Below are 57,671 nucleotides of genomic sequence, written 5' to 3' on the forward strand. Positions count from 1 at the left end.
ACTTCGCTAAAACCCGCGCGCCAATCGTCGCCCAGCAGGTCTTGCAGCGTTTCCGCCGTTTTGGGCAGCTCGCGCAGGAAGCGCCTGTAGATCATCGCATAGTTCTGGCGGTACAGCTCGTCGCGCTGACTGTCTTTGGTTTTGAGCCAAAGTTCCTTCAGCTCGGCGCGGTAAAATTCAAAAAACTTGGCTTCCTTTTCGCGGGCATGCTCGAACAAAGTTGCCGCGATCACGCCCATGCGGTCATAGACGATATCGCTCCATTCTTCCCAGACAATCATGGGAAGCTTTTTTTCGGGCACGAGAAGCATCGGTCAGGGTATCCTTGAGGTGAGGCGGCGGATTATGGTCCGTTCGCGGCAAAACACAAGCGGTTAGAAGCGAGGCATGGTAGGGGCGGCTATTTACGGGTTTTTCCGGGTTTCCGGTCCGGGCGCATAGCTTTGTAACGCAGCAGGTGGTCGGCAAGCACGCAAGCCATCATAGCTTCGCCGATCGGCACGGCCCTGATCCCGACGCATGGGTCGTGCCGGCCCTTGGTTGTTATATTGGTATTGTTGCCACGAATATCAATGGTCCGCCGCGCCGTGAGGATCGAGCTGGTCGGTTTCACGGCAAAACGCACAACGACATCCTGCCCGGTCGAAATGCCGCCCAGAATACCGCCCGCGTGGTTGGAAAGGAATTTCGGCAAGCCGTTCTTGCCCTTGCGCATTTCATCGGCGTTATCTTCGCCCGCCAGTTCGGCCGCGGCAAAGCCATCGCCCACTTCCACGCCTTTGACGGCGTTGATGGTCATCATCGCGCGCCCGAGATCGCTATCGAGCTTATCGTACACAGGGTCGCCCAGCCCGGCGGGAATGCCGGATGCCACAACTTCAATTACCGCGCCGGTGGATGAGCCTTGCTTGCGGATATCGTCAAGGTAACCGGCCCACAACGCCGCGGTCTTTTTGTCGGGGCAGAAAAACGGGTTCTTGCCGACCTCGCTCCAGTTCCAGCGGTTGCGGTCAATTTTATGCTTGCCGATCTGGACCAGCGCGCCGCGGATTTTGATTTTCTCGCCGAGAATTTTGCGGGCTATGGCGCCGGCCGCGACCCGGCAAGCGGTTTCACGCGCCGATTGCCGGCCGCCGCCGCGATAATCGCGCACGCCGTATTTTGCCCAATAGGTATAGTCGGCATGGCCGGGGCGGAACTTTTCGCTGATATCGCCATAGTCCTTCGATCGTGCATCCTGATTTTCGATGATGAGCGCGATGGGCGAGCCAGTGGTTACGCCTTCAAAGACGCCCGAAAGGATTTTGACCGTATCGGGTTCCTTGCGCTGGGTCGTGAAGCGCGACTGGCCGGGTTTACGCTTATCGAGATAACCCTGAATATCCTGCGGGCCGAGCGGGATTAGCGGCGGCGCGCCGTCAACGACAACGCCAATGGCGGGCCCATGGCTTTCACCCCATGTCGTGAAGCGGAAGAGGGTGCCGAAGCTGTTGCCTGCCATGGTGCGCCGTTACGCCGGTTTCGTTGTATTGCTGAATTCCTGCAGCATGGTAGCCAGTTCGCCTGCGGCATCGACATTCATCATGCCGATCGCGTGGTACCCGGCATCGACATACAGTACTTCGCCCGTCATGCCGGTGCCAAGATCGCTCAGCAGATACAGGGCGGTGTTGCCGACCTCCAATTGCGTGACGTTGCGCTCGAGCGGGGCATTCAGCTCGTTCCAGCGCAGGATATGGCGGAAATCGCCGATGCCGCTGGCGGCCAGCGTTTTGATTGGCCCTGCCGAAATGGCGTTGACGCGGACCGCTTCGCGGCCAAGATCGGCGGCCAGATACCGAACGCTGGCTTCAAGCGCGGCCTTGGCTACGCCCATGACATTATAGTGCGGCATCACCCGCTCTGCGCCGATATAGCTCAGCGTCAGCAAGCTGCCGCCTTCGTTCATCAGCGGTACGGCGCGCTGCGCAACGGCGGTCAGCGAATAGCAGGATATATCCATCGTGCGGAGGAAATTATCGCGCGTGGTGTTCAGATAGCGTCCATCGAGTTCCTTCTTGTCGGAAAAGGCGATGGCGTGCACGACGAAATCGATCTTGCCCCATTGCTTTTTGATTTCGGCAAATGTGGCATCGAGGCTGGCTTCGTCCGTAACGTCGCACGGCAGCAGCATGTTGCAGCCAATGGATTCGGCCAGCGGCCTGACGCGCTTGAGCAGCGGTTCGCCCTGATAGGTGAAGGCCATTTGTGCGCCCTGCGCGGCGGCGGCGGAGGCTATGCCCCATGCGATGGAGCGGTCGTTCGCGACGCCCATCACAAGCCCGCGCTTGCCTTCCATCAGATTGCCCTTTGCGGGCGCGGTTAGAATTGTTGCCATAAGAGCCTCGTTACTGTCTTGCTGCTTTCAATCTACACGACTGATTCAATTGGTCAAACTCGCTTGAACATACGCCTACCAGCCCAGTTTTATGCGCGGATCATAGCTGTATTTCCGGGACCATTTCTCAACCGCCTCGGTCAGCTTGTCGTCTGGCGGTTCGGGCAGCACGATTTTCAGCTTTACATGCTGGTCGCCCGCCGCGCCCGCCTTGCCATGGGGTACGCCCTTGCCCTTGAGCCGCAGCACGGTGCCCGTGTTGGCCCCGCGCGGCACCTTGACCGCGACGCTGCCGCTGAGCGTTGGTACCTTGATGCTGGCGCCGAGAAGCGCTTCGCTGATGCTGACCGGCGCTTCAAGAAGAATGTCATGGCCCTTGCGGGTAAAATAGGGGTGGGGTTCGGCATGGATTTCGATGATCGCGTCGCCCGCCTCCCCGAGCCCGGGCAAACCCTGTCCCTTCAGTCGCAGCTTGCTGCCGTCATCCGTGCCTGGTGGAATGGTGACATCGATGGTTTTGCCCGAAGACATCGTTACGCGCCGCTTGCTGCCGAGACAGGCATCGATAAACGGCACGCTCAGGGAATAGCTGACATCGCTGCCGCGCGCCTTGACTTTGTCTTCCGCCGCCGCGCCGCCGCGCCGGCGCATGCCGAACAGATCGGCGAACAGATCTTCCCCGAAGCTGGAGAAGGGGTCGCCCTCTCCGCCGCCCGTGCCCGCGTTTTGGCCAGCGCCTTGTCTTGTATAAGTGCGATAGCTGCGCGTACCGCCGTGCCCGGGCTGACCGGCGCCGTAGTTACCAAACCCGCCACGCTCGTTGCCGCCCGCATCGATTTCGCCGCGGTCATAGCGGGCTTTGTTGTCGGCATCCGAAAGCAGATTGTAGGCGGCGGTGACTTCCTTGAAGCGTTGTTCTATGTCTTTTTTGTTCGGGTTAAGATCGGGGTGCAACTGCTTGGCAAGCTTACGATAGGCTTGCTTTATTTCCTCGGCCGATGCCGATTTCGTAACGCCAAGGACTTGGTATGGATCGCGCATTGCCATGGTGTGGACCGGTGCCGGAATCAGAAGGGACCCGGACGCAGCGCCCGAGTCCCTCCCACAATACTATAAATCAGCCTGTTTACTGAACGATCTTCCAGGAACCATCAGGCTGCTGGCAGGCGCGGCCAAAGGCTTCCTGTACCTTGCCGCCGACCGTGATGGTCTGCTGGAATTCACGGCAATAGGCGCCGGTGTTCGTGTAACCATCGCGCACGGGCGTGACCGAACCGTAATTGCCGCTTTGCGGATTGTTCCAGACGATCTGTTCGCCGACCGGGGCACTGTAGGCCCGCGTTTCGGCATAGCGCAGCTGATTGCGATCGGCAGAGTCGAGCGAGGTGCCGATCTCGTTGCCAAGCCAGGCGCCAAGCAAAACGCCGGTTGCGGTGAAAATGGTTTTGCCGGTGCCGCCACCGAACTGGTTGCCGAGCAAGCCACCGAGCGCGGCACCGCCGAGCGTGCCGGCAGTTTGTTTCTGGCCCCAGCTGTCGGATTGGCAGGCCGTGAGAGCAAGCGCCGCGGCAAGCACCGGGGCAAGAAGCATAAAGCGTTTCATGCGGAGATTCCTCATACGCTGTTGTTGAAAGCGGATCCTTGGACTAACATAACGCCGCTAGTCTAGCGTAATGGGCAATTTGGGCGCAACTGTGTCATCCGAAGGGCATATCCATGACTGAACGGGTTGCGGGGCAAAGGATTATCGCCACGGCGGACCCGTACGAGCTTTTCGCCGCATGGCTGGCGGAAGCCGAAAAAACCGAACCGAACGATCCGAACGCGATGGCGCTTGCTACCGTTGGCCCCGACGGCACGCCTTCCATCCGCATGGTTTTGCTAAAGGGGTTTGACCAGTGCGGGTTCGCTTTTTTCACCAATCGGCAAAGCCGCAAGGGCGAGCACCTAGAAAGACATCCGAAAGCCGCGGTATGTTTGCACTGGAAATCCCTGCGGCGGCAGGTGCGCGCCGAAGGCGCGGTCGAGGCTGTAAGTGAGACCGAAAGCGATGCCTATTTTGCCAGCCGTCCGCGCGGCAGCCAGATAGGCGCATGGGCATCGGCGCAATCTTCGCCGCTCGATCACCGGGCCGAGTTGGAAGCCAGCGTTGCGGCGTTCGAGAAGAAGTTTGAAGGCAAAGATGTGCCGCGCCCGCCGCACTGGGGCGGCTACAGGATCAAGCCTGTGTTGATAGAGTTCTGGCACGATCGTCCGCACCGTTTGCATGAACGGCTTGTATATCAGTACAAAGGCGGCAACTGGACCACGATGCAGATGTACCCCTGATGACAATGGCAAAGCCGAAGCAAAATACCGTCATCATTCCCGCACGCTACGGTTCAACCCGTTTTCCGGGCAAGCCGCTGCATCCGATCGCGGGCGTGCCCATGTTGCAGCGCGTCTGGGCGCTCGCGAAAAGCGCCCCGGGCGTCGATGACGCCGTGATTGCGACGGACGATGACCGCATCGCGCAATTCGCCGGCAAGATCGGCGCGCAATGCGTGATGACCGCACCCGAAATCCGCAACGGTACCGAGCGCGTGGCGGCGGCGCTTGATGTGCTTGGCGGCGCGCCGGATGTTGCTGTGAATTTACAGGGCGATGCCGCACTGACGGCGCCTTGGGTGCTCCAGAAAGTTCTGCAGGCCTTTGCAGACCCTGCCGTGCAGATCGCGACGCCCGCCACGCAAATGAGTGCGGAAGCTGCGGAAAAATTCCTGCAAGCCAAAAAAGCGGGCGAGGCGGGCGGTACCACCGTTGTGTTCGGTAAAAACATGGATGCGCTCTATTTTTCGAAAAGCCCTGTCCCGTTCAACCGCCCTTCGGGCGGCGGGCCGTTACTGCACCGGCATATCGGGCTTTATGCCTACCGGCCCGTGGCATTGAAGCAGTTGGTGGCGTTGCCGCCGGGGCCGCTCGAGCAGGCGGAGCAACTTGAACAGCTGCGCGCGCTTGAAAACGGCATTGCGATCCGCGTTGTGCCGGTCGATTACCGGGGGCGCACGCATTGGGGTGTGGATAGCGAGGAAGATGCGCGCCGCGCCGAAGCACTGATCAAGGCGGAAGGCGAATTGCTGCCGGTCTATGATGGCAGCTATCGTTTTACGGATACCGCATGATTGTCCTTGCGCGCCACGGCAACACCTTTGGGCCCGGGGACAAGGTTGTTATGGTCGGTGCGGGTACCGATTTGCCGCTCACGCCGGAAGGCAGGGCGCAAGCGGAACGTGTGGCGGCATGGCTACAAAGAAACGGGCACGTTCCGGCACGCATTATCGCGGGGCCGTTGAAGCGTACGATGGAATTCGCGCAAATTATCGGCATCAAGTATGGCTACAATGTTGTGACGGACCGGAATTTGATCGAACTGGATTACGGCGCTTGGGAAGGCCGGGGCGACGAAGATATAAAGGCCGCAGGCGGCGGCAAAGCGCTGGAAGCGTGGCAGAAACGCGGTGTGTGGCCGGCCGGGGCCGGCTGGGGCGAGTCGGCCGATATGGTGCGCGCCCGTGCGGCAAGGGCGCTGGAAGCGTGCCGCGGCGATGCGACAACGTTTTTATGCACCAGCAACGGAATTTTGCGCTTCATTCATGCAATCGCGACCGGCGAGCCGCCTTCGGATAAAGCCAAGGTCAAGACCGGACATCTTTGCGTGTTACAGCCGAAAGGCGAAAGCAGCTGGCACGTGGTGGAATGGAACAGCGCGCCGTAAAGGGCAACAAAAAAGCCGGGCAGCTTGCGCGGCCCGGCTTTCTGGAATTTAAACAATCAGCTGAAGCTGCCGCTGCAGGCGCTAAGCACAGTGGCCATCGTGGCGAGCAGGGTGATCACAACAATACGCATATTACTTCCTCCTGGATTGATTAGAGTTGGAACCTGTAGTTGAAGCCGACGCGCAACGTATGGTTATCGGACCCGCCGGTCACGGCCGTGCCGCCGAGCGTCGAGGTTTCCTTGGGCGCATCGACATACAGATATTCGAGCCGCGTTGACCAGTTGTCCTTCAGGGCGATATCGACGCCCGCGCCTGCGGCAATGCCAACATGGGTGCTGTCGCCGGTGGCGGCCGTGCCCGCGAGCTTGGATTCGGATGTCGTGAAGCCGACACCTACGGTCGCGTAAGGCAGGTAGCGACCCAGTGCGTAGCCGAAACGACCGCGCAGGGTGTACTGCATGTCTTCTTCGAACGAGCCCGCGCCTGCGGTGGAGGCATCAATGTCGATGAACGAGAAATCGAATTCAGCGCCAATCACGAACTGGCTGAACTGGACATTGTAGCCCAGCTGGCCGCCGCCCATGATGTTGCCGCCGGTGCCGCCGGGGCCTGCATTGGCGGGGTTGTATTTGAAATCACCCCATGTGCCGCCGATATGGCCGCCTGCATACAGGCCGCCCCACTGGCCGCAACCGCAATCCTGCTGCGGTTCGCCATAAGGCGAGTCCATGTTCTGCGCCGCCTGGGCTGGGGCGGAAAGCATCGCAACGGCAAGGCCGGCGAGCAGGACTGATTTGGTAGGAACGAACTTCATGGGAATCCTCCGGAAAGACGGGAATGCAACAAAACTGAGCGAAGGCTAGCATAAATAAGCAGCTTGTAAGGCCATAAATACCCGGATTTGCTTTTTGTGGCATCAGTGTAATCAAAACGCCACAACGTTAATTATCAGCAGGTTATTTGGAAGAATTAATTTTATTTACAAGCAATGTGCCGGGTTTATCCACATGCAGCAGTTGTATTCGGTTGCGTATTATGTTCGCGCCTGTGGTGTCGATGTGAGCAGCGGCATGCTACCTTGTATCAACAAGAAAGATTCTTCGAAGAACCGGAACAGGGTCGGGTAACAGCGCATGGATGCCAAGAAAATCAATCTGGTTGTCAGACAGGCGACATTCAGGGATGTGCCGGGCATGGTCGCGCTGAGCCAAAAGGTCTATGGCAGCAATGCCAGCCTTGAAGAAGAGATGATCGGCCATATCAGTATCTTTCCCGAAGGGCAGTTCATTGCCGAATATAACGGCGAGATTGTGGGGCATTGCGCCACCTTTATCATTTCCGGCGATCTGGCGCTGCAGCCGCATACGTGGCGGGAAATTACGGGGCATGGCTTCGCATCCCGCCACGACCCGGAGGGCGATTACCTTTACGGCATGGAAGTCGGCGTCAACGAAAAGTTCCGCGGTCTGCGCATCGGCCAGCGGCTATATAACGCCCGCAAAAGATTGTGCCGTGATCTGAAGCTTAAAGGTATCGTGTTCGGCGGGCGCATCCCGAACCTTGCGCGCAAGATCAAGGAAGCCGGCACGGCGCAGGAGTATGTGAAGCGCGTGCAGGAAAAAAAGTACAGCGACCCGGTGCTGAATTTCCATCTTCGCAACGGGTTCGAGATTATCGGCGTGCTCGAAGATTATATGCCGTATGACAAGGATTCACTTGGGTTCGCCACGCATATGGTGTGGAAGAACCCGCTGGTGCAGCAAATCGGCACGAGGCGTTCGGAACAGCGGGGGCGGGCGAAAAACACCGTCCGTATCGCCGCCGTGCAATACCAGATGCGCAAGGTTGGTTCGTTCGAGGAGTTCGGCAAGCAGGTCGAATATTTCGTCGATGTCGCTGCGGACTATGAGGCAGATTTTATCTTGTTCCCCGAATTGCTGACCATGCAGCTTTTGTCGGCGGAAAAGAAAAAGCTTACACCGCAGCAATCTTTGGAGAAAATCACCGGCTTCACCGACGAATATGTCGAATTCATGCAAAAGCTGGCGATTTCATACAACGCCAATATCATCGGCGGTTCACATCTGACGAGAATGACGGACGGCACGGTCGAAAACCACGCATATGTGTTTTTGCGCAGCGGTGCGGTGTATATGCAGCCCAAGCTGCATCCCACGCCGAACGAGCGTTACTGGTGGAACGTGAACGGCGGCAACAAGCTGAAGGCCATTCCGACGGATTGCGGCGAGATTGGCGTGCTTGTTTGTTATGACGCCGAATTTCCGGAACCTGCGCGCTACCTTGTCGATCAGGGTGCCAAGATATTGTTCGTGCCGTTCTGCACCGACGAGCGGCAGGGTTATTTGCGCGTGCGCTATTGCTGCCAGGCGCGCGCGGTCGAAAACCAGATGTATGTGGTGATGGCGGGCGTCGTCGGCAACCTGCCGGATGTCGAGAATATGGATGTGCATTACGCCGAGAGCTGCATCCTTACGCCGTGCGATTTTCCGTTCGCGCGCGACGGGATCGCGGCCGCATCGGACGCCAACACGGAAATGGTGGTGTTCGCCGACGTCAAGATTGATGAGCTGACGATGAGCCGCAATTCAGGCACCACGCAGAATTTGCGCGATCGTCGTTTTGATCTTTACAAGGTGGAATGGAACCCGCGCCCGCCCGCACAGAAGGATAGCGACGTGAAGCTTTTGACGATGCAGGAAGAGGCGAACGGGAACGGGGAAGGCTAGTTGGCCGGTCTTTCTTTCGGCCGGCGAGCCGCACGTTCCGGCCGGCCGAAGCATTGCTACGCGGGTAAAAGTTCGGCCTTTGCATTTAACGTTCTTACGGACGGGGCCGGTCTTTCAAGCTGCATCTTGGCTTTCAGCTTTGCCAGGTATTGTTCCCACGCCACCATCGGCACCTTGCGCGCGCCTTGTTTGCGCATTTCTTCCAGATCCTTGATAAGCTGGTAGGACGGGTCGTTTTCGCTGACGGCGCCGAAATTCTGTTCAAATGTGGCCCTTATATGGGCAAGCATATAATCGATGGAAATGCCGGCGGGGGGTTGTCTTGCGCCAAGCGTTATGTTGCCGCTTTCGCCGATGCTTACCGTTCTATGCCCGGCGAACAGCCTGAGAAATTGTGTGCGGCCGGTATTTTCCCGCATCGATGGCGCGACATCGTATTCCGGTTCCAAATAGTTTACGTCGATCGGCTGGAACCCGAGGCGATGCATGAGCGTCACGCGATCATACGGATCGAGATGCCCTTCCAGGTCTTTATCGATATCGGCAGCCGACATCTTGAGCGGGTCGTTGACCTCGATAAAACGCGTCAAGCCGTGCCGGACGAGGGATCGCCCGCAACCGCCGTTGACGAGATCTCTTGCCGACAGCCTGTCGCCGATTTCAAGCATCCGCGTGCCAAGACCATGTTGGCGCCATTCCGGCATGACAAAATAAAAGATTGTGAAAGCGGAAGGCGGCATATCCGCCCCGTGAACGTCGTGCCCGTAAGCGGCATAGTTGTGGCCGGCCACGACATTGTTTCTATGATCGACAAGCATAACGGTGGATTCCTTGTTGAACCCAATCTTTTGCCGCAAGCCTTGTTCGTAGTTCCTGACAACAAGCCGTCGCCACATCGAGCTGAATGCCGTCTGTTCGGACGGTATGGGGAAGTTGCTTATATATGCGGCGTGGAAGCGGCCGAGCTTGCCGGCTACCGAGGTTAAAGCTTTCCATTCTTCGAAGCGAAGATTTCCGGGATATGTCAGGGCCGCGAACGCAAGGCGAAGATGTGACCGTAAGGTAAGCTTGCCGTTTTTCCCGAACCGCAACCGGGTTCCGAGTTTGTCGATAGCCTTGAGCAGGCCGTCGCCGCCCCTGTCATACATTGCCGCCAGTGTGCGATGTTCGTCTTCATCGACAACTTCAACGGTTCTAAGGTCTGCGTGTGTATCGTGTGTTGCGGTCATAATGCGAACGGGCCTGGCCGGTAAAAAATTGCTTTCCGAAATATCGCGAATATCGCCTTCATGGCGCCTGCGTTTCTGGCGGCGCGAAGCGTCAAAAACTATCAAAGTTTATGGAAAGATATGCGAAAGTAAAAAGAAAAACCCTGCCACGCGTTAACGAAGAAATATTATTACATGCATGTGTTGATTTTGCTGTTAAAATCCATGGTTAATGGACTTGTTCGGTACTGCTAGCAAAGTGGCGTGGTGCCGGGTAAATGGTTGGTAATGGATGGGGCGCCACTGCGTGAAGTCGCCCGCTTTCTTGGCAATAGCGAGGGATGATTGAGAAAGTCTATGGCAAGCATGCACCGGATTGTTTGAGGAGGGCGGTTAACTCGCTCAATTTGAAGTCGAAACCTACGCTGCAATTGTAGCAACGATGATATTTTTATCATGAGCCAAGGTTTTTTATCTTACCAGTACCTTTAAGTGTAATCGCTATATTGCGCGTGAGTTTCATGAACGGATAGGCCAGCGTTGCAAGCGGCCCGAATTGAAACAGGCCGTTGTTGACCTTGTTAAATATTCCCGTGTCTGCACCAAGTTTTGCCATAAGCAACAAGGCATCTCTGCCGTGGTGTAGTTTATCGCGGTATTTAATCACCATGCCTTCGTCCAAATCCAGACCGGCGGCGTTGATTTCCTGCATGATAGGATGCTGCTTCTCTGTTCGTGCGTCCACGACGTGTAATTCACCAACCGATTGCCTGACTTTGTAAAACGTGGCTCCAATGGTGCAGATGGGGCACTCGCCATCATATACGAACCAAATGTCGTCGGCTTTATTCATAAGCCAGTTTCGCCTTGTTTGCTGTTCGGGTATAAGCTGACGATGGTTTTGAGGAATATGTCAATGGGTTCCCCTGAAGGTTTACGCATACTCAACCCTCAAATCACTGCGTTTTGGCAGCTGCATCGATGTTCCAGGTCTTGCCTTTCTTTTATCACTGATGAGCAGGGCGGTTCGGGCCGGGCTGGTCAGGGATTGGGATTTCCTATCGAGTTTGATCGTTCCTTTTATGAACGCCGTCAGATTTCTTGGTAGCCCGCATAGCGGTTTTTTCGTGCGCTGCGCGGGACAAGAAGATGGCAAGCCCACACAAAGGCTATTTGAAATTATTGCGCGGGACGGCAGCGGTCTAGAAATTCCGGTTACGCCCGTTGTCATACTGATCAAGCGAATACTCGCCGGGGAGAATTTTCCGGCTGGTGCTTACCCCTGCATGGGCCTTATATCGCTTGACGAATTCAAACGGGAATTGACCCCGTTTCCTATCTCTCTCACATGGAGAACAGTTGAATGAGCGACGTTCTATTGCGGGATATATTGGGGGCAAAGTTTGATGCCATGCCACCGCTGGTGAAGGAGATGCATAGCCTTGATCGTACCAAGAACGTGCGCGGCACGGCCAAGGTCGTGGGCGGCAAAAACCCGCTTTCTCGGTTGGTGCATTTCATGGCGCGACTGCCGAAGCCTAGGGGGTCAACCTCTTATCAATGATGTGAGTGCCTCGGCGTTAAAGGCCAGTAGCTCTCTGCCATTCACTTCGGCGCGCCGAATAGCTTACCTTGGAAGCCGATAAAGGCGTCACGGATGATTTGCGGGGTTTTACCGAGTGCAGCTGTGGCATCAGATACAGCATGGTATTTCAGTTCCAGCAGGCTGGCGAGCTTGTTCGCTCCAAGCTCGTCGATGCCGCGCTCAATATATTGCCCCAGAACAAAATCGAGAAATTCTTGCAACTTCGGATCGAACGGTGAAAGTGCCGCCGTCCTGCGTTCGGACACGCGCTCAAGGCGCGTGACGGTAGGCAAGGCATAGGCGATATAGGCCAAAACATCAAACAGGTCGCTTTTCTCGGCGTTGATCATTTTGGCGATTTCGCCGAGTTGCTCGCGTCCATAAAGCCGAACTCGAAGGCAAGACATACACCCGCATCATCGACAAAAAACATCAATGGTCGGTCTGGGCCGTGCCGAAGAAAAAGGATGGCACGCCTGACCGCGACAAGGCCATGACGGGCGACGATCTGGTGGAATATGTCAACGATACGCTGTTCCCCTACGACGTAGATAAAAACGGGCGTCCACAAACGGAAGTCTTCGGGTCGATCTAGTGTCAGTAAAACCACAATAAGCGTTATAACATTGACGATAACATCGAGTGACCGAGTAAAATATTTCTCGGTGACGAATACACCCAACACAATCAGCAGTAATCCGCTAGTGAACCATACTTCGGAGTCCTTTGGCGCAGATACAAAGACTCGATCAATAACGAAGTATTTTAGGCTCAAAAGGCCAGCGCCAAAAAGCAGCAAGTAGGCGAGATTCTTAAGCTTGGTCATTGTGAGATAACACGGTCAGGGGCTGAACGGAAAGTGATATCCCCTTCACCGATAGCGCGCTCATGTGATTTGTCCAGCGCGTTATTCTACTGAAACATTAGCCCCCTAATGTTTTTGCTCCGGTTCCCAAAGTATAACTCATTGAAAATAATGGTGCTGCCGATAGGAATTGAACCTACGACCCCGTCCTTACCAAGGACGTGCTCTACCCCTGAGCTACGGCAGCCCCGTGTTGCAAGCCGATTTTTGCCACAGCCCCTCGCGTAAAGCAAATGCGGCGTACGGGGCGCACGAAGCGCCGTAAAATCGGGCTTTTCCGGCGCAGGGATAGGCCATAAGGTGGTTCATCCCCATCAAGCAGCAGGGCCGCATGCCAGCCGAAGCCGATAGCCTGACGATTACCGAAAAAGCATGGCCAACGCGCGGCACCTTCGCCCTTTCGCGCGGCACGCGCACCGAGGTGCGGACGTTGCAACTTGCCTTGTTGCGCGGTGGTGTGCGCGGCGTGGCCGAGGCGGTGCCTTACGCGCGTTATGGCGAAACGCCCGCGAACGTGCGCGAACAAATTAGCAAGGTGGAAGCGGATATCATGGGCGGCGCGGGCCGCGAAGATTTACCGCGGCTTCTGCCCCCCGGCGCGGCGCGCAATCTGTGCGATCTTGCGCTCTGGGATTGGGAAGCGAAAAGCAAACGTGCGCCCGTGTGGCGACTTGCCGGGTTGCCGCAACCGCAACCGGCGTTGACGGCCTTCACGCTTAGCCTCGCGGCGCCCGAAGCGATGGCGGCGGCGGCGCGGGAAGCGGCCGCCTACCCGTTGTTAAAACTTAAATTGGGAACGCCGGAAGATTTGCCGCGCCTTCGTGCGGTGCGGCAAGCGCGGGGGGATGCGCAAATTATCGTGGACGCGAACGAAGGCTGGTCGGCGGACGATCTGCGCGCGCTTGCGCCCGAACTTGCCGCCCGAGGGGTCGTGCTGTGCGAACAGCCGCTGCCTGCGGCGAATGATGAGGCGCTGCGCGGGCTTGAACTTCCGTTCCCGCTTTGCGCCGATGAAAGCGTGCATACGGCCGAAGATTTGCCGCGCATGGCCGGGCTTTATCAGGCGGTCAATGTCAAGCTCGATAAGGCGGGCGGGCTGACGCCCGCGCTGCATATGGCCCGTGCCGCGCGGGAGCAGGGGTTCAGGGTTATGCTCGGTTGCATGGTTGCATCTTCGCTTGCCGTGGCGCCCGCCGCCTTGCTCGCGCCGCTGGCGGATTGGGTCGATCTCGATGGGCCATTGCTTTTGGCGGCAGACCACGCGCCCGCGCTTGTATATAAAGGGGCATGGCTGCAACCTGCCCCGGCAGGCCTGTGGGGCTAGCCGGGCGGGCTTGTTCGCCCCCGGCAGGCGGGTTATAGACCTATGATGGAAAGATTAACGATGCAGGACCGGCAAAAACCGGCGCCCAAGCAAGACCGCGCGGCCCGCCGCGCCGATGCGTTGCGCGACAATTTGCGCAAGCGTAAGGAACAACAGCGCAAGCGCGCTCCGCAAGCGCCGGGCGCAACGATTGTTAAGGAGCAGGAGTAAGTCATGTCGATCATGCCCGACCACTGGATCCGCAAGATGGCGCAGGAAAAGGAAATGATCGCGCCCTTCGTCGAGCGGCAAAAGCGCGACGGTGCGATTTCTTTCGGGCTTTCATCCTACGGCTATGACGCGCGGGTGGCGGACGATTTCCGCATCTTCACCAATATCGATAGCGCGATCGTGGACCCCAAGAATTTCACCGATAAAAGCTTCGTGAACCGCACGGCGGATGTTTGCGTGATTCCGCCCAATTCCTTCGCGCTGGCGCGCACGGTGGAATATTTCAAGATACCGCGCGATATTCTTGTGATCTGCCTCGGTAAATCCACCTATGCGCGTTGCGGCCTTATCGTGAACGTCACGCCGCTGGAGCCGGAATGGGAAGGCCATGTGACGCTGGAAATATCCAACACGACGCCGCTTCCCGCACGCGTCTATGCCAACGAAGGCGTGTGCCAGTTCCTGTTCTTGAAAGGCGAAGGCGCGCCCGAAATTTCCTATGCCGACCGCGGCGGCAAATATATGGGCCAGACGGGCGTGACCCTGCCGAAGCTATGAGCATGGACCGCATACGCATCGTCGGCGGGAAGCCGCTGAAGGGGGCCGTCAAGGTCGGCGGCGCAAAGAACGCCGCGCTGCCGCTGATGGCCGCTTCGCTGCTGACGGACGAGGTGTTGACGCTTTCCAACCTGCCGCATCTTGCCGATATCACCACCATGGCCAACCTGCTCAGCCATCACGGCGTGGGCATTAACCTGAACGGCGACGATGCGGGCGACGGGCATGTCGGCCGCGTTATCGAATTGCACGGCAAGAATATCACCGACACCACGGCGCCTTACGATCTTGTGCGCAAGATGCGCGCTTCCGTGCTTGTGCTCGGCCCACTGGTCGCGCGGCACGGCGAGGCGCATGTTTCGCTGCCCGGGGGCTGCGCGATCGGCACGCGGCCGATCGATCTGCACATTCAGGGTCTGAGACAGCTGGGCGCGGAAATCGAATTGACGGAAGGTTATGTCCACGCCCATGCGCCCGGCGGGCTGCGCGGCGCGGAAATCGTGTTTCCTACCGTGACCGTGACAGGCACCGAAAATCTTTTGATGGCCGCTTCGGTGGCCAAGGGCACGACCCGGTTGATCAACGCCGCGCGCGAGCCCGAAATTACGGATCTTGCAAAATGTCTGATCGCGATGGGTGCGAAAATCGAAGGCGTCGGAACGGGTACGCTGATTGTCGAAGGCGTGGACCGGCTGCATGCGGCGCGGCACGATATTATCCCCGACCGGATCGAGGCGGGCACATTGATCATGGCTGCCGCCGCGACGAACGGCGAGCTGGATGTTGAAGGCGCGCAGATTGAGCATCTGAAGGCTGTCGTGCGCTGGCTTGATGGCGTTGGCGTTTCTGTTGCGCCTTCGGCGCGCGGTGTGCTTGTGAAGCGCAAGAACGGTGCGTTGCGCGGCGTCGATCTGACAACCGAGCCTTTCCCCGGATTCCCGACCGACCTGCAAGCGCAATCCATGGCGCTGATGACGGGGGCGGAAGGCGCCGCCGCGATTACCGAAACCATTTTCGAAAACCGCTTCATGCATGTGCCGGAACTGACGCGCATGGGCGCCGATATCACGGTTCATAACGCGACGGCGATGGTGCGCGGGGTCAAGGCGTTGAAGGGCGCGCCGGTGATGGCGACGGATTTGCGCGCTTCGGTTTCACTTGTGGTTGCAGGGCTTGCGGCGCGGGGCGAAACGGTCCTGAGCCGCATCTATCACCTTGATCGCGGTTATGAGCGGCTTGAAGAAAAGTTGGCGCGTTGCGGCGCCGAGATTGAGCGTATCCGGGGATGACGGAGGCGGGCATGACCGAACAATTCAAGCCGCTGCGGCTGCAGGGCGGCGATGCCGAGGATATTCAGGTGATTGCCGCGATCTTGCAGGATGCGATTGTATCCACGGGCGATATAAGCTTCGATGCTGCGGGAAAGAAATTTCTGATGGCCGCCAGCCGCTTTTGCTGGGAGCGCGCGCAGGGCGACGGCGCTGCCGCATGTGAACGCATCAATTGCGCGGTGCATGTCGAAGGCGTGCGCGCAGTCAAAACATTGCAGATCGATATGAATGACCGCAGCAAGATGCTGGATCTGCTTACGATCATGGCCGAACCCGGCGCGCTTGTGCTGGTGTTTGCGGGCGGCCCGCGGCTGAAGCTCGATATCGAAGGGCTTGCCGTGCGGCTCGAGGATTTCGGACAGCCCTGGCCCGTTAATCGCGCGCCGTGCCACGAACAACAAAGTAGCGCGGAGCAAGACTGATGCAGGGCAACCGCCGGCTGAGCAGCGTGACGATCGAAGATGCGCTTAACGTCAAACGCAACGTGACGGTGGAACAGGAAATTACCACGGCGGTTTCCGACCTTATTGCCGGAAATGTCTTTGACCCTGTTGCTATTTCCGAAGACGGGCCGTACGCGCTTGCGATCCGCGTCGCGAAAGGCACCCTGTACTTCGATATCTCGGACGAGGAAAACAGGGATTTGGGCACGGTCGAGCTGCCGCTCCAGCCGCTCAGCAAGATTATCCGTGATTATTTCATGATCTGCGAAAGCCATATGGCGGCGGGTATCGACAATCACGGCAAGCAGCTGGAAACGCTGGATATGGCGCGCCGCGGCATCCACAACGAAGGCAGCGTGGAGCTGGCCAACCTGCTGCACGGCAAGATCAGCATAGATTTCCAGACCGCCCGCCGCCTCTTCACGCTGGTCAGCGCCTTGCATATAGGCCAGCGGGGCGAGGCGTTGATGGGGGGAGCTTGACGGAAAGCCCGGAAAGGGGCATTTTCCCGCGCCTGTAGGGGTTTCGGCCACGGGCCGCCCCGCATCTGCTCATGAGGGACAATGCCGAAAGAAGACCTGATCGAATTTGCCGGCACGGTAAGTGAAATTCTGCCCAACGCGATGTTTCGCGTAAAGCTGGAAAACGGGCATGAAGTGCTGGCGCACACGTCGGGCAAGATGCGGAAAAACCGCATTCGCGTTCTGGCGGGCGATAAGGTCAATGTCGAAATGACCCCGTACGATCTGAGCAAGGGCCGGATAACTTTCCGGCACAAGTAAGCAACCGAAAGGGGGCAAGCATGGCCGCCCCGCAGCCCGCGCAGCTCGTTCTCGCGTCCGCTTCGCCGCGGCGGGTCGATTTGCTGCATCTTATAGGTATCGTGCCCGCGCTGGTTGAAGCCGCCGATATCGACGAAACTCCACACAAAAAAGAACTGCCGCACAATCTGGCGCAGCGCCTTGCCGTGAGCAAATGCCAGCGCGTGGCAGCGAAGCATGACGGAAAATTCGTGCTTGCCGCCGATACGGTCGTTTCCTGCGGGCGGCGCATATTGCCCAAAGCCGAAACGGATGCCGAAGTTGCCGATTGTCTGAAGCTGCTTTCCGGCCGCCGCCACCATGTTTGTACCGGGGTCGCGCTGATTACGCCTTCGGGCAAGCTGCATAAGCGTGCGGTCGATACGGTCGTGAAGTTCAAACGCCTTACGGATGCCGAAATTGCCGCCTATGTGAAGACGGGCGAAGGCAAGGGCAAGGCGGGCGGCTATGGCATTCAGGGACGGGCGGCGGGCTTCACGGCCTTTATCGAAGGATCGCATTCCAACATTGTCGGCCTGCCGCTTTTCGAAGTGCAACAATTGTTACAAGGCACGGGGTTCTGGCCATGAAGGGTAAGGTTGTCATCGCAACCGATATGGATGGTCGCGAGCTCGCGCTCGTGTTCAACGATGGCGTCGTGAGCGATGTATTTGCCGCGAACCCGCGCCGGGCCGATCTTTCCGGCATGGTGGTGCAGGCCAAGGTGACGCGTATGTTGCCGGGGCAAAAAGCCGCGATCGTTTCGTGGCGCGGCGAAGCGGGCAAGGAAAGCGGCTATGCTTCGCCGTTGCAGGGCAAGCGCGGCGGGGAAAGCCTGTTGCTGCAAATCAAGGCCAACGCGCGCGGCGCAAAACTGCCTTCCCTGAATGCCGATATTGCTTTGCCCGGCCGTTTCCTGATCCATCTTCCGCTTGGCAGGGGCGTGCATTTTTCCAAGCGCATGTCTGAAAGCATTGCCGCACGGCTCAAGCAACAACTGGGCGATCTGCCAAGGCCCGGCGGCTGGGTTGTGCGGCAAGCCGCCGGCGCAGCAAGTGCCGAACAGCTGGCCCACGAAGCCGCCTATCTTGCCGGCGTATGGAAAGATAAGGCCGAAGGCGCTATCGCCATCAGGCCCAACAACACGGTTCAGCATGCGATCGTGGAACATGCGGACTGCGAAAAAATTATCGTTCCCAACAAGGCGGCGCACAAAAAGCTTTGCGCGTGGCTCGAAGCGGCGGCGCCCGATTTGCTTGGGCACGCGGAAGCGGACAAGCCCCCGGCTTCGATTGATCTCGATGCCCTGATGGCGGGGCTGCTGGGTGCCGAAGTTCCGCTCGCGGGCGGCGGCACGCTTATCATTCAGGAAACTGCCGCGCTGACGGTGGTGGATGTGAACGCGGCGGACCGCAACAACTACCTGCAGGTAAATCTATGTGCAGCGGAGGAAGTCGCGCGGCAGATCAGGCTGCGTAACCTTGGCGGCATGATTGTTGTGGATTTTATCCGCCTTCCCAAGCAGGCGGAGCGTGATAAGGTTTTGCAGAAACTGCGTACTGCGGTCGCGGGCGATTCCGCAGGCGTGGAAATATTCGGCTACAGCCGCATGGGCCTTGTGGAAATGACGCGGGTCAGGCGCGGCCAGCCTTTAAGCGAAGTGATGGGGGGCTAAATGGACGGGGACAAGGCAAGGCGGTATCACCCCGGCGCGCCATGCCCGATTTGCGGCAAACCGGCGGCCGAGGGCAAATTCCAGCCTTTTTGTTCGGGCCGCTGCGCGCAAATCGACCTCGGGCGGTGGCTGGGGGAAAAATACCGTGTGCCGACGGACGAATTGCCAACGGACGGTGCTTCGCAGGAAGCCGATTTAGACAAGGATAGCTAGGATTATGGCCGGTCATGCCGGTCGCTGGACAAGCGGGCGCGAGTTTTCTATAAGCGGTGGCCTTGTCTGTTAAGGTTTTTCCAGTATGCCTGGGTAGCTCAGTTGGTAGAGCAGGGGACTGAAAATCCCCGTGTCGGCGGTTCAAATCCGTCCCCAGGCACCATTTGCCGAACAGGCTATCGAGCATGAAGCCGGAAACCGAAAGCCGTTCAAAAGGCATCATCCTGATGGTGCTGACGACGTTTATTTTTGCATGCACGGATACAAGCGTGCGCTGGCTGAATTCCGTTTATTCGCCTTTTCAGATTGCGGCATTTTGTTCCGCTATCGTGACCGCGTTCTATTTTCTGTATGCGTTCTTGCGCGGGCGGTTGGCGGGGCTGCGTTCGCGCCATCCGGGCAAACAGTTTTTACGGACGGTGATTGCCGCCAGCGGCAACCTGATGGCGATCTACACGTTCAAATATCTCACGGTGCCGAACGCCTACGCAATTTTTTATGCCGCGCCGATCATCATCGCGCTGCTTTCAAGCCTGCTGCTGCGCGAGCATCCGACGAAGGTGCAGGGCGCGGCGATTATCATCGGTTTCGGCGGCATGGTTTATATTCTCAGCCCCGACGTGACCGAAAGCGTTATGGGCGTCGGGCTGGCGATGGGGTGGATGTTTTGTTATTGCTGCAACATGCTTCTGATCCGCTCGATGCCGGATGAGCCGAAGCTTACGATCCCGTTCTATACGGCGCTGGCGCTGTTCTGTATTTCCCTGCCGTTCGCGTGGAACGATCTGCCCGCCATTGAAACGGCGCATATTTTGCCGCTTGTTGCCATCAGTATAGCGTGGGGAGCCGGGCTTCTGATGCTGGCGACCGCCTTCATGCTTGCGCCCGCGCCGTTGATCGCGCCGCTGATGTATCTGGAAATGCTGTGGGCGACCATTCTCGGTTACCTTATTTGGCAGACGCTGCCGACGCCGGGCCTTATCAGCGGGGCGCTGGTTATTATCCTCGCGGGGCTTATGATCGTGTGGGATGAATGGCGGCAAGGCCGCCGGAGTTATATCAAAGCCGGTGCCAAGGCCGGGGCTGGGCACTGAAGGCCCTATTTGCTTATTGCCGGAAGCCTTGCTAGAAGCTGCATAACGCAACAACCAAGGCCGTTTTCATGAGAGTCGACGCTAACACGGTCCGCCCGGGCCATGTGCTTGATTTCAACAACAAGCTCTGGGTGGTTCAGAAGATACAAATCGTAAGTCCCGGCAAGGGCGGCGCTTTCATTCAGGTTGTGATGAAGGATGTGCGCGCGGGCACCAAGCTCGATCAAAAATTCCGCACCAGCGAAACGGTCGATCGCGTGCGTTTGGACGAACACGAAATGCAGTATCTTTTTTCCGAAGGCGACATGTTTACCTTCATGGATCAGGCCAATTACGAACAAATCGCCATTCCGCGGGAGATCATCGGCGATCCCGCCGTGTATTTGCAGGACGGCATGGTCTGCACCGTGCAGACATATGAAGGCAGCCCGCTTGGTGTCGAGCTTCCCTCGCACGTCACCCTGACGATCGCTGAAGCCGACCCGGTTGTGAAGGGGCAGACAGCTTCGTCGTCCTATAAACCCGCCATCCTTGAAAACGGTGTGCGCGTGCTGGTGCCGCCGCATATATCGGCCGGCGACCGAATTGTTGTTAGTACCGCTGACAGCAGCTACGTCGAACGCGCCAAGGGATAAGCAGCCATGCCCGTTCGTTCCGCGCTAATTACAGTGATGGCGCGTGCCGCCGAAAAGGCCGCGCGTGGCCTGAAGCGTGATTTCGGCGAGGTCGAACATTTGCAGGTTTCGCGCAAGGGCCCGGCTGATTTCGTGAGCACCGCCGACCTGAATGCCCAGAAGATATTGCGCGACGAACTGGCCCGCGCCCGTCCCGAATTCGATTTTCTGATGGAAGAGGGCGAACAGAAACAAACCGGCAAAGACAATCGCTGGATTATCGACCCGCTTGACGGCACTACCAACTTTTTACACGCCGTGCCGCACTGGTGCATTTCGATCGCCGCCGAATGCAGGGGCGAAGTTATCGCCGGTATTGTATTCGAGCCGCTGCGCGACGAGATGTTCTGGGCCGAAAAGGGCACGGGCGCATACAACAACCACCAGCGCCTGCGCGTTTCCAGCCGCAGCGACCTGAGCGAATCGCTGATCGCGACCGGCTTTCCCTTCAAGGGCAGCAAAAAAGACCCCGCGAGTTTCATGAAGGAAGTTGAGAGGATCATGCCCCAAGTAGCTGGAATCAGGCGGGCCGGGTCTGCGGCGCTTGATCTCGCCTATGTCGCGGCGGGCCGTTATGACGGCTATTGGGAAACCGGCATTAACCTTTGGGATGTTGCCGCGGGTGCCCTTTTGGTCACAGAGGCCGGGGGCTTCATAAGCCCCATTAAAAAGGGCGAAAACCCGCTTATCAGCGGGGCTTTGGTGGCAAGCAACGATCCCCTGCATGACCGTTTGGTCGCCATGGTGCGCGGCACCTGAAATCAGAGCATCCCTTTGATAGCTCTCGACTTTTCGCCAGTTCGCCAGTAGAACAGTAAGCTATTGATTCCCGGACTTCTGGTAAGGTTCATGCCGCTTCGTCCCGCCGTTTTTGCAAAGATTGCCCGCAGCCTGCTTGTCGCAGCTGCGGCGACCCTGTTTTTGGGTTTTGCCGCCGATGCGCAGGCGAAAGAAATCGTGATCGGCGATGCGGGCGTGACCGCCAAGCAGGAAGATTATTTGCCGTCACCCACAGCTACGGCCCCCGCGCCCACCCGCTCCGCTTCGGAAGGTTGGCCATGGAATGTTCCCATCAAGCAAGAAGATTGGGGCATTGGCGCGAAGGCGCGCGAAAAGTTCGAAGAAACCCAGCCCAAGCATCGCTACTACCCTTATGTGAAACAGGAAGCGCCGGAAGGCACCGGTACGCTGCGCCCGCCGGTCATGAGCGGCGGTCATGATGCGCCCGCGGATCAGCAGATATCGCAGGGCCTGCGCGATACGCTGCAGGATGCCGGCGCATCGACCGTGCGGCCGCTTTTCGCTCCCTCCGCCGCGCCGACCGAATTGAAAGCTTTTGACGAAACCGGCAAATGCGTCGAGCAACGCGTGACATGGATCAAGCGCTGCGCCGAAATCGGCTACCCTTCCACCTTTACGGGGCAGGTGCGCGGCGAAACTCGTGTCATTTGCCCGGAAGGGACGCTGAAAGATTCATGGCTCAGCAACAGCTGCAACCCGCCGGGCATGATGGAAGAGGCGGGCGCGCAGCCTGCCGCCACGCCCGATGCACCTGCGCCGGCGAGCACGATAACAGACGCCGCCACGGGGGATGTGTTGCCGCTTGCGGTGCTGCCGCAGAATACGCAAAACCGTCAGGCGCAACCGATGATGCCCTATGCGGCGGAAGCGGCCGGGCAGATGACGGGACTGGCCGATGGCCAGTGCGGCTTCGCCAATAATTCCGTCACCAACGCCGCGCCGATCGAGGGTTTGTGCAATAGCGGCGCGCCGGGTGCCGTTACGGGCGAAGGCCCGTGGCGCTGGAGTTGCGGCGGGACCAACGGCGGAATGGCCGTCAATTGTGCCGCACTGCCGCCCGGCAGCACGCCTGCGGTTGCGGCCAGCGGCGGCACGGATGGCGTTTGCGGCCCGGCCCACAATGCAGGCGCCATCACAGCGCCTTCCACAAATCTTTGCGCGGCGGGCGAAGCAAGCGAAGTCAACGGCAAAGGTCCGTGGTTCTGGGCTTGTTCCGGTATCAATGGCGGCAAGCCGATGGCGTGCCAGGCCGTTGTCAGGGTCGATGGTGCTTGCGGTGCCGCGGATGCGGTAGGCTCGAAGGATCGCCCGGCTGATGGGCTGTGTCTGCGCGGCGCGCCTGGCCCCGTAACCGGTACCGGGCCCTGGTCATGGACCTGCGCGGGCGAATATGGCGGTACAGCCGCGCAATGCAGCGCGAACGTAAGCGTGGATGCCGTTTGTGGCTCTGCGGCCGACCGCGGCGCGACCCTGCTGCCGATTTCCGATCTTTGCCGCGAGGGCCAGGCCAGCGAAGTAAAAGGTACCGGCCCCTGGACCTGGGTTTGCAGCGGCTTCAATGGCGGCAAGCCGGCGCAATGCCGCACACTGGTGAGCATTGACGGCATTTGCGGCGCTGCCAACGGCAAGCCGGCAAACATGAAACCCGCAAGCGGTCTTTGCGCAGGCGGCGATGCATCAAGCGTTGCCGGTAATGGCCCGTGGGAATGGAACTGCACAGGTATGAACGGCGGCATGAATGTCAGCTGTATCGCGCCGTATGTTGAACCCGCCCCGGCTGTGCAGGAACCGTTGCTTGAAGAACCGCCGGCGCAGGATACGGAAATATTCGAACCGCTGATGCCGCAGGAAAGCATGCCCGAACGCGTGCCCGAATTTATCGCGCCCGGTGAACCTGCCGCATCTGAGCCGCATGCGCTGAATACCCCGCCGGAAATGTCGGCGAACGAACCCGCGCTTGCGCCGGAAGCGCCCGTGCATGAGGAAATGCCCGTGATGGCGCAAAGCCATGATGAACCCTTGCCCGCTTTGCCCGAAGCGCCGGAAGAAGTGCCCGCGGCGGCGAAAACAACGGTTAGCGAAGCAGCGCCCGCCCCGGAGCCCGCCGACACTTATTATAGCGAAGCGGACGAGCTGAACGCGCGTGCCCGTCGCGCCTATGATGCCGGTAAGCAGCCGGGCTTTATCGAAGCCTATGAAGAACCTGCGCCAAAGACCGCGGCCGCCGAAGCCAGCGAACCGGCTGTCGCGGAAATGACAGTTGCGCCAGTACAGCAAGACGTTGCCGTTCCGCCCGCGCCAGAACCCGTTACGGCCATGCAGGAAAGCCCGGAACCGGCCGCCATGCCCGTCGCGCCGGTTGCCGAAGAACCCGCGCCCGTGCCGCCGCCGGTTGTTGCGGCTGCTCCCGTGGTTGCAGGCGGCACCTGTGGCAGCGCGACGGAGAAAGCCCGCATTACCGAACCCAAGAAAGATTTGTGCGCCGAAGGCACCGCCGGCTATGTGGAAGGCGATGGCCCGTGGCACTGGACCTGTACCAATGATGCAACCGGCGGTGTCACCAACTGCGTAGCGCCTGTGCCGGTGCTGGCCTATTGCGGCGCTGCCGCTGAAAAGCCTGCGGGCATTGAGCCGGTGAAGGATCTGTGCGCGCAGGGTACTCCGCGCGACATGGAAGGCAATGGCCCGTGGACCTGGGCATGCGATGGGGGTGCGGGCGGCATGTCGGTCACCTGTTCCGCGGAATTTGATGCAGCGTTGCAGCCCACCGAAGCGATGGCGCATGCACAATCCGCGCCCGTCGCCCCCGTATCGGAAGGTGAATTCCTGCCCCCGACCATGCCCGCCAGGCTTGCCGTCAACGGCCAGTGCGGCAAGGCCGCCGGGGTCGCCACCAAGCAGGCCCCGCAAACCGATTTGTGTGATGCGGGTGGCGCCAGCAGCGTTGTGGGCGAAGGTCCATGGAACTGGGTATGTGAAGGTACCGATGGCGGCGAACCCACGCCTTGCACCGCACCGCTGGCCGAAGCGGTGGTCGCACGCAACGAACCTAAGGCTGGCGCGGGTGCCGTGAATGGCTTGTGCGGCAAGGCACATGGCATCGCCCATGCGGCTGCGCCTTCCGGCGATCTGTGCGCTTATGGCAACCCGACGTCTGTCGATGGTGACGGGCCGTGGGGCTGGACCTGCGAAGGTATTGATGGCGGCAGCGCCGTTGGTTGCGTGGCGTTGCGCAGCGGCGGCAGCGGCGAAAGCCTCGTGACGCCGACCCTGGGCCAGCCCGCGCCCGAAGCCATGCCCGCGACCGACCTTACAACCCCCAAGCTGGCCGAAGCGGAAACCGCCAGCCTGCCGCCCCTGCCGCCGGCCCCGGCCCCCGATATGCCGGTTGCACCCGTGACAACCAACAACATCGCCCCCGGGGTCAGCAACTATGCCCCGGCCGAACCGATCCGCAGCCTTGCACAGCCCGAACCGGCGATCCGCAGCGGCGTGGTCGCGCCCCGCGGCGCGCCCATAAGGATCGATGCGGATCTTTCAAGCATCGCGTTTGAAGGCAGGTCGGATGAGCTGACCGAAGAAGGCATCGTGACCGCCGCCAAGGTCGCCCGGTTGCTCGTGAACAACCCTGGCAGCCGCATTCAGGTGACGGCCTATGCCGCCAACAATAACGATGTATCGACGCGTGAAGCCCGCCGCATCTCGCTGGCGCGCGCGCTTGCGGTCCGCAATACACTGATCGGGCAGGGCGTCGATAGCAGCCGCATCGACGTCAGGGCGATGGGCGCGAACGTGCCGTCGGGCGAACCGGACCGCGTCGATCTCACCTCAAACTGATTATTTCTAAGCGGGCTTTTAGGGCTGGATATCTTTTGTCAGTCTGGCGCAGGGCACCTTTTGCCCCGTATAAAGCGCATGCATGGTGTCGGTGACGAACTCGTATCCGTTTTGCTCGAAAAAAGGAATGGCGTTCAGCGGGCTGGTGACCCAGCATCGATGCAGGCTCAGGTTGCGGGCCTTGTCTTCAAGCGCGATCAAAAGATGCGAGCCAAGCCCGCGCCGTTCGTGCCCGGGCATGATATAGAGACCGAAGATATCGGCGATGCGCTTTTCTTCCTCGATATGAAAGCAACCGTAACCGGCGAGCTTATGCTCGAATTCGATCACGATACGGGTCTCGCCGTGCGGGTTGGCCCTGAATTCGTTCAGCGCGGCGGTGTCCAGCTTGCCGCTCCAGCCTTCAAGGATATCCTTGTCATAGACGCCGCCCGCAATTTGGTGGACCGCAAGATAGCGCAAGGCGAACATCGCTTCGATGTCATCATCGCGGTGGGCGCGGACAATAAGCCCGGTTCGGGTGGCTTGTTGCATGCTCATGCCCCTATTATGCCTCAAGAATCGTGCAAATAAAAACGGCGCCGACTATAAAGGCGGCGCCGTTTAAATCATTATATAGTGTCAGCGCTTAGCGGACATACACATGAACTTCGGGGGACTGCGCCGAAGCCGCTTGCGTGTTCGCGACAGCGATACGGGTCGAAGACAGGCCAAGCTGCATCAACGAACGCTTGATCGTTTCCGCGTTACGCTGGGCTACTTCGGATGCCCGGGCCAGATCGGATGAATCGCCGCTGCTCGGTGTAACCGCAACGATCGTGAAATCAGCGTTGGGGCGACGGTCGAGCGTGGTGCTCACGGCCTGCGCCAGCTGCTGTTCGTATTGCACGACCGGCTTGTTGAAGCGAACCAGCACCAAAAGCTTGCCTGCGCTGGGGGCCACGGCGGCATCAGGTGAGGGCAGAGCTGCCATTGCGCGGGGCGAGGTCGGCTCGGCCGCGCCGATGATGCCAAAGCCGGATGTGGATGCGTTCTGATCGAGCGACATCACAGGAGCCGTGTTGACCAGCACAGGGCGGTTTCCGACGCCGCCGCCAAGCAGTTCGCCGCGGTTGACCGCGAGCGCAAGCGCCTGGAGGTTGGAACGTTCGGTGGTCAGATAGGCGGTCTGGCGTTGCACGTCGTCCGTCACCTGGTTGCGCAGATAATCAACCTGAACGATCAGACGGCTGATTTCGTCGCGCAGCAGCGCGAGCTGGTCGTGATCTTCATCAATGGCGCCCGAAAGGTGGAACGCGGCCTGGATGGATTCAAGCAGGAAGGCGGAAAGCGATGCATCGCTCGCGATTGCTGTTGAAAGTGAATTGAGGCGGGTGAGCGATTGCGTCACTTCGTTCAAAGCCGCGTCCGCTTCATCCCACTGACGCAGCAGGATGGGGTTGCCGCGCGTGGTGCCGTGCTGCAGACGGGCGGTGATTGCCGCTACCGTGCTGTGATACTGGACCGCGCCGGCCGCGCCGTTAGAGCGCGACTGCATGAATTCACCGGCATTGTTGTTAACGGAAGCGCGCAGACGAAGCACTTCGTCGCGCAGTTCGACCGCACGTTGGCCGACAGCCGTGCCGCTTGAGGGGCCGAAATTCGCGAGCGCATCATCGCCGCCTGCCATGGCCGAGGCAACCAGCCCGCCATCCGGCGCGGGCGCGTTATCGACAACCGACATCGCCATCGGGTCCATCATCGCGTCATTGCCATCGGGCATCGCCATGGTGGCTACGGGTGATGTGGTGGCGTTGTTCGGCAGATTCAGGGAGCGTGTCTGGGCGAACGCGGGGGTCTGAAAAGCAATGCTGCAAGCGGTGATCGCGAGCATAAAGCGCCAATTGTTGTGCATCTTACTGGATCCTCGTGGTTCGCCGTAGCGGATAGGTCGGTCACTTACTGTTTAGAGGGCTTGAGCCCGGAAGCCAAGCCGTTCCTGTGCGATATGAGTCGCGAAGGATACTATCTGCTAAGTAGCCATAAAACAAGACGAATTGGCAACTGTAAGGGGTCTGACCGTGGCGGATTTGCCACTATTCCTTGGCGGCCTTCGTCTTCTTGGGCTTGCCCACAGCCTTGGTTTTGGCTGGCTTTTTGGGTTTCTCGCCACCATCGCCGCCTGCGTTCTTGGCGGCCTTTGCGGCAAGGATTTCAAGGGCCTGTTCGAGGGTCAGGCTGTCCGGATCATAGGCCTTGGTGATGGTGGCCATCATCTTGCCGTGCTTCACATACGGCCCGTACCGGCCGGTATGCTGGGTAACGGCCTTGCTGTCGCCCGGGTGGTTGCCAAGATTTTTGGCCGGGCTGGACTGGCGCTGGTTGCCGCCCTTGCTCGGTTCGGCCAGCAGCACGACGGCGCGGTTAAGCCCGACTTCAAGCACGCTATCGTCAGCCGGCAGGCTTTTGTAGCGCGAACCCATTTTCAGATATGGGCCGAACCTGCCGACGCCGGCGAGAATCATTTCGCCATCTTCCGGATGCTTGCCGATCTCGCGCGGCAGCCCGAGCAGCTTGAGCGCGGTCTGCAGATCGACCATGTTCGGGTCCATATCCTTGAGCAGCGAAACGCGCTTCGGTTTCGGGCCGGTATCGGCTTTTTTCTTTTTCTTCTTTTTCTTCTTGCCGTCTTCGGGTTCCTCGGTTTTTTCCAAGACCGGTTCAGGCGCGACCACGGTTTTTTCGGGGCCAAGCTGTACATACGGGCCATAGGGGCCGACGCGCACGGAAACCGGCAGCTTGGTGGCCGGGTCCTGGCCCAGCTCCTTCGGACCTTCGAGATGCGGCTTGCCGTTTTCGCCCGACTCTATGACCGCGAGCGGCCGTGTGTTCTTGCAGGTGGGGTAATTGGAGCAACCGATAAAGGCGCCGAACTTGCCAAGCTTCAAGCCGAGCCGGCCGTTGCCGCAGGCCGTGCAGAGGCGGGGGTTGGAGCCGTCTTCCTGCACCGGGAAGAAATGCGGGCCGAGCGCTTCATCGAGCACATCAAGCACATCCGAAACCTTCAGATCCTTGGTGCCGTCGATCGCGGCGGAAAAACCGGTCCAGAAATCGTTCAGGACCTGCTTCCAATCGACATTGCCGGCGGAGATATCATCAAGCTTTTCTTCAAGGTCGGCGGTGAAATCATATTCCACATAATGGCCGAAAAAGTTTTCAAGGAACGCGGTGACGATGCGGCCGCGGTCTTCGGGCGTGAAGCGGCGCTTATCGAGCACGACATAGTTGCGATCTTGCAGGACCTGCATAATGCTGGCGTAGGTTGAAGGCCTTCCGATGCCCAGTTCTTCCAGTTTTTTCACGAGGCTGGCTTCGGTGTAGCGCGGCGGCGGCTGGGTGAAATGCTGGTCGGGCTTGACCTCGTTGCGATCGAGCTTTTCACCTTCCTTCATCGCGGGCAGGCGGGTGGATTTGCTTTCTTCGGAATCTTCCGTCGGATCTTCCTCTTCCACTTCCTGATATACGCGTTGATAACCGTCGAACACCATGACGGAACCGTTGGCGCGGAAAGTAGCCTTGCCGCCGTCGCCCTGAATATCGATCGCGACCTGATCGAGTACGGCGGGCGTCATCTGGCAGGCCGCCGTGCGCTGCCATATAAGCGTGTAGAGCCGCAGCTGGTCGCTATCCAGATATTGCGCGACGTCGTCGGGCTTGCGGTTAATATCGGTGGGGCGGATCGCCTCATGCGCTTCCTGCGCGTTCTTGGCCTTGTTCTTGTAGATGCGTGCCTCATCCGGCAGGTATTTGTCGCCATAGTCGCGACCGATCATCTCGCGGATTGCGATGACGGCCTCGCCCGAAAGATCGACGCCGTCGGTACGCATATAGGTAATAAGGCCAACCGCCTCGCCGCCGATCTCGGCGCCTTCATAAAGGTTTTGCGCGGTGCGCATGGTGCGTGTGGCGCTGAAGCCCAGCTTGCGCGAAGCTTCCTGTTGCAGCGTGGATGTGGTGAAGGGCGGTGCCGGGTTGCGGCGTGCCTGCTTGCGCTCGATCGTGCCGACATCAAAGCTCAGCGTGTTGATCAACGCGACGGCGGCGGCAGCATCGGATTCCGTCTTGAGTGCGAACTTATCGAGCTTCTGGCCCTTCAGCTGTGTCAGGCGGGCGGGGAAGGTCTGGCCGCCGCCGGTCTTGAAGATGGCTTCGATGGTCCAGAATTCCTGCGCCTTGAATTTTTCAATTTCGGACTCGCGTTGGCAAATAAGGCGCAGCGCGACCGACTGCACGCGACCGGCCGAGCGCGAGCCCGGAAGCTTGCGCCACAGAACCGGCGAAAGCCGGAAGCCGACAAGGTAATCGAGCGCGCGCCGCGCCATATAGGCGTCGATCAAGGGCTGATCGAGCCGGCGCGGGTTCGCCATGGCATCTTTTACGGCTTGCTTGGTGATTTCGTTGAAGGTGACGCGGTGGACCTGTTTGCCGTCCAGCACGCCTTTGTCTTTCAGGACTTCAAGCACGTGCCATGCAATGGCTTCGCCCTCGCGGTCCGGATCGGTCGCGAGGAAGACTTCTTGCGCTTGCTTGGTGCTGCTGGTGATTTCGTTGATCGCGCGGCTGGCGCGGTCGCCGATGGCCCAATCCATCGCGAAACTTTCGTCCGGGCGGACGGAACCGTCTTTGGGGGGCAAATCGCGGACATGGCCGAAGGAGGCGATGACCTTATAGTCACTTCCCAAATACTTATTGATTGTTTTCGCCTTGGCCGGCGATTCGACGACGACGAGTTTTGTTGCCACGCGTTTAACTCAGCTTCCTATGCAACCAGCATAACCTTGTTTCCGGGCAGGCGCTGGGCCCGCCCCGCCAGCTCAAGTTCCAGCAGGGCAGTCAGCACCAAAGGCGGCGACAAATGGCACTGCCTGATCAATTCGTCAACTGCCACTGGCGAAGGGCTAAGGTTTTCAATAAGTTGGTCGCGTATTCTTAAGAGTTCATCTTCATCAAGCGGCGCAGGCGGCGGCACAAATGTTTCCTGTTCGGGTTCCGCGACCCTTATATCTTTCGGCAGGTTTGCAAGGATATCCTGCACGCTTTCGACCAGCGTCGCGCCCTGCTTGATCAGGTTGTTGGTGCCCTGACAACGCGGATCGAGCGGCGAGCCGGGAACGGCATAAACTTCCCGTCCCTGTTCGAGCGCGCGGTTGGCGGTAATAAGCGAGCCGGATTTTATCGCCGCTTCAATTACCACGACCCCGAGGCTGAGGCCTGAAATAATCCGGTTCCGGCGCGGGAAGTGCTGTGCGCGCGGTTCGCTGCCCAGCGGCATTTCCGCGACGATGCAGCCGGTTTCCATGATCCGCTGATACAGCGCGCGGTTTTCTTCGGGGTAAATATTGTCGATGCCCCCCGCCAGCACGGCGGCGGTGCCGGTGGACAGGCTGCCGTTATGCGCGGCAGTATCGATGCCGCGCGCCATACCGGAAACAACGGTGACGTTCGCGGCGCCCAGTTCTTGCGCCAGCATCTCCGCCATTTTCTTGCCGTTGATCGAAGCGTTGCGTGCGCCGACGATGGCGATGCATGTTTTTGCAATGCAATCGGCGTTGCCGCGAATGGAAATGAGCGGCGGCGCATCTTCCAGCGCGGAAAGCGGCGCCGGGTAATCGGGCTCGCAGCAGGCAATCAGCCGTGCGCCGAATTTTTCGTGCCGGGCGATTTCATCTTCCGCTTCGGCTGGCGATGGCAGCTTCAGCGCACGGGTGCGGCCGCCTTGGGCGGCAAGCCGTGGTATGTTTTCAAGCACGGCACCAATGCTTCGATAGCGCCCGAGCAGCGTGTGGAAGGTTATGGGGCCGATATTGTCTGTACGGCTGAGGCGCAGCCAATCGCGCCGCTCAGTATCCGACAAGATGTGGCGTGCAGTCATGCCTTTTTTCTTCCGGCAGACGATGGGTTGATGCGCGGCTCGATCCCCGCGAGCAGGCGTTGGATGTTACCCCAGTGACGCATCCAGACGAACGCGCCGACAATAATGGTCAGCATAACAACATCCAGCGAAGCGAAGAATAGCGCGGCCAACGGCGATACGATCATGGCCGCGAGCGCGGCGAGCGAGGAATAGCGCATCAGCAATGCCATCAGCAGCCATGCCGCGATCGCGATCAGGCCGACGGGCCAGCTTGCCGCCAGAAATATGCCGATGGCGGTGGCGACGCCCTTGCCGCCGTTGAATTTAAGCCATACCGGAAATATATGCCCGACCAGCGCCGCGAGGCCCGCGACAGGGGCAAGCCACGGCATGATCAGCGCGCCGACCCCGACCGCGAGCGCGCCTTTTGCTCCATCGAGCAGCAAGGTTGCCGCGGCAAGGCCCTTTTTGCCGGTGCGCAGGACGTTGGTCGCGCCGATATTGCCTGAACCGATGCTGCGGATATCGGGCAGGCCGCTGAATTTTGTCAGCAACAGGCCGAAGGGAATGCTGCCAAGCAGGTATCCTATCGCGGCCGCGGTGGCGATGGCGATGATGTGATCGAGCGTAAGATCGGTCATGATGCGCGCAAGGGGCGACGCTCCGATAAGGAATCGCTTTTAAGGACGGATGCTGATATCTGTTTGACCAGTTTCATCGGCGGCGGACTATAACCTTGAAATCGGCACGTGACAAATCAGCGGCGCGAAATCCTATAAAGGAAAAACCTTTAAAGGATAAATCTTCCGGCGTGTCGGGCGCAAAGGTCGGCAGTGCGACCGTAAAACCGGACGAAGCCAATACCCGGCTCGATCGCTGGTTCGGGCGGCATTACCCCGCGATAAAGCACGGCCAGCTCGAAAAGCTTTTGCGCACGGGGCAAGTGCGGGTTGAGGGCAAGCGCGCGAAGGCGGCGCAGCGGCTCGAAGCGGGGCAACAGATACGCATTCCCCCCATCGGCGCAGCGCCTTCAGCCGGCGCAAACGGCAAGGGCGGCAAACCGGCGGGCGATAACGCCAAGATGCTCGCAAAACTCCGTTCCTGGATTTTGTTCGAAGATAAAGATGTGCTGGCCATCAACAAGCCCGCCGGGCTTGCAGTGCAAGGCGGGCCGGGGCTGACCGAACATCTTGACGATATGCTTGAATGCATGCGCACCCGCGAAGATGGCAAGCCAAAGCTTGTTCACCGGCTCGACCGCGAGACCAGCGGCGTTCTATTGCTCGCGAAGAATGCTTTTTCGGCAAGCAAGCTGACGGCGGCGTTCCGTTACCGCGAAACCAGCAAGCTTTATTGGGCGCTGACCATCGGCGTGCCGGACCCGCCCGCCGGCAAAATATCCGCGCCGCTGATTCGTGAAGGCGAGCGCATGGTCGTGAGCGAAAGCGAAGACGCGCAATCAGCCAAGACGCTCTATAAGGTTGTTGAAGCGGTCGGCAAAAAGGCAGCTTTTGTTGCGCTTTCTCCGTTAAGCGGCCGCACGCACCAATTGCGCGTGCATATGGCCTATGCCGGTACGCCGGTTGCGGGGGATAAATTTTATGGCGGCCCGGTACCTGAGGATTTACTTGAACTTGGGTTAGCCAAGCGCTTGCATTTGCACGCAAGAAGGTTAATCATACCGCATCCTCGCCGGGGTTTCATTGACGTTATTGCGCCACTTTTGCCTGATATGCAAAAAAGCTGGCGCGCGCTGAATTTCGGCACGGACGCTGATGACCTGTTTACGGACGTAAAAACAAGGAGGGAATGACATGGCTGATGAAGGCAAGCCGAACAGTGGCAAGGCTGTCAGACGGATAGGCGCTGTCATAGCTGCGGTCATCTTCATCCCCATCATAGTTATCGGCATCCTTATTGCCACGTTCGACGCCAACAAATTCAGGGGCGAAATTGCCGAAGTGCTGTCCGGCCAGCTTGGCCGTACCGTCACCCTCAACGGCAATATGAGCCTGAGCTTCAGTTCGGGCGGGGCCGTGCTTGTGATCGACAATGTCGAGGTCGCCAACCCGGATTGGGCCAGCCGTCCGATCATGGCCAAGATCGGCCATCTTGAACTCGCGGTCGCGCTCGCGCCGCTGCTCAGCCATAACCTTCAAATCGACCGCTTTACGCTTAGCGCCGCGGATGTCGAGCTTGAAACCAGCAAGACCGGCAAGGGCAATTGGGAATTCAAACCGAAAAAAACCGCAGCAGCCAGCGAAACGGACGCCGAAGATGACGGCGGGGAACAGAGCGTCAGGCTTTCCGTCGATAAAGCGAAGGTCCATGATACGCGGCTCGCTTTCCGTGACGGCAAGACCGGCAAGGTAACGGAAGTGAAGCTTGCCAACCTTGAACTCGCTATCGGCGACGAAACCCAGATTGATGCCGCCGGCGCGTTCGGCGAACAAGATTTTAAGGTCAGCCTTGCGGGCGGCGCGTTTGACGATCTGATTGCCGACAAGGAATGGGCGTTTGAAGGCCGTGCAGCTTTTGCCGGCAACACTGTTGAAGGTTCGGGCAAGCTGCGCCAGAAGGGCAAGATCGTCGATTTGTCCCCCGTGACGCTTGGCACGCCGATGGGCAAGCTGGCGGGTGCCTTGAACATCAACAGCACCGGCGCGCGCCCGAAAATCAAAGGCGAGCTTTCATCCGAAAAGCTGGTGGCCGCTACCAAGACCGAAGGTGTAATCGCGGGCGCGGTTGAAGGCGTGGTCAATGCCGCCGTTCCAAAGCGCATGTTCAGCGAAGACAAGATCGATCTTACCGGTTTGCGCGCGGCGGACGCGAATATCGAGCTTTCGATCGACGCATTTGAAACCCCGGCGGCAACAATCGAACATATCGTAACGGTCGTGAGCCTCGATAACGGCAAGCTTTCGATGATGCCGGTCGGGTTCAGCCTTGCGGGTAACCCGCTGCGTGCGCGGGTCAGCGTCAATGCCGCGCCAGACGTGCCGCAGGTTTCCATGATCCTGCAGGGCGAAAAAATCGACAGCAACAGCCTGCTGGCGCTATGGGACCTCGATAAGGTTGTGGTCGGGCCGACGAACATCGACATCGATGTCAACGGCGCGGGCGATAGCCTGCATGCCATAGCCGCTTCGCTCGATGGGCAGGCTTCGCTGGAAGTCGGCAAGGGTGAAATACCGGCCAGCGGCATGAAGGAAATGGCCGGCGGGCTTATGAACATCCTGCTGCCGGGCGCGGAAGGCGTCACGGATGCGAGCCTTACCTGCATCAGCAGCAAGTTCACGATCAAGAACGGTATCGCGACCGCCAAGGGGCTGCTGGCTGATACCAACCTTGTGACCATCGCGGGTGCGGGCGGCGTGAACCTTGGTGAAGAAACGATCGACATGCTGCTCAAGCCGCTGCCGAAGCAGAAAACGCTGCTTGATGCCGCGGTCCCGCTGCGCGTGACCGGCAAGCTGAACAAGCCCGGCTTCAACCTCGATGCCAGCGGCGTGGCGCAAACGGCAGCCAGCAGGCTGCTTGGCGTGCAGCTGCCGCAAAGCGGCCTTAAGGTTCCTGTGGTGGACAGCAGCAAGGTAACCGCGGGCAACCCGTGCACGCTTGCGCTTGCCAACCCGGTTTATGCCGAACAGGAACAAAAGCCCGGCGTGCTGACGCCGAAGATCGAGGAAGCCAAGCAGGCGATCGAGGATAAAACCAAGGGCGTCGTCGATATGCTGGGCAAGGATCTGGGCGCCAAGCTGTTCGGGAATTGATGAAGCCCGCCAAGCGTTTCTGGAAAAAGGTTGCGGTAGCAGAAGGTGAGGGCGGCGGGTTTGCCATCCTGCTTGATGGCAAGCCGCTCAAGACCCCTGCGGGCCGTGTGTATGCCGTGCCCTTTGCGGCGCTGGCGGAGGCCGTGGCGGCCGAATGGGACGCCGTGGAGCAGGTTATCGAACCCCATAACATGCCGCTGACCCAGCTTTGCGCAACGGCGCAGGATATTGTGCCCGGGCAGCGTGCGCAGATCATCGAACAATTAACGGCCTATGCGGGCGCCGACCTGCTTTGCTACAGGGCCTTGGAACCGACGGATCTGGCTGAGCGGCAGAATGCGCGGTGGCAGCCATTGCTGGATTGGGCGGCGGCACGGTTCGGCGCCACATTGCAAACCACGCAGGGCATTGGTCACATCAAGCAGGATAAAAACACTATCAAGGTGTTAGGCGATGAAGTTAAGCGGCTGGATGATATCGGGCTAGCAGCCTTACAACTTGGCGTGAGCGTCAGCGGTTCGTTGATAACCGGGCTGGCGTTGCTTGAGCGGCATATATCGGCCGATGCTGCCTTTGCCGTCGCCGAGATGGATGCAAGCTATCAGATAGAAAAATGGGGGCTGGACCCGGAAGCCGCAAAGCGGCGCGAAACGGTTCTGGCCGATTTGAAGGCAGTAGAGCGGCTGGCGGCAACGTTGCCCGCCCGGCGCTAAGGTTCTTTCCAGTAAATAAAAAAGGGGCGGCATTTTCATGCCGCCCCTTTTGCAGTTGATTTGCGCCCGGCGCTATTCGCTGCCCAGCGGAGTTGTCATCGGTTCGTAATCATATTCTTCGTACTGCATCGACATCGGCTGAGCCTTGATGCCGAGCTGCTTGTTGCGATACTGGCGGTACACGCTGCGCATCTGCGCGTAGAAGTCGAGCGAGCCTTCCTTCAGGCTGTCGAGCGCTTCGATGTTCTTTTCGCGCTTGACGACGCCGCTGCCGGCAAAACTGCTGTAGTTGAAGATATCTTCGGTGGTGTCGGTGCCGAACTTGGCGATATAGCCCCACGGCGACATCACCATATCCACGCCCTTGCCGATGCCGTCGCGTATGTTCGACGGGCCGAGCAGGGGCAGCACGATATAGGCGCCTTCACCGAAGCCCCAGACATGCAGGGTCTGGCCGAAATCGCCTTCCTGACGATCGAGGCCGACTTCGTCGCTGACATCAAACATGCCGCCGACGCCAGCCACCGTGTTTACAAGGAAACGACCGGCCGTGGTGCCCGCGCTGGACACTTCGCCTTGCATCATGTTGTTGGCGAAGATCACCGGCTCTTCCATGTTGCTGACGATGCCTGCAACGCGGTTGCGGATAAATTCAGGGAAGACGAAACGGTAAGCTTGTGCGATCGGGCGGAACAGAATGCGATCGAGGAAATCATTGACCTCGAAGATACCGCGGTTCATCGGTTCGAGCGGATCGTTGGTGCGCTCGTACTCCGCGCGCTGCGCCGGATCTTCGGGAACGGAAGCGCAAGCGCCAAGCGTTACGCACAAAAGCGCAATCGCAAACGATCGGATGGCCAGACCACGGTATTTCATCGGAGAACCTCTGAGCAGCATTAGGCGGGTAACCGGTTGAATACATACAACAACCAGCTATGCTTTTATGTAACTAATTTGTTACGCCCAAGCAAGGCCGGTAATAAAACCCAGGTGCAAGCAAAAGAATATAACAGGGAAATTGTTAAAATATTCCCCATACTTGCGGTTCCAGGGTGGCTGGAAAGCGAGAGTGACCCAAATGCCACGAGCGTTGTAAAAGCGCTAAATGCTACGGCTCGGGCCATGCTGGACTGCAATGGCTGCTGCCCCCCGGCCCGCCAATAGATCAGAAAATATATTGAGAATGAGACCCCGAGCCCCAGTAAAAGGGGCAAGCCGATGATATTTGCGAAGTTTATGGGCAGTCCGATCAAAACGGCGGTGCCGAGCGTCAGCAAACCGGCGAGAATCAGCGGTGCCAGCAATGCCGCCACGTCGAACGGCCGCCGTAGCGCAAGGAAGGCCAGCAGCGCGATGGCAATAAGCGCGCCGGTTGCGGCTTGAATGAACGCCTGAACGATCGTGTTGCCCGATTCCTGTATCGAGATGGGGGTTCCGGTCGCTTCCGGTGCTATGGCCCGCACCGCCTTGGTGAAGGCGATCATGGTTTGTCGGTCGCGGGGGCTTACCCCTTCGGCCAGCGCGGGGTGCACTTCAATGCGGGCCCGCCCGTCTGCCGCCACCCAATCTTCGCGTAAATCCTGTGGGATGTCGTCCGCAGTGACGGGCTTGTTTGCGGCAAGCAACTGCTTGATGGCTTCGATTTGCGCGAGCATGCCGTTCACCAGCGCGGCCTTGAGCCGCTCATACAGTTCCGGCGTGTCCCTATCCGCCAACGCATCGAGGGCTGCGAGCAGTGCGGGTCCGGGTGCAAAATTATCCGCGCTGATTGCGCGTAGGTTTTGCCGAACTTCGTTGATGGCGAGCGATATTTCTGCGTTCGTTGGCGGCGGGCGGATAACCGGCGGAAAGAGCGTGGGTGCCAGCAGCATGTTTGCGTCCGCAACGATGGCAAGCTTGTCTTCCTGTTCGCGGGGTATAAAGCTGCTGAGGGTCATGGTGCGCGCGACTTCGGGCAGCGCCCGCAGCTTTTCTTTCAGGGTGTCGGCGGCCGCCAGATCGGGCGCAAGGATTTCGATGGTATAGGGGTTGGTGGCGGGGTCGTCGATCAGGCTCAGCAGCGTCGCGACGGATTCAGTTTTCGGATCCTTCAGATTGAGCGGGTCAAAATCGAAATGCAGTTGTGTGGTTAACCCCGCGCCGGCAAGCGCGGCCAAGGCGGCACCGCAAAGCACCAGCTTGCGGCGGGTCAGCAGAAAATTGTCGATCGGTGCGGTCCAGCGGAAACCCACGGTTTCCGGTTCTGCGGGCGGTCTGAAGATGGTGATTAGCGCGGGCAAAAGGGTGAGGTTAAGCGCAAGCGCGATGATCATGCCGCATCCGGCAATCAGGCCCAGCTCGGCGACGCCCGCATAATCCGTCGGCGTAAAGCACAGAAAGCCGGCGGCGGTGCAAATGCCTGCCAGCAAAAGCGGCTTGGCGATGATGCGCGCGGTTTCCTGTATCGCGGTTGTGCTGTCGGGGTGGATATGATGCTGGTCGCGGAAGCGCACACCGAACTGTATGCCGAAATCGACCGCTATGCCGACGAACATCACGGCGAAAGCGACCGAAATCAGGTTCAGCGAACCGGCCATGAAAAGACCCGTTGCCGTCGTCAGCGCCAGCCCGCACACAAGCGTGACGATAATGGGAATAACAAGCCGCAGCGTGCGCAACGCCACAAGCAGAAGCGCAAGCACGGCGATCAGCGAACCGATGGTCGCGAGCCCCATGCCTTCGGCCACGCTCGCGAATTCCTCGTCATTCAGCGCGACGCTGCCGGTCAGCTTCACTTCGATGCCGTTGTCCGGCGTAAGGCCCAGTTCGCGCGCGGCTTCGCGCACGTGTTTGCCCGCTTCGGCGCCGGGCGAAAGCGCGGTGTAATCGAGCACGGGCTGCATCAAAATAAAGCGTCGCGCGCTGTTGAAGCTGCCGCCATCGCCCGTGATCAGCCCTTGCCAATCAAGCGTGACGTTCTTGCCGTCCGTAACGTCGGCGATCACTTTCGTCATTTTCCCGACCGCCGCGGCGGTTTGCGGCGTATTGCCGTATCCGCGCTTGATGCCTTCTAGTACGAGCGACAGCGTGCCGAACAGACCGCGCAAGGAAGGATCGGCCGCCAGCGTGCCCAGTAACGGCTGGGCTTGCATGAGCTGGTTCGTGGTTTCGGTCAGTTCCGCGGTATCGAGCAGCAATAACCCGTTTTGCCGGTAGAAGGGCAGGGCGTCCGGCCGTTTGATGCTGTGGTACAGGCTGGGCGTCTGCTGCAGTTTTTCGTAAAGCCGTGCGGCGGCGCTTTCCGCTTCGCCGCTGTTGCGTCCTTCGATCACGATCAGCAACAAATCATTGTGTTGGGGGAATGCCCGCTCGAGCTCCTTTTCGTTGATACGCCAACCGAGATCGGACGCCAGAAGCGTATTGACGTCGGTGTTCATTTTGAAATGGTGTGCGGTGTACCAGACGCCAAAACCGGTCAAAGTGATGGCGCAGAGCAACACCGGCCATGAAAATCGGCGGCACCAGTCAACAATCGCTACGATCAGTGTTGTCAGCATGGGCGATTGTGTACTTTAATCTTTAATTCTGTGCAAACAGGGGGCACACTTGAACAGCTTTGACACGTCCATCCTATTATACCTGAACCAGTTTTCGCACCAGTCGATCTGGTTCGATACCGTTATGCATGCCTTCAAATCAAGCAATATACTCAAGAGCGGCATTTACATGGCCATGGTCTGGTTCGCGTGGTTTGCGAACACCGGGCCGCATGACGAGCGCAAGCGGCGGGAAAATGCCCTAACGGCGATCATGGCCGCGATCATCGCCCCGTTGGTGGCACGGCTGCTGGTTATTGTGCTGCCTCATCGGTTGCGTCCGGTCCAGAACCCCGACCTCCCTTTCCAGAAATCATTCTTCCTTGAAACCGATAATCTTGATACCTGGAGTTCGTTTCCAAGCGAGCATGCCACGCTTTTCTTCACGATAACGGTGGCTTTGTTCTTCGTTTCCCGCAGGCTCGGGCTGATCGCGCTGGCTTATGCGCTGTTTTTGAGCTTTGTGCGCGTCTATCTTGGGCTGCATTATCCGACCGATATCATGGGCGGCATGGTGGTGGGGGCCGGAGTTGTCCTGCTGCTACGCTGGCCCGTTATCAAGCAGCTTTATGTGCGTCCGGCATTTTATATCCATGAAAAATACCCGGGCCTGTTTTATGCGGGTATGTTCTTATTGTGCTGCGAAATAGAAGAGATGTTCTTTGATATACAGCTCTATCTCGGGCACGCGATAAAATACTTATTCTGATCAGCGTCCGCGGGCGCTGGTCAGCATGCTTTCGGTGATAGGCACGCCCGGATCATATTTGCCGCGGCGGATCACCATGAAAGATTTGACGTGATTGACGTTCGGCGCGCTCGTGAGATGCGTGGTCAGGAACTTCTGGTAGGTTTCCATATTTTCGGCGACGATCTTGAGGATGTAATCGGCTTCACCCGCAAGCATGTAGCATTCGCGGACCATCGGCCATGACTGGACCAGCTTTTCGAACTGCCCGAGATCGGTTTCGGCATGGCTGGTCAGGCTGACTTGCACGAAAATGGTGGTGCCGTAACCAAGCCTGTCGGATGCCAAATCTGCATGGTAACTTTTGATGAACCCGGCTTCTTCAAGTGCACGCACCCGGCGCAGGCAGGGCGGGGCCGAAATACCGGCCTTTTTCGCCAGATCGACATTCGTCATACGCCCGTTTTCCTGCAAGTGGCGCAGGATTTTGATATCAATCCGGTCGAGTTTGACGCGTTTCATGGGGCGATCTAAGACAGGGATATGGTTAGCCAGACGAACAAGACTATTAGGCCATCCCGTGATCCCGCGCAACTTTCTTGCTGGGTTGTGACGGATGGCAAAGCAGGCATGGAAAATCAGTGCCTTGGCCTTGCGGAAGCCCTTGGCCTGCAACCCACTGTTAAGCGTATAAAATTACGTAGCCCGTGGCGGCAGCTCACGCCCTATTTGCGCACCGGCAAGCGTTTCGCTTTCAGCCACAAGGGAGACGCGATCGAGCCACCCTGGCCCGATCTTCTGATCGCCACCGGCAGGCACAGCATTCCGGCATCGTTGCGCGTGCGGCGGCAAAGCATGCAGGGCGGGCAGCCCGGTACGCTCACGGTGCAATTGCAAGACCCGGTTATCAACCCTTCGCGCTTTGATCTGGTTGTCGTGCCGCGCCACGATGGCTTGACGGGCGCGAATGTGATGACGACGCGCGGGGGGCTGCATCGTGTCACGCCGGCCATGTTGGAAAATGAAGCACGGAAGCTTGCGCCGAAGGTTGCGCATTTGCCGCGGCCATATGTTGCCGTGCTGATCGGCGGTGCGAACAGCGTGTATCAATTCGGCCCGCGTGAAATGATCCCGCTCAGCGTTCAACTTTCCGCGCTGGCGCGCAGCATGCCCGCAAGCCTGCTGGTCACGCCTTCGCGCCGCACGGGCGAAGCCAATATGGCGATTTTGCAGGCGGGGTTACACGACGTGCCAAGTTTCTTATGGGATGAAAACGGGGACAACCCCTACTACGGCATGCTGGGACTGGCGGATTACATCGTGGTCACATGCGATTCCGTCAATATGGTTTCCGAAGCCTGTACCACGGGCAAGCCCGTTTATGTGATCGATTTGCCCGGCGGCTCGGACAAGTTCCGGCGTTTTCATCAGGGCATGCGTGATGACGGCCTTGCGCGGATTTTCGAAGGCGCGCTGGAAAATTATTCCTACCAGCCGCTTGATGATGTCAGGCTGGTGGCGGAGCGCATCCGTCGCTTGCTGAACGGAAACGAGGAGCGCGCAACTATCGGGGCTAAGCATGACGATTGAAGCGGCGTCATTTTTGCGCGGTATGTTCGATGCCGCGTTGGATGCCGTTAAGGCGGAAGACCGCGTGCCGCTTTATCTGCCGCGCCCGCCCAAGGGTAAAACCGTCGTTGTCGGGGCAGGCAAGGCAGCTGCGATTATGGCCAAGGCGGTAGAAGACCATTACGAGGGCGATGTTAGCGGTCTCGTGATTACCCGCTACGGACACGGCGTGCCGTTGCAAAAAATCAGAATGGTGGAAGCCGGCCACCCCATGCCGGACGATGCGGGGCAGGAGGCTGCGCGCGCGATCCTCGAGCTTGCGGGCACCCTTGGCCCGGATGATTTGCTGCTGTGCCTGATTTCCGGCGGCGGTTCGGCGTTGCTGTCGCTTCCGGCGCAAGGCCTTTCGATGGCCGACATGCAGCAAGTTACAAAAAGCCTGCTGCTTTCCGGCGCCAACATCGGCGAGATCAACTGCGTGCGCAAACATATATCTGCGATTGCGGGCGGACGGCTGGCGCGCGCGGCAAAAGGCGCGCGGATCGTCACGCTGATGATTTCGGATGTGCCGGGCGACGATCTCTCCGTGATCGCTTCCGGCCCGACGGTGGCAGACCCGACCTGCTTCGCTGATGCTGCAGGTATTTTGAAGAAATATGCGATCGATTTGCCACCTGCGCTTGAAAAACATCTCGCGGCCGCCAGCGACGAAAGCGTAAAACTCGGTGATCCGTGCCTGGCGCGTGCCGAGGTTGTTATGGTTGCGAAGCCACAAGATGCCCTTGATGCGGCGGCGGCATTTGCGCGCACGCAAGGCATTACTCCGCTCGTGCTTGGTAACGCCATCGAAGGCGAGGCGCGCGATGTCGCGCTCGTAATGGCAGGCATGGCGCGACAGGTCGTGGAACACGGGCAGCCGATACCTGCGCCGTGCGTGCTGATTTCGGGCGGTGAAACGACCGTGACCGTCAAGGGCAAGGGGCAGGGCGGCCGTAACTGCGAATTTCTGCTGAACTTTGCAATCGCGACAGAAGGGCTGGCGCATGTTCATGCCATCGCCTGCGACACGGATGGCATAGACGGCACCGAAGACAACGCCGGTGCGGTTATGGCGCCCGGCATGCTTGCTGCGGCCGCGAAGCGCAGCGTGATCGCCAAGGATTTTGCTGCCCGCAATGACTCGTACAACTTTTTCAAACAGTGTGACGCGCTGGTCATGACCGGTCCGACGCGGACAAATGTGAACGATTTCCGCGCAATATACATAGAGAAATAGCCGGTTAACGCGCTGCACCGAGAATGGTAGATTGTGCGTGAAACAGAGGGATCGATGTCCGCCGTAAACCTTGATGCGCTGAAATCCGCAACCCTGCATGCCGATCCATACCCCTATGCGATCGTGCCCGGTTTTATCAAGGCCGATGCGGTCGAGGCGATCGAGCGCGATTTTCCGGCCGTCGAGCGGCCCGGAAGCTTTCCGTTGCCGACTTTGAAGTACGGCAGCGCGTTTCAATCGCTCATGCAGGAAATTCAGGGGCCGGAAATGACCGGCATGGTTGCCGGGAAATTCGGGGTTGATTTGTCCGGGCGCCCCACCATGGTGACGGTGCGGGGGCAGTGCCGGGCGACCGACGGCAAAATTCATACCGATAGCAAGACCAAGCTGATTACCGTGCTGATATACATGAACGGCACGTGGGAAAAGCCGGGCGGACGTTTGCGTTTGCTTAGATCGCCTGACAATCTGCATGATGTCGTGGCAGAAGTGCCGCCCGATCGCGGGACGCTTCTGATTTTCAAAAACCAGCCCAACGCCTGGCACGGCCATGAATCTTTTGAAGGGCCGCGCCGGGCCATCCAGCTCAATTGGGTTGCGGATAGGGGCGTGGTTTGGCGCGAGCAGATGCGCCACCGCCTTAGCGCGCTGTTCAAGCGCCCCAGTAGCTATTAGCGTAAAGAAATCAGCCATTTGCGGTATTTGCAGCCGCGCGCCCAAGCGCCTATATATACGTGTATAGGTGCAATCTTCTGACGCGATTCCGGGGCGGCTGCCATGCCATTGAAAATAGACACTTTTAGTAATGTTTCCGGCGGCAATGCCTTTTTCAAGGCCGTTACCCACCCGCTGGCAGCCAGCAAGGCGCGCAACCTTGTTTCCCATGTGCAGAAGAACGGCCCGGTGGCGATTTATGACCCCCACAATCTGCTGGCAGGGTTCAACGAGTTTTTCCCGCTGAGCGAGGTGGAGATTGAAGGCGTCTATGTGCAGGACGTCAACAAGATCGGCGCCGTGTTTCTGAACCATAAATCGAAACCCGTGACCCTGCTCGATCAGGCGAAGTGCAAATCCATTCTTGTTGCAACCTTCGATGCCCAGCGCACGGTGGATCAGATCAACCATCTGATGCCCGCCAACACGCCTTGGTTCAGCTTCGATGCCCTGCGTTTGCCGGAAGACATGCTTTCGGACAAGAAAAAGTATCTGAGCAACATCAACTTTGCCAACAACTTCGCGTTCTTCCGCGATGGCAAGGGCCACCATACCCGGCTGGTCACCGCCAATTATTGGGCCAACTACGGCAGCGCCAGTGGCAGGGTGTGGTGCAATCTGTTCGATGACAAGGGCGAAGCGCTCGCGACATGGATCGACCCGCTGCCGGAAGCCAACGGTACGCTGGTGATAGACAGCAAGCATGTGCGCGAACGCTTCAAGCTTCCGGAATTCACGGGGCAGCTGTTCGTGCATATTGTTGGTGCAGCCGGGCATGATGTCGTCAAATACGCGCTCGATACCTATGGCGATGATGAAACCGTGCTTTCCTGCACGCATGATGCCAATTCATGGCCATCAGACCTTTATGCCGGCCTGCCTGCGCCAACGGCAGAGGAGGAGGTTGTGTTGTGGGTGCAGAACAGCCACCCGAGCCCCATTCCGGCGGGGGAGATCGGGTTGAACCTGATGGGCGAAGAACAGGCGGCGTATTTACAAAAGCCGGTTGCGCCCTTTGCCACCTATCGCCTGAGCGTGGCCGAATTGTTGCCCAAGGCACGCTGGCCGCAGCAGCTTGAAATACAGGCAGGCAAGCACATCGTGCGCCCGCGCTACGAGGTTATACACAAGAACGGCCGTTGCCGCATTTCCCACCCGAATGTTGAGCGCAATGATCTGAAGCCCGACAAGCGCCTCGGTGAGCTGGGCGACCTGCTTGGCAAGTTGCATATCCTGCCTGCGCCTATCTTGCCGACCGACCGCTTCACGACCATTGCACTGCCGACGCCCATGTCAACATCGCAGCAGCATCTGCCGCTCAAGGCGCTCGTGTACGACGCAAAGGGCAAGCAGGTGGTCGAACACCACTTCGGCAACCTGGCGCGCAAGGATTCGGTAGCGCTGGACGTGAACGAGCTGATCAACGGTTATAAGCTTGACGGCGGCTTCGGGCATATCGAGATCATTTACGATTTCAGCGCAGGGCATGAGGTTGACGGCTGGATGCACAGCCTGTTCCGCTATATCGACCGCAAGAGCATGCATCAGGCGGAAACCAGTTTCGGCGCGCATATTTTCAACACGCTGCTGACCTACAAGAACGAGCCGCAATCCTATGCCGGGCGTCCGCCGGGGTTAACGACGCGCCTGTTCCTGCGCTGCGGCCCGCGGCCGTACGATACGATGTGCCACCTTGTGTTTCCGGCATCAATGCCGTGGCATGAAACATCCGATACCGCATTGACGCTCTTTTCCAGCCGCGGCGAGGAAGTGGCGCGGCGCATGGTGCGCATACCCTGCAGCGGTTCTCTGCTTTGGCGGGTGAGCGAAATGTTCACGGCTGACGAGCTGGATGGGGCGGGCGATCATTGCTACGTTCAGATCCGCGATACGACTTGCCGCTTGTTCGGCTATCATGGGCTGTTGAGCGGCGATAAGGCCTTCAGCCTCGATCACATGTTCGGTTTTTAACCCGGAAGGACGAATGAGCAAGACGCACCGCACCAAGCTTCTGATCATCGGCGCCGGCCCTGCCGGCTATACGGCCGCGATTTATGCGGCGCGCGCCAGCCTTAGCCCCATATTGGTGCAGGGCATGCAGCCCGGCGGGCAAATGACCATCACGACGGATGTCGAAAATTTTCCCGGCTTCGCCGATATCATTCAGGGCCCGTGGCTGATGGAGCAAATGGCGGAGCAGGCCAAGAAGGTCGGCACAGAAATGCTTTTCGACGTGATCAGCGAGGTCGATTTCGGCAAGCGCCCCTTCATATGCAAGGCGGAATCCGGCGATGTGTTTGAGGCGGAAATGATCGTGATCGCCACCGGCGCGCAGGCGCGCTGGCTGGGACTTGAAAGCGAAAAGGCATTTCAGGGCTTCGGCGTTTCAGGCTGCGCCACCTGCGACGGGTTTTTCTTTAAAGGCAAGGAAGTGGCCGTGGTTGGCGGCGGCAATTCCGCGCTGGAAGAGGCATTGTACCTTACCCACCATGCGTCGAAGGTCACCATTATTCACAGGCGCGATAGCTTCAGGGGCGAGAAGATATTGCATGAACGAGTGGCCAAAAATCCGAAGATCGAGGTTGTATGGAACAGCACGGTCGAGGATGTGATCGGCGAAACCGCGCCCAATAAATCTGTCACCGGCGTCAAAATCAAGAACGTGAATGACGGCAAGGTCAGCACCATTCCCGTGCATGGCGTGTTTGTCGCGATCGGGCATGACCCGGCGACAGCGCTTTTCAAAGGCACGCTCGATCTCGATGGGCAGGGCTATATCCTCACCAAGCCGGATTCAACCGCCACCAGCATTCCCGGCGTGTTCGCCGCGGGCGATGTGAAGGATAAGGTTTTCCGCCAGGCGGTCACGGCGGCGGGCATGGGCTGCATGGCTGCGCTGGAGGCCGAAAAGTGGCTGGCGGCGCAGGAAAGCGCCGAAGGCGGTGCACGCACCGGCACGAACGGCTAGAAAACAGAAAAAAGGCGTCTCTCATGGCCCGCTATGTAGATTCCGTTCTGCTGAAGAACGAAAAGGTGATGTTCGGCACCTCGCTGCACTGGATTGTTTACAGCTATGGGCTTGTCGTCACCATCGCGGGCGGGTTGCTCAGCTTCTATGGCGCCGATCTGTTGCTGATGCTGTTCGGGACAAGCGGGCGCGAACAATACGCCCACCCGCTTGCCATCATAACCGCCTGCATCGTGGGGCTTGGCTGTTTTATGGTGCTGATCGCCTATGTGACGCAGATAAGCACCGAGCTGGCTATCACCAACCGGCGCGTTATTGCCAAGTTCGGTTTTATATCCCGCACCACGTTCGAGCTGTTTCTGAACAAGGTCGAAGGCGCCAATATCGATCAGGATATCATGGGCCGCCTGTGCGGCTATGGCAGCGTGCTGGTGAAAGGCACCGGCGGCGGCATTTCCCCCATTCATAACGTGACCGACCCCGCCGGTTTCCAGCGTCAGTTGATGCGACAAATCCAGCGGGTGCAGGGCAACGACGGCAACGATTAGCCCAACAGGGCAGGTTGCGGGGCCTTGCCAATGTGGTAATGCTTGCACCGGGGGCCTGTAGCTCAGTTGGTTAGAGCGAACCGCTCATAACGGTTTGGTCGTAGGTTCAAGTCCTACCGGGCCCACCACCTTTCTTCGCGAAGGCTAGCGCCATGCCGGACGCTTCGGAAAAACCCCATATCCTGTTCGCTACCGACCTTGATAACGGCTGGGCGCACGAAGACCTCGCCACCATCGATTTCCTGCGCCGGTACTACAATGTCGAAGTCAGCGGGCTCGATGGTCTTGAGGCGCTTGAAGATGCGACAGATCTGACGGTTATCAGGAACATCTGGCCGTATGGCCATGATGAAGACGCCATGCGGCATTATAACGCCATGCGCTATGCGATGCGCGAGCGGCAAAAGACGAAGCGGCTGAAGGTCTATAACCCGCTTTCAGCGCGCTGCGATATGTGGGGGAAGGGGTACCTGGTTGATCTGACGCGCGCCGGGTTCCCGGTTATTCCCACCGTCAGGCACCCTGACGATATTGAAGCGCTTGGGTCGTGTGAACGCTATCGCCTTAAAGACATTAACGGTTTTTCTTCCATTGGGCAGCAAACCGTGGCCGCCGGGGAGCTCGGGAAGGTGTGGCAGCCATGCCATGTCATACAGCCGGAGCTGGATTTTGTGCGGGAGATTTCCTGCATTTTTATCGATCAGGAATATTTTTTTTCAACCGAGCATACGCGCGTCGAGAAGGATGATCAGAAGCGCAGCTACCCTTCTGCACAAGTGATCGACCTCGCGCGTCACTTCGTCGCATGGAACGATATTCCACACGGCATACAACGCATTGATATACTTGATCTAAATGATGGGCGAAATTTGCTGCTCGAGATCGAGGATGACTCCCCCTATCTCGCGCTCAACATGCTCGAAGATGATCTGCGCGACGCGTTCTATCGTGCATTGCATGCATCGCTCAATGAAGCTTTGCGCGCCTGATTTTATCTTTTACGATTCGGTTTTTTACCTTGTGTTTACTTTATGAAGTCATACTCACCGCACCGAGTGAGAAGTTTTTTTGTGCTGTGCGTCAAAAATTGTTGCAATCATGCAACGCGGGAGATGCAAACGACCGTTTTTTGCAATCGGTACAAGTAAAACCAACGATAGGTTGTTGACACTTTACTGAACTATCCACACCATCACACTACTCACTCTCAAATGGAGGAAGTTATGGCAGTCAAGAGAAAGAAGAAAGCCGCTAAGAAGCCTGCGAAGAAGAAGGCGACGAAGCGCAAAGCCACCAAGAAGAAAGCCGTCAAGAAGCCGGCAAAGAGAAAAGCCAAGCGGAAGACCAAGAAGAAAAAGTAATCTTTCGCCCACTAGGTGAAAGGTTTTTCTTCCAGGTTCTTTCCTGGTAAAAATCAAAACCCCCGTCTGGGCCCGCGCGATTGCCGGTATCTGGACGGGGGTTTTTTATTGTTCGAAGGATTATCTGATGGGCATGCAGCCGGAACGGCAGCCATAACCCGTTGAATTACGGTAATTTAGCGGGCAAAAGGGCCGCGCGACCGCTTTAGGTATCGAGGAAGCTTCTGAGCTTACGCGAACGGGAAGGGTGCTTCAGTTTGCGAAGCGCCTTGGCCTCAATTTGCCGGATACGTTCACGCGTCACGCTGAACTGCTGCCCCACTTCTTCAAGCGTATGGTCGGTATTCATACCGATACCAAAACGCATGCGCAGCACGCGTTCTTCGCGCGGAGTCAAGCTTGAAAGCACGCGGGTTGTGGTTTCGCGCAGGTTCGAGTGAATGGCGGCATCCAGCGGGATAACGGCATTCTTGTCCTCGATAAAGTCACCGAGATGCGAATCTTCCTCGTCGCCGATCGGGGTTTCGAGCGAAATCGGCTCCTTGGCGATTTTCAGGACCTTGCGGACCTTTTCCAGCGGCATATGGAGCTTTTCTGCCAGTTCTTCAGGGGTCGGCTCGCGGCCGATCTCGTGCAGCATCTGGCGGCTTGTCCGAACCAGCTTGTTGATCGTTTCGATCATATGGACGGGGATGCGGATCGTCCGGGCCTGATCGGCGATCGAGCGGGTGATCGCCTGCCTGATCCACCATGTGGCGTAGGTGGAAAATTTATAGCCGCGCCGGTATTCGAACTTATCGACTGCCTTCATAAGGCCGATATTGCCTTCCTGAATGAGATCAAGAAACTGAAGCCCGCGGTTGGTGTATTTCTTGGCAATGGAGATCACGAGGCGCAGGTTGGCCTCCACCATCTCCTTTTTGGCCTTGGCGGCTTCGCGTTCGCCCTTCTGCACGGTGGCGACGATACGGCGGAAATCGCCAAGCGGCAGGCCGGCCTCGTCGCAGATGGAAGCGATTTCGGCGCGCAGACGGTCGGTTTCCTCGCCATGCAGTTCGATGAATTTGGTCCAGGCCTTGAGGTTCGCGGCCGGCAGTTCTGGTTCCTGTTCCTCGGGCGGCTCTTCCTGCTTGCCCTTCTTGCCCTTGGCCTTGGTGGCCTTGGCGGGTTTCTTGGCCTTGGCTGCCTTTTTCGGCTTCTTGGGCGGGTTGAAGACATTCTCCAGCCAGTTGCGGTCAAGCTCGTGGCACAGATAGAAGGCAAGGAATTCCTCGCGCTTGATGCCGCTTTCGAGCGCCTTGCGCAAAATCTTGCCTTCAATGCCCATCAGGCGGCGGTTCAGCGTATAGAGTTGCTGAACGAGCTGTTCCAGCCTGTGCTGGTTGAGATGAACGGTGCGGACTTCGTCAACCAGCTCATCCTTGATGCCCTGGAAGCGCCTGTCGGACTGGCGGCTGACTTCCTCGCCCTTCTGCGCGGCCGCGTGGCGGTTGGCCTGCAGACGGAACAGCTTGGCATAGGTCACGGCGATCTTGCCGAAGGTGTCCATCACCTGCGGCTTCAGCTTTTCCTCGAGCATCGAAAGGGAAAGGTTGTTTTCCTCGTCGTCGTCGAAATCGCCGCTTTCCTCGGTGCCGGCTTCTTCTTCCTTTTCGGCGTCTTCTTCCTTGTCTTCTTTGTCGTCCTTTTCTTCCTTGGCCGCGCCGGCATTGGTGCCGCCGGAAGACGGGTCGTTACCATAGGTCGCTTCAAGGTCGATGATGTCGCGCAGCAGGATTTTGCCTTCCTGCAAGGCGTCATGCCACGCAAGAATGGCCTGAATGGTCAGCGGGGATTCGCATATGCCGCTGATCATCATTTCGCGGCCGGCTTCAATACGCTTGGCGATCGCGATCTCGCCTTCACGGCTCAGCAGTTCAACCGAGCCCATTTCGCGCAGATACAAGCGCACCGGGTCGTCGGTGCGGCTGGCGGTTTCTTCGTCGATGTTGCCGCTGCTTTGTTCTTCTTTTTCTTCCTTGGCGTCGTCGCCGTCGTCTGAATCCTTGCTATCCTTTTCGGCGGCTTCTTCCTGATCGCCGTCGTCGCCATCGACCACGTTGATGCCCATCTCGGAAAGCAGGGCCATGGTGTCTTCAATTTGTTCGGATGTGATCTTGCCCTGGGGCAGGGCGGCGTTGATCTCGTCAATCGTCAGATAGCCGCGCTCCTTGCCCAGCTTGATCATCTTCTTGACGGATTCGGTCGCCTTGTCGCTGCTCGGGGCCTCGGTGGTTTCTTCGGCCTGCGTTGTGCGGCGCGCAACGACCTTTTTGCCTTTCGGTGGTGCCATGGGGATGTTGTCCTGCTTTTTTGCTTGCCAGCCCTGCGAATCACTTTCCGCGAGGGGAAGATTAAACTTTATTTGTAGAAATGCACCTAGCCGGCTTTGGTTGTACTGTCAGAAAGGGCCAGATCCTGCGCTTCCTGCTTAAGGGCCAAAAGGCGCGCATAGGTGCTGTCGGTGTCATTACGGGCCCATTCCAGCTCCGCTTCCTTCAGTGCCAGTTGATTTTTTTCCCGCAAATACTTGTTCCATATATCTTTCCAGCCTTCCCGCGCCTTATCCGGATCATGCCCGGGCCGGGCAAAGCCGGCATGGACGTATGTCCCCTCGGTCATGAGGTCGGACAATGTTTCCACAAGTTCATCGGTTTCGGCGCCGCTGCTGCCACCAGAGGAGAGATGGCGATGAATCCCTTCTGCGTCAAGGTCTTCATGGGGGTTTTGTCCCAGAATTTCTATTAATTCGGTCCTTAAACGGTCAATTTGGGGGGTGGCGCAGGTAAGATGGGCCAGATTTTCCCCGAATTCGTCAAAAAGGGCCGGATAGTTAACGATTGTCGCCAGCAGGATACGTTCCCGCATTTCCTGCCCGGAAGAGGGCAGGCGGCGGATAGGGACGGGGCTATTGAGGGTGGGGTTGATGGCGGGAGTGCGTTCAAACCGCCTGCCGCCCTTGCCCTGGCTTTGAAAATCTCTGCCCTGTCTGCCGCTCGCGAATATGCCGCCGAGCCGCCGCTGGATTTCATCCCGGTACAGCGTACGCACGTTTTCATCGGCGATTTTGGCGAGCTGGATCTGCAGCATGGATTTAAGCGCCGCCTTTTCTTCCGGCGTTTGCAAACGCCGGTTGGCGACGGCCATTTCCCAAATCACATCCACCAGCGACTTGGCCTGATCGATGACGTTCTGCATCGCGCCCTTGCCTGAACGTTTGATCAGACTGTCCGGGTCTTCGCCCGGCGGAATGGTGGCGATGCGTATGCTGTGCATGCCGGTGATAAGCGGCAGCGCGCGTTCGATCGCACGCGCGGCGGCGCGCTGACCCGCCTCATCGCCATCAAAGCAAAGGATGGGGTTGTAGTCCCGCGACGGGTCGCGCTCCTCCACTTTCGGCAACAGGCGCCAGAGCTGCGCGAGCTGTTCTTCCGTCAATGCGGTGCCAAGCGGCGCGACCGCGCCGGCATAGCCGGCATCGACCAGCGCGATCACGTCCATATAGCCTTCGCACACGATAATCGGTTGTTCCTTCATCACGGCGGCGCGCGCCCGGCTGAGGCCGTAGAGCATGCGCCCTTTGTGGAACAGCGCATGTTCGGACGAATTCAGGTATTTCGGCCCTTCGCCCGCCAGCAGCCGCGCGCCGAACGCGACCACGTTGCCGCGCCTGTCGCCGACGGGAAAAATAACGCGATTGCGGAAGAAGCTGTAGGTGTCGCCGCGCTCTTCCGATTTTTTTACAAGGCCGACCGCGAGCATATCCTCGATGCTGAACCCTTCGGCCTGCAGCGCTTTCGCAAGCGCCTGCCCGTCTTGCGGGGCGTAACCGAGGCGGAACCGTTCGATTGTATCGTCGCTCAGGCCCCGCTTCGCAAGATACTGGGAAGCTTCCCGCCCCCAGGGTTGATGCAGCTGTTTTTGGAACCAGCGCGAGGCGCGTTCCAGCAACTGCGTGAGTGATTTTTGTCTTTCATATTCGCGCGCTGCGTGCGGGTCCGGCTTCGGCACACTCATGCCCGCTTGCCCGGCAAGCTGTTCCACCGCTTCGACGAAGCTGAGCTTGTCGTTCTGCATCAGGAAGGTGATGACGTTGCCGTGCGCGCCGCAGCCGAAGCAATGATAGAATTGCTTGTCGTCATTCACATAGAAACTGGGCGTCTTTTCGTTATGGAAGGGGCACAGACCTTTGTATTCGCGGCCCGCGCGCGAAAGCTTGACGCGCTTGCCCACCACTTCCGAAACCGGAACACGGGCACGCAGCTCTTCAAAAAATGACGGGGGCAGGGGCATATTACTTCTCAAGACCTCTGGTATTTTCTTTAACTATCCATTTTGTAATGGCCATGGCGCAGGCCAGCGTGATTGTGGGCAAGAAAAACCATTTGAGTATATCCCTGATCTCTCGATCATCAATTCTATAACCAAAGGGATCAAACATAAGAATATAAAACAAAATCAATATTGCCCAAATTGCAATAAGCCCAATGTATGCACGTACCCATATTGAGCTTTTTATTTTTGTAGATATTGTTTTGAAAATCTTAGTTTGCGGTAGTTTGGGGCTAATGGCGAAGTTTCCAAGAGCTATTCCACATAAAAGGGGGATAGTGATCCAGCCTATGCCGCGTGGTGTTAGACGATAAGCGCCAATAGCTTCTTGGATTAGCCACAAAATTAAAGCTTCTAATATAAAGGCTGCGACGAAGCCGACAAAAAAACCGACCATCCAGATGCAGATTTTTATTGCCGACTTTTTGTAATTGGCCATCGTTAGCCCAATAAGCCTTTTATTAACCCACTGGCTTTGCCGAAATCCATTTGCCCGGCATAGCTGGCTTTCAACGCGGCCATGACCTTGCCCATATCCTTGATGTTGGTGGCGCCGCTTTCGGCGATGGCCTTGGTGATGGCCTCCTTCACTTCGGCCTCCGACATCTGCTTGGGCAGGAAACGTTCGATCACGGCGATTTCCTCGGTTTCCTGTTGTGCGAGATCGGCGCGGTTGCCCTTGTTGTAGAGGTCAATGGATTCCCGCCGCTGCTTGATCATGCCCTGCAGCAGGGAGAGGATTTCGTCATCCTTCACGCCATCATTATTGCCCTTGGCGCGGGCTTCGATATCCCGTTCCTTGAGCTTGGCCATGATCATGCGGACGGTGCCGGTGGCGCGCTCATCCTTGGCTTTCATGGCGGTTTTCAGGGCTTCGGTAATCTGATCGCGCAGCATTTTTACCTCGTGAATGAGAAATTGGGGCTAACAGGCTGTTTATATTAACCAGTTTAGGTATTCGAGCGGCAAGTATAGCCATAGATATTGACGGTTGCCATATGTCGATTCTTTGGCCATATTCCGACCTTAATCTGCACCCCCAAACATATACAGCAGGGATAATGATGGCCCCGTCGCCGGACGAGCGAGATCGCGCGCGCGCGCAAAATAAAACGAAGAAGAGCGGGAAAACACTCCAACCCGCTGGCGCGACAGGCGTTTTGGCATTGGCGGACGGCACATTATTTTGGGGTTTTGGTTTCGGTGCGAGCGGTAAAAGCGTCGGCGAGGTATGTTTCAACACCTCTATGACCGGTTATCAGGAAATTTTAACAGACCCGAGCTATGCCGGGCAGATAATCAATTTCACTTTTCCCCATATCGGTAATGTCGGCGCAAACCAGCAGGATGTGGAAACCGTAACCGCGGCGGCGCGCGGCATGATCGTGCGCCAGAACGTGACCGCGCCTTCAAGCTGGCGCGCGCACGAACATCTGGTGCAGTGGCTCTGCAAAAACAACCTTATTGGCCTCGCGGGCATCGATACGCGCGATTTGACCATCCGTGTACGGGAAAGCGGCGCACCGAGCGGCGTGATCGCGCATGCCCCGGACGGAACATTCGATATCGATGCCCTGATCGCCGAAGCGGCGGCATGGCCGGGGCTTGATGGCATGGATCTGGCGCAGGAAGTCACCTGCCGCCAATCTTATGTGTGGGATGAAACCACATGGGCATGGGGGCCGGACGGCGCTTCGGCCTTTGGCAAGCAAGCCGTGCCGCGCTTCCATGTTGTGGCGATCGATTACGGCGCGAAGCTGAACATTCTGCGCTGCCTTGCGGCGGCGGGGTGCAAGGTTACGGTTGTGCCTGCGCAGGCGACGGCCGAGGATATTATGCGGCACAAGCCCGATGGCGTTTTCCTTTCCAACGGCCCGGGCGACCCGGCGGCGACCGGCAAATATGCCGTGCCGGTGATCCGTGCGCTTCTGGAGCAGAATATGCCGATTTTCGGCATATGCCTCGGGCATCAGCTTTTGTCGCTGGCGCTTGGCGGCAAGACGCGAAAAATGCCGCTCGGTCACCGCGGAGCCAACCACCCGGTCAAGGATATTCAGACCGGCAAGGTGGAAATTACCAGCCAGAACCACGGCTTTGTGGTGATCCCCGAAAGCCTGCCGGCTGATGCCGAGGTGACGCATGTAAGCCTGTTCGATAAAACGAACGAAGGTGTGCGGCTGAAAAACAGGCCGGTGTTTTCGGTGCAATACCACCCCGAAGCCAGCCCCGGCCCGCACGACAGCCATTATCTGTTCCAGCGTTTCATGGATATGATCGCCGCGCACAAGCAAGCGGCTGCGCCGCGCGCGAAGGCGGCATCATGAGCGCGGAGCACAAACACACGATCGATCTTCCGGTTGCATTATTCTCCCTGACCCTTCTTCTTTCCGCGACGCTGATGTTCGCGGTGCAACCGATGATTGGCAAAATGCTTTTGCCGCTGGTGGGCGGCGCGCCCGCCGGCTGGCTGGTGGCGATGGCCTTTTTCCAGACCGTGCTGCTTATTGGATACGCGGTTGCGGCCTTGGCGACGCGTTTGCCCCCGGCCATTCACGGCATCGGCGTTATCGTTTTGCTCGGGCTCGGGCTTTTTGTGCTGCCCGTCAGCCTGAACGAAGCCGCGCTTGGGATCAGCCGTTCGCACTTCATCGGCGTTGCCTTGGCGCTTGCCGCTACGATCTTCCTGCCTTTCATGGCGCTTTCCACTATCAGCACAAGCATGCAACGGCAATTTACGCTGGCCGGCACAAATTCCGCGCGCGACCCGTACTTTCTTTTCGCAGCCAGCAATTTCGGTAGCTTCCTCGGGCTGCTCAGCTATCCCTTCTGGGTCGAGCCTGCTTTGCCGCTGCAGCAGCAGGTGACCATCTGGTACTGGCTTTATATCGGTCTGATCGGGTTGTGCGCGCTTTGCGTTGCTTACGTTATGATGCGCGGCAAGGGCGCGACGCAGGCTGCGCAGGAAAAAGCTGTTTCGCCCGCGCCGTCATGGAAGATGCGGCTGCGCTGGTTGATGCTGGCCTTTATTCCCGCTGCGCTATCGCTCGGGCTGACATCGCTGATCACAACCGATACGGGTTCCATACCTTTTTTCTGGGTGCTGCCGCTTGCGCTTTATCTGTTGACCTTTGTTGCAGCTTTTGCGGGCGTGCCGAAAAACATTCTCGGCTACGCAAACTTGCTGCATCTGTTCGCAACGGCGATGTGCGTTTCGGCCGTTATTATCAAAAACAGTATTGTCGGTGCGGCTGGCGGCTTGCTCGGTCTTGTGATGCCGGTTCTGGCCTTTTGTGCCGCCGCGCTGATTTTCCACGCCAGGCTGGCGGCCGAACGGCCGGGCAGCGACAGGCTGGGTGAATATTATTTCTGGCTTTCGCTCGGCGGCGCGCTTGGCGGTATTTTCGGTGCGCTCATCGCGCCGCAGATTTTTGTGCTGCCCATTGAATTTTCCTTTGTCTTGCTGCTCTCGTTGCTGTTGAACCCGTTTTATCACCGTGACAGCAAGATTGGTCTGACGGGCAAGATCGTGACCGTTGCGCTTATGCTGGCGGCACTTGGCGCGACCGGCGTTATTCTCGTGAACACCAAGGAATTCTATGCACTGAATTTCCTTGCGCGGCCGATCCTGATCATGTCGCTGATTGCGCTGGCTTTCTTGCCCAAGCTGATCGTGCCGCTCGGGTTCTTTTTGTTCACCGCATCGGTGGCTGTGCCGTTTGTGCAGATGGAGCATATCGACCGGAATTTCTACGGCGTGATCAAGGTCTATGAAACGGAAAGAGATCACGGGACCGTGCGCGTGCTCAACCATGGCACCACCACGCATGGCTGGCAGAAGGTGAAGCCCGAAGTCGATCTTGTGCCGCGCGCCTATTACGATCCGCAAGGCCCGCTCGGCGATCTTTTCAAGGCCGATCCTATGAAGGTGGGCGTCGTCGGGCTCGGGGCCGGGGCCACCATTTGCTATGACAAGCCGGGCCGCAGTTTCACTGTTTATGAAATCGACCAGGCCATTGTGGATACGGCCGACAAGTATTTTGAATATATGCGCGGGTGCGGGAAACCCCGGATCGTGATCGGCGATGGCCGCAAGGAGCTGGAAAAGGACACGGATGCCCGCTACGACCTTCTTATTCTGGATGCCTTTTCGTCGGATGCTATCCCGCTGCATCTGATGACCCGTGAAGCGGCGAAGATTTATCTTTCGCGGCTCGCGCCGGGCGGACGGCTGGCGTTCCATGTTTCGAACCGTTTCTACAGCCTGCAACCCGCGCTGGCTGTTCTTGCCGCCGATCTTGGCGTGCCGGTGCTACGCAAGGATTATGTGCCGAGCCCCGGCAACGTGCTGGCGACGCCGAGCGAATGGGTCGTGTTCGGGACCGACAAGGACGCGTTGAAGGGCTTGCGCGGGCTTGGCTGGGTTGATTTGCTCGTGCCCAAGCAAGCCGTATGGACCGACGATTATTCCAACATTCTTTCCGCCCTGAGGTATCAGTAGCATGCCGAAACGCACCGACATCAAATCCATCTGTATCATCGGCGCCGGGCCGATCGTGATCGGGCAGGCGTGCGAGTTCGATTATTCGGGCGTGCAGGCATGCAAGGCGCTGCGGCAGGAAGGCTACCGGATCGTTCTTGTCAATTCCAACCCGGCCACGATCATGACCGACCCGAACGTGGCGGACGCAACCTATGTCGAGCCCATAACGCCCGCCATGGTGAC

52 protein-coding genes, 3 tRNA genes and 1 pseudogene (2 of these 56 running past the window's edge) are annotated in these 57,671 nt (G+C 58.5%); 34 read left to right on the top strand and 22 right to left on the bottom strand.

All coding sequences use genetic code 11. The features are described 5' to 3' along the window. From GC131_03905 to GC131_03925, 5 genes are all read right to left on the bottom strand, one after another. Positions 1 to 311, bottom strand: partial view of a hypothetical protein gene (locus GC131_03905; protein MBI1273214.1) — the start only. It extends 331 nt beyond the left edge of the window; the window shows 311 of its 642 coding nt (coding positions 1–311); the start codon lies at positions 309 to 311; its stop codon lies beyond the left edge, outside the window. Positions 312 to 400: 89 nt separating this feature from the next. Continuing rightward, positions 401 to 1,501: a chorismate synthase gene (gene aroC, locus GC131_03910; GenBank protein ID MBI1273215.1), complete on the bottom strand. Its 1,101-nt coding sequence runs from the start codon at positions 1,499 to 1,501 to the stop codon at positions 401 to 403. 9 nt (positions 1,502 to 1,510) lie between these two features. Next, the gene (fabI, locus tag GC131_03915; GenBank protein ID MBI1273216.1) at positions 1,511 to 2,338 is read right to left on the bottom strand and encodes an enoyl-ACP reductase FabI; all 828 of its coding nucleotides are present in this window, start codon (positions 2,336 to 2,338) and stop codon (positions 1,511 to 1,513) included. A gap of 114 nt (positions 2,339 to 2,452) precedes the next feature. Further along, complete coding sequence (locus GC131_03920; protein ID MBI1273217.1) at positions 2,453 to 3,424, bottom strand: DnaJ domain-containing protein; 972 nt, start codon at positions 3,422 to 3,424, stop codon at positions 2,453 to 2,455. A gap of 79 nt (positions 3,425 to 3,503) precedes the next feature. Next, positions 3,504 to 3,980, bottom strand: a complete 477-nt coding sequence (locus GC131_03925; GenBank protein MBI1273218.1) for a glycine zipper 2TM domain-containing protein — start codon at positions 3,978 to 3,980, stop codon at positions 3,504 to 3,506. Between the two features lie 113 nt (positions 3,981 to 4,093). Between GC131_03925 and pdxH the strand changes: the two genes are divergently transcribed. Genes pdxH through GC131_03940 form a run of 3 tightly spaced genes read left to right on the top strand, consistent with a single transcriptional unit; the run spans position 4,094 to position 6,131 of the window. Continuing rightward, positions 4,094 to 4,705 (top strand): pyridoxamine 5'-phosphate oxidase, encoded by a 612-nt coding sequence (gene pdxH / locus GC131_03930; protein MBI1273219.1) that lies wholly within the window; start codon positions 4,094 to 4,096, stop codon positions 4,703 to 4,705. A 5-nt stretch (positions 4,706 to 4,710) separates the two neighbouring features. Further along, positions 4,711 to 5,538, top strand: a complete 828-nt coding sequence (gene kdsB / locus GC131_03935; GenBank protein MBI1273220.1) for a 3-deoxy-manno-octulosonate cytidylyltransferase — start codon at positions 4,711 to 4,713, stop codon at positions 5,536 to 5,538. Then, complete coding sequence (locus tag GC131_03940) at positions 5,535 to 6,131, top strand: histidine phosphatase family protein (protein MBI1273221.1); 597 nt, start codon at positions 5,535 to 5,537, stop codon at positions 6,129 to 6,131. Before kdsB ends, GC131_03940 begins: the two co-directional genes overlap by 4 nt. A gap of 151 nt (positions 6,132 to 6,282) precedes the next feature. Here GC131_03940 and GC131_03945 read toward each other — a convergent pair whose 3' ends face one another. Then, positions 6,283 to 6,948, bottom strand: a complete 666-nt coding sequence (locus GC131_03945; GenBank protein MBI1273222.1) for an outer membrane beta-barrel protein — start codon at positions 6,946 to 6,948, stop codon at positions 6,283 to 6,285. A gap of 319 nt (positions 6,949 to 7,267) precedes the next feature. Here GC131_03945 and GC131_03950 point away from each other — a divergent pair, with 319 nt between their 5' ends. Then, complete coding sequence (locus GC131_03950; GenBank protein ID MBI1273223.1) at positions 7,268 to 8,881, top strand: GNAT family N-acetyltransferase; 1,614 nt, start codon at positions 7,268 to 7,270, stop codon at positions 8,879 to 8,881. 56 nt (positions 8,882 to 8,937) lie between these two features. Here the strand turns inward: GC131_03950 and GC131_03955 are convergent, their stop codons facing one another. Then, positions 8,938 to 10,110 (bottom strand): hypothetical protein, encoded by a 1,173-nt coding sequence (locus GC131_03955; GenBank protein ID MBI1273224.1) that lies wholly within the window; start codon positions 10,108 to 10,110, stop codon positions 8,938 to 8,940. A gap of 433 nt (positions 10,111 to 10,543) precedes the next feature. After that, a complete protein-coding gene (locus GC131_03960; GenBank protein MBI1273225.1) occupies positions 10,544 to 10,942 on the bottom strand; it encodes a DUF393 domain-containing protein in 399 nt (132 codons plus the stop codon). A gap of 510 nt (positions 10,943 to 11,452) precedes the next feature. Between GC131_03960 and GC131_03965 the strand changes: the two genes are divergently transcribed. Continuing rightward, on the top strand, positions 11,453 to 11,653 hold the full coding sequence (locus tag GC131_03965) for a hypothetical protein (protein ID MBI1273226.1): 201 nt from the start codon (positions 11,453 to 11,455) through the stop codon (positions 11,651 to 11,653). A gap of 41 nt (positions 11,654 to 11,694) precedes the next feature. Here the strand turns inward: GC131_03965 and GC131_03970 are convergent, their stop codons facing one another. Beyond that, positions 11,695 to 12,081, bottom strand: coding sequence for a hypothetical protein (locus GC131_03970; GenBank protein MBI1273227.1), 387 nt, complete (start codon positions 12,079 to 12,081; stop codon positions 11,695 to 11,697). Positions 12,082 to 12,651: 570 nt separating this feature from the next. Further along, positions 12,652 to 12,726, bottom strand: a tRNA-Thr gene (locus GC131_03975). 144 nt (positions 12,727 to 12,870) lie between these two features. On the opposite strand from GC131_03975, the gene GC131_03980 reads away from it, so the two are divergent. The 14 genes from GC131_03980 (at position 12,871) to GC131_04045 (ending at position 25,499) form a co-directional block, all read left to right on the top strand. Beyond that, a complete protein-coding gene (locus GC131_03980) occupies positions 12,871 to 13,863 on the top strand; it encodes a dipeptide epimerase (GenBank protein ID MBI1273228.1) in 993 nt (330 codons plus the stop codon). 213 nt (positions 13,864 to 14,076) lie between these two features. Continuing rightward, entirely contained in the window at positions 14,077 to 14,631 is a 555-nt protein-coding gene (locus GC131_03985; GenBank protein ID MBI1273229.1) for a dCTP deaminase, read from the top strand. Positions 14,632 to 14,633: 2 nt separating this feature from the next. After that, positions 14,634 to 15,920, top strand: a complete 1,287-nt coding sequence (gene murA / locus GC131_03990) for a UDP-N-acetylglucosamine 1-carboxyvinyltransferase (protein ID MBI1273230.1) — start codon at positions 14,634 to 14,636, stop codon at positions 15,918 to 15,920. Beyond that, entirely contained in the window at positions 15,917 to 16,384 is a 468-nt protein-coding gene (locus GC131_03995) for a DUF2948 family protein (GenBank protein MBI1273231.1), read from the top strand. The genes murA and GC131_03995 overlap by 4 nt, the downstream gene beginning before the upstream one ends. Continuing rightward, positions 16,384 to 16,887: a UPF0262 family protein gene (locus tag GC131_04000; protein ID MBI1273232.1), complete on the top strand. Its 504-nt coding sequence runs from the start codon at positions 16,384 to 16,386 to the stop codon at positions 16,885 to 16,887. The genes GC131_03995 and GC131_04000 overlap by 1 nt, the downstream gene beginning before the upstream one ends. Positions 16,888 to 16,968: 81 nt before the next feature. Beyond that, positions 16,969 to 17,187 (top strand): translation initiation factor IF-1, encoded by a 219-nt coding sequence (infA, locus tag GC131_04005; GenBank protein MBI1273233.1) that lies wholly within the window; start codon positions 16,969 to 16,971, stop codon positions 17,185 to 17,187. Between the two features lie 20 nt (positions 17,188 to 17,207). Further along, entirely contained in the window at positions 17,208 to 17,795 is a 588-nt protein-coding gene (gene maf / locus GC131_04010; GenBank protein ID MBI1273234.1) for a septum formation protein Maf, read from the top strand. Beyond that, positions 17,792 to 18,880, top strand: coding sequence for a hypothetical protein (locus GC131_04015; protein ID MBI1273235.1), 1,089 nt, complete (start codon positions 17,792 to 17,794; stop codon positions 18,878 to 18,880). Before maf ends, GC131_04015 begins: the two co-directional genes overlap by 4 nt. After that, a complete protein-coding gene (yacG, locus tag GC131_04020) occupies positions 18,881 to 19,093 on the top strand; it encodes a DNA gyrase inhibitor YacG (protein ID MBI1273236.1) in 213 nt (70 codons plus the stop codon). 87 nt (positions 19,094 to 19,180) lie between these two features. Further along, a tRNA-Phe gene (locus GC131_04025) sits at positions 19,181 to 19,256 on the top strand. 22 nt (positions 19,257 to 19,278) lie between these two features. Then, on the top strand, positions 19,279 to 20,187 hold the full coding sequence (locus tag GC131_04030; GenBank protein MBI1273237.1) for an EamA family transporter: 909 nt from the start codon (positions 19,279 to 19,281) through the stop codon (positions 20,185 to 20,187). Between the two features lie 68 nt (positions 20,188 to 20,255). Continuing rightward, complete coding sequence (gene efp, locus GC131_04035) at positions 20,256 to 20,822, top strand: elongation factor P (GenBank protein MBI1273238.1); 567 nt, start codon at positions 20,256 to 20,258, stop codon at positions 20,820 to 20,822. Between the two features lie 6 nt (positions 20,823 to 20,828). Then, entirely contained in the window at positions 20,829 to 21,620 is a 792-nt protein-coding gene (locus tag GC131_04040; GenBank protein ID MBI1273239.1) for an inositol monophosphatase, read from the top strand. A gap of 90 nt (positions 21,621 to 21,710) precedes the next feature. Further along, the gene (locus tag GC131_04045) at positions 21,711 to 25,499 is read left to right on the top strand and encodes an OmpA family protein (GenBank protein ID MBI1273240.1); all 3,789 of its coding nucleotides are present in this window, start codon (positions 21,711 to 21,713) and stop codon (positions 25,497 to 25,499) included. An 18-nt stretch (positions 25,500 to 25,517) separates the two neighbouring features. On the opposite strand, the gene GC131_04050 is transcribed toward GC131_04045, so the two are convergent. The 5 genes from GC131_04050 to plsY all read right to left on the bottom strand — a co-directional run bounded on the left by GC131_04050 (position 25,518) and on the right by plsY (position 32,033). After that, positions 25,518 to 26,039, bottom strand: coding sequence for a GNAT family N-acetyltransferase (locus GC131_04050; GenBank protein ID MBI1273241.1), 522 nt, complete (start codon positions 26,037 to 26,039; stop codon positions 25,518 to 25,520). Positions 26,040 to 26,127: 88 nt separating this feature from the next. Then, positions 26,128 to 27,393, bottom strand: a complete 1,266-nt coding sequence (locus tag GC131_04055) for a hypothetical protein (protein MBI1273242.1) — start codon at positions 27,391 to 27,393, stop codon at positions 26,128 to 26,130. A 181-nt stretch (positions 27,394 to 27,574) separates the two neighbouring features. Further along, a complete protein-coding gene (gene topA, locus GC131_04060; GenBank protein ID MBI1273243.1) occupies positions 27,575 to 30,280 on the bottom strand; it encodes a type I DNA topoisomerase in 2,706 nt (901 codons plus the stop codon). A 17-nt stretch (positions 30,281 to 30,297) separates the two neighbouring features. Next, complete coding sequence (gene dprA / locus GC131_04065; GenBank protein ID MBI1273244.1) at positions 30,298 to 31,410, bottom strand: DNA-protecting protein DprA; 1,113 nt, start codon at positions 31,408 to 31,410, stop codon at positions 30,298 to 30,300. Further along, positions 31,407 to 32,033, bottom strand: coding sequence for a glycerol-3-phosphate 1-O-acyltransferase PlsY (gene plsY, locus GC131_04070; GenBank protein MBI1273245.1), 627 nt, complete (start codon positions 32,031 to 32,033; stop codon positions 31,407 to 31,409). Before plsY ends, dprA begins: the two co-directional genes overlap by 4 nt. 170 nt (positions 32,034 to 32,203) lie before the next feature. Here plsY and GC131_04075 point away from each other — a divergent pair, with 170 nt between their 5' ends. Genes GC131_04075 through GC131_04085 form a run of 3 tightly spaced genes read left to right on the top strand, consistent with a single transcriptional unit; the run spans position 32,204 to position 35,878 of the window. Next, positions 32,204 to 33,205, top strand: a complete 1,002-nt coding sequence (locus GC131_04075; GenBank protein MBI1273246.1) for an RluA family pseudouridine synthase — start codon at positions 32,204 to 32,206, stop codon at positions 33,203 to 33,205. Position 33,206: 1 nt separating this feature from the next. Continuing rightward, complete coding sequence (locus GC131_04080) at positions 33,207 to 35,165, top strand: AsmA family protein (protein MBI1273247.1); 1,959 nt, start codon at positions 33,207 to 33,209, stop codon at positions 35,163 to 35,165. Next, on the top strand, positions 35,165 to 35,878 hold the full coding sequence (locus GC131_04085) for an ATPase (protein MBI1273248.1): 714 nt from the start codon (positions 35,165 to 35,167) through the stop codon (positions 35,876 to 35,878). Before GC131_04080 ends, GC131_04085 begins: the two co-directional genes overlap by 1 nt. Before the next feature lie 72 nt (positions 35,879 to 35,950). Here the strand turns inward: GC131_04085 and GC131_04090 are convergent, their stop codons facing one another. Both GC131_04090 and GC131_04095 read right to left on the bottom strand, forming a co-directional pair. Continuing rightward, complete coding sequence (locus GC131_04090; protein ID MBI1273249.1) at positions 35,951 to 36,775, bottom strand: VacJ family lipoprotein; 825 nt, start codon at positions 36,773 to 36,775, stop codon at positions 35,951 to 35,953. 44 nt (positions 36,776 to 36,819) lie between these two features. Next, entirely contained in the window at positions 36,820 to 39,414 is a 2,595-nt protein-coding gene (locus GC131_04095; protein ID MBI1273250.1) for an MMPL family transporter, read from the bottom strand. 49 nt (positions 39,415 to 39,463) lie between these two features. Here GC131_04095 and GC131_04100 point away from each other — a divergent pair, with 49 nt between their 5' ends. After that, positions 39,464 to 40,162 carry a phosphatase PAP2 family protein gene (locus GC131_04100; protein MBI1273251.1) on the top strand — a complete coding sequence of 233 codons (699 nt, stop codon included), beginning with the start codon at positions 39,464 to 39,466 and terminating at the stop codon, positions 40,160 to 40,162. On the opposite strand, the gene GC131_04105 is transcribed toward GC131_04100, so the two are convergent. Then, on the bottom strand, positions 40,163 to 40,663 hold the full coding sequence (locus GC131_04105) for a winged helix-turn-helix transcriptional regulator (GenBank protein ID MBI1273252.1): 501 nt from the start codon (positions 40,661 to 40,663) through the stop codon (positions 40,163 to 40,165). 21 nt (positions 40,664 to 40,684) lie between these two features. Here GC131_04105 and GC131_04110 point away from each other — a divergent pair, with 21 nt between their 5' ends. The 8 genes from GC131_04110 to GC131_04145 all read left to right on the top strand — a co-directional run bounded on the left by GC131_04110 (position 40,685) and on the right by GC131_04145 (position 48,205). After that, positions 40,685 to 41,731: a hypothetical protein gene (locus GC131_04110; GenBank protein ID MBI1273253.1), complete on the top strand. Its 1,047-nt coding sequence runs from the start codon at positions 40,685 to 40,687 to the stop codon at positions 41,729 to 41,731. Further along, on the top strand, positions 41,721 to 42,986 hold the full coding sequence (locus GC131_04115) for a DUF4147 domain-containing protein (GenBank protein ID MBI1273254.1): 1,266 nt from the start codon (positions 41,721 to 41,723) through the stop codon (positions 42,984 to 42,986). The genes GC131_04110 and GC131_04115 overlap by 11 nt, the downstream gene beginning before the upstream one ends. Before the next feature lie 54 nt (positions 42,987 to 43,040). Continuing rightward, complete coding sequence (locus GC131_04120) at positions 43,041 to 43,661, top strand: 2OG-Fe(II) oxygenase (protein MBI1273255.1); 621 nt, start codon at positions 43,041 to 43,043, stop codon at positions 43,659 to 43,661. A gap of 102 nt (positions 43,662 to 43,763) precedes the next feature. Next, the gene (locus GC131_04125) at positions 43,764 to 45,671 is read left to right on the top strand and encodes a hypothetical protein (GenBank protein MBI1273256.1); all 1,908 of its coding nucleotides are present in this window, start codon (positions 43,764 to 43,766) and stop codon (positions 45,669 to 45,671) included. Between the two features lie 13 nt (positions 45,672 to 45,684). After that, positions 45,685 to 46,668 (top strand): thioredoxin-disulfide reductase, encoded by a 984-nt coding sequence (gene trxB / locus GC131_04130; protein ID MBI1273257.1) that lies wholly within the window; start codon positions 45,685 to 45,687, stop codon positions 46,666 to 46,668. Positions 46,669 to 46,691: 23 nt separating this feature from the next. Next, positions 46,692 to 47,216, top strand: a complete 525-nt coding sequence (locus tag GC131_04135) for a PH domain-containing protein (protein MBI1273258.1) — start codon at positions 46,692 to 46,694, stop codon at positions 47,214 to 47,216. A gap of 51 nt (positions 47,217 to 47,267) precedes the next feature. Continuing rightward, positions 47,268 to 47,344, top strand: a tRNA-Ile gene (locus GC131_04140). 24 nt (positions 47,345 to 47,368) lie between these two features. Continuing rightward, on the top strand, positions 47,369 to 48,205 hold the full coding sequence (locus GC131_04145) for a hypothetical protein (protein ID MBI1273259.1): 837 nt from the start codon (positions 47,369 to 47,371) through the stop codon (positions 48,203 to 48,205). A 577-nt stretch (positions 48,206 to 48,782) separates the two neighbouring features. On the opposite strand, the pseudogene rpoD reads toward GC131_04145, so the two are convergent. From rpoD to GC131_04165, 4 genes and pseudogenes are all read right to left on the bottom strand, one after another. Then, positions 48,783 to 50,816 (bottom strand): annotated as a pseudogene (gene rpoD / locus GC131_04150) (RNA polymerase sigma factor RpoD). Positions 50,817 to 50,995: 179 nt separating this feature from the next. Then, positions 50,996 to 52,909 carry a DNA primase gene (locus GC131_04155; GenBank protein MBI1273260.1) on the bottom strand — a complete coding sequence of 638 codons (1,914 nt, stop codon included), beginning with the start codon at positions 52,907 to 52,909 and terminating at the stop codon, positions 50,996 to 50,998. 1 nt (position 52,910) lies between these two features. Beyond that, a complete protein-coding gene (locus tag GC131_04160) occupies positions 52,911 to 53,387 on the bottom strand; it encodes a hypothetical protein (GenBank protein ID MBI1273261.1) in 477 nt (158 codons plus the stop codon). Positions 53,388 to 53,389: 2 nt separating this feature from the next. After that, on the bottom strand, positions 53,390 to 53,845 hold the full coding sequence (locus GC131_04165) for a GatB/YqeY domain-containing protein (GenBank protein MBI1273262.1): 456 nt from the start codon (positions 53,843 to 53,845) through the stop codon (positions 53,390 to 53,392). Between the two features lie 167 nt (positions 53,846 to 54,012). Between GC131_04165 and carA the strand changes: the two genes are divergently transcribed. The 3 genes in view from carA to carB are tightly spaced (at most 1 nt apart) and all read left to right on the top strand, a layout consistent with a single transcriptional unit that may run on beyond the window. Beyond that, positions 54,013 to 55,272 (top strand): glutamine-hydrolyzing carbamoyl-phosphate synthase small subunit, encoded by a 1,260-nt coding sequence (gene carA, locus GC131_04170; protein ID MBI1273263.1) that lies wholly within the window; start codon positions 54,013 to 54,015, stop codon positions 55,270 to 55,272. Further along, complete coding sequence (locus GC131_04175) at positions 55,269 to 57,446, top strand: hypothetical protein (protein ID MBI1273264.1); 2,178 nt, start codon at positions 55,269 to 55,271, stop codon at positions 57,444 to 57,446. Before carA ends, GC131_04175 begins: the two co-directional genes overlap by 4 nt. A gap of 1 nt (position 57,447) precedes the next feature. Further along, on the top strand, positions 57,448 to 57,671 hold the 5' portion of the coding sequence (gene carB, locus GC131_04180) for a carbamoyl-phosphate synthase large subunit (GenBank protein ID MBI1273265.1). 3,019 nt of this gene lie beyond the right edge of the window; 224 of the gene's 3,243 nt are visible here — the first part of the coding sequence; its start codon is at positions 57,448 to 57,450; its stop codon lies beyond the right edge, outside the window.

Source organism: Alphaproteobacteria bacterium, from assembly GCA_016124955.1.
GTDB lineage: Bacteria > Pseudomonadota > Alphaproteobacteria > UBA9219 > RFNS01 > RI-461.

Coding starts and splice junctions, on each gene's coding strand:
- aroC (MBI1273215.1), bottom strand. CDS start 1,501: ATGGCAGGCAACAGCTTCGGCACCCTCTTCCGCTTCACGACATGGGGT.
- fabI (MBI1273216.1), bottom strand. CDS start 2,338: ATGGAAGGCAAGCGCGGGCTTGTGATGGGCGTCGCGAACGACCGCTCC.
- GC131_03920 (MBI1273217.1), bottom strand. CDS start 3,424: ATGGCAATGCGCGATCCATACCAAGTCCTTGGCGTTACGAAATCGGCA.
- GC131_03925 (MBI1273218.1), bottom strand. CDS start 3,980: ATGAAACGCTTTATGCTTCTTGCCCCGGTGCTTGCCGCGGCGCTTGCT.
- pdxH (MBI1273219.1), top strand. CDS start 4,094: ATGACTGAACGGGTTGCGGGGCAAAGGATTATCGCCACGGCGGACCCG.
- kdsB (MBI1273220.1), top strand. CDS start 4,711: ATGGCAAAGCCGAAGCAAAATACCGTCATCATTCCCGCACGCTACGGT.
- GC131_03940 (MBI1273221.1), top strand. CDS start 5,535: ATGATTGTCCTTGCGCGCCACGGCAACACCTTTGGGCCCGGGGACAAG.
- GC131_03945 (MBI1273222.1), bottom strand. CDS start 6,948: ATGAAGTTCGTTCCTACCAAATCAGTCCTGCTCGCCGGCCTTGCCGTT.
- GC131_03950 (MBI1273223.1), top strand. CDS start 7,268: ATGGATGCCAAGAAAATCAATCTGGTTGTCAGACAGGCGACATTCAGG.
- GC131_03955 (MBI1273224.1), bottom strand. CDS start 10,110: ATGACCGCAACACACGATACACACGCAGACCTTAGAACCGTTGAAGTT.
- GC131_03960 (MBI1273225.1), bottom strand. CDS start 10,942: ATGAATAAAGCCGACGACATTTGGTTCGTATATGATGGCGAGTGCCCC.
- GC131_03965 (MBI1273226.1), top strand. CDS start 11,453: ATGAGCGACGTTCTATTGCGGGATATATTGGGGGCAAAGTTTGATGCC.
- GC131_03970 (MBI1273227.1), bottom strand. CDS start 12,081: ATGTCTTGCCTTCGAGTTCGGCTTTATGGACGCGAGCAACTCGGCGAA.
- GC131_03980 (MBI1273228.1), top strand. CDS start 12,871: ATGCCAGCCGAAGCCGATAGCCTGACGATTACCGAAAAAGCATGGCCA.
- GC131_03985 (MBI1273229.1), top strand. CDS start 14,077: ATGTCGATCATGCCCGACCACTGGATCCGCAAGATGGCGCAGGAAAAG.
- murA (MBI1273230.1), top strand. CDS start 14,634: ATGGACCGCATACGCATCGTCGGCGGGAAGCCGCTGAAGGGGGCCGTC.
- GC131_03995 (MBI1273231.1), top strand. CDS start 15,917: ATGACGGAGGCGGGCATGACCGAACAATTCAAGCCGCTGCGGCTGCAG.
- GC131_04000 (MBI1273232.1), top strand. CDS start 16,384: ATGCAGGGCAACCGCCGGCTGAGCAGCGTGACGATCGAAGATGCGCTT.
- infA (MBI1273233.1), top strand. CDS start 16,969: ATGCCGAAAGAAGACCTGATCGAATTTGCCGGCACGGTAAGTGAAATT.
- maf (MBI1273234.1), top strand. CDS start 17,208: ATGGCCGCCCCGCAGCCCGCGCAGCTCGTTCTCGCGTCCGCTTCGCCG.
- GC131_04015 (MBI1273235.1), top strand. CDS start 17,792: ATGAAGGGTAAGGTTGTCATCGCAACCGATATGGATGGTCGCGAGCTC.
- yacG (MBI1273236.1), top strand. CDS start 18,881: ATGGACGGGGACAAGGCAAGGCGGTATCACCCCGGCGCGCCATGCCCG.
- GC131_04030 (MBI1273237.1), top strand. CDS start 19,279: ATGAAGCCGGAAACCGAAAGCCGTTCAAAAGGCATCATCCTGATGGTG.
- efp (MBI1273238.1), top strand. CDS start 20,256: ATGAGAGTCGACGCTAACACGGTCCGCCCGGGCCATGTGCTTGATTTC.
- GC131_04040 (MBI1273239.1), top strand. CDS start 20,829: ATGCCCGTTCGTTCCGCGCTAATTACAGTGATGGCGCGTGCCGCCGAA.
- GC131_04045 (MBI1273240.1), top strand. CDS start 21,711: ATGCCGCTTCGTCCCGCCGTTTTTGCAAAGATTGCCCGCAGCCTGCTT.
- GC131_04050 (MBI1273241.1), bottom strand. CDS start 26,039: ATGAGCATGCAACAAGCCACCCGAACCGGGCTTATTGTCCGCGCCCAC.
- GC131_04055 (MBI1273242.1), bottom strand. CDS start 27,393: ATGCACAACAATTGGCGCTTTATGCTCGCGATCACCGCTTGCAGCATT.
- dprA (MBI1273244.1), bottom strand. CDS start 31,410: ATGACTGCACGCCACATCTTGTCGGATACTGAGCGGCGCGATTGGCTG.
- plsY (MBI1273245.1), bottom strand. CDS start 32,033: ATGACCGATCTTACGCTCGATCACATCATCGCCATCGCCACCGCGGCC.
- GC131_04080 (MBI1273247.1), top strand. CDS start 33,207: ATGGCTGATGAAGGCAAGCCGAACAGTGGCAAGGCTGTCAGACGGATA.
- GC131_04085 (MBI1273248.1), top strand. CDS start 35,165: ATGAAGCCCGCCAAGCGTTTCTGGAAAAAGGTTGCGGTAGCAGAAGGT.
- GC131_04090 (MBI1273249.1), bottom strand. CDS start 36,775: ATGCTGCTCAGAGGTTCTCCGATGAAATACCGTGGTCTGGCCATCCGA.
- GC131_04095 (MBI1273250.1), bottom strand. CDS start 39,414: ATGCTGACAACACTGATCGTAGCGATTGTTGACTGGTGCCGCCGATTT.
- GC131_04105 (MBI1273252.1), bottom strand. CDS start 40,663: ATGAAACGCGTCAAACTCGACCGGATTGATATCAAAATCCTGCGCCAC.
- GC131_04110 (MBI1273253.1), top strand. CDS start 40,685: ATGGTTAGCCAGACGAACAAGACTATTAGGCCATCCCGTGATCCCGCG.
- GC131_04115 (MBI1273254.1), top strand. CDS start 41,721: ATGACGATTGAAGCGGCGTCATTTTTGCGCGGTATGTTCGATGCCGCG.
- GC131_04120 (MBI1273255.1), top strand. CDS start 43,041: ATGTCCGCCGTAAACCTTGATGCGCTGAAATCCGCAACCCTGCATGCC.
- GC131_04125 (MBI1273256.1), top strand. CDS start 43,764: ATGCCATTGAAAATAGACACTTTTAGTAATGTTTCCGGCGGCAATGCC.
- trxB (MBI1273257.1), top strand. CDS start 45,685: ATGAGCAAGACGCACCGCACCAAGCTTCTGATCATCGGCGCCGGCCCT.
- GC131_04135 (MBI1273258.1), top strand. CDS start 46,692: ATGGCCCGCTATGTAGATTCCGTTCTGCTGAAGAACGAAAAGGTGATG.
- GC131_04145 (MBI1273259.1), top strand. CDS start 47,369: ATGCCGGACGCTTCGGAAAAACCCCATATCCTGTTCGCTACCGACCTT.
- GC131_04155 (MBI1273260.1), bottom strand. CDS start 52,909: ATGCCCCTGCCCCCGTCATTTTTTGAAGAGCTGCGTGCCCGTGTTCCG.
- GC131_04160 (MBI1273261.1), bottom strand. CDS start 53,387: ATGGCCAATTACAAAAAGTCGGCAATAAAAATCTGCATCTGGATGGTC.
- GC131_04165 (MBI1273262.1), bottom strand. CDS start 53,845: ATGCTGCGCGATCAGATTACCGAAGCCCTGAAAACCGCCATGAAAGCC.
- carA (MBI1273263.1), top strand. CDS start 54,013: ATGGCCCCGTCGCCGGACGAGCGAGATCGCGCGCGCGCGCAAAATAAA.
- GC131_04175 (MBI1273264.1), top strand. CDS start 55,269: ATGAGCGCGGAGCACAAACACACGATCGATCTTCCGGTTGCATTATTC.